At 59.5% G+C, this 57,671-nt stretch carries 45 protein-coding genes (2 of these 45 only partly in view); 23 read left to right on the forward strand and 22 right to left on the reverse strand.

From position 1 onward, the window contains the following. Positions 1–118, forward strand: the 3' portion of a protein-coding gene (locus HDC30_RS01740; RefSeq protein ID WP_183781301.1) for a type II toxin-antitoxin system RelE/ParE family toxin. 224 nt of this gene lie to the left of the window's left edge; only the last 118 of its 342 coding nucleotides appear in the window; its start codon lies off the left edge, out of view; it ends in the stop codon at positions 116–118. Positions 119–166: 48 nt separating this feature from the next. Here HDC30_RS01740 and HDC30_RS01745 read toward each other — a convergent pair whose 3' ends face one another. From HDC30_RS01745 to gspG, 9 genes are all read right to left on the reverse strand, one after another. After that, the gene (locus tag HDC30_RS01745; protein WP_183780289.1) at positions 167–12,664 is read right to left on the reverse strand and encodes a filamentous haemagglutinin family protein; all 12,498 of its coding nucleotides are present in this window, start codon (positions 12,662–12,664) and stop codon (positions 167–169) included. 191 nt (positions 12,665–12,855) lie between these two features. Further along, on the reverse strand, positions 12,856–13,965 hold the full coding sequence (locus HDC30_RS01750; protein ID WP_027613652.1) for a substrate-binding domain-containing protein: 1,110 nt from the start codon (positions 13,963–13,965) through the stop codon (positions 12,856–12,858). A gap of 465 nt (positions 13,966–14,430) precedes the next feature. Further along, the gene (gspF, locus tag HDC30_RS01755; RefSeq protein WP_027613651.1) at positions 14,431–15,642 is read right to left on the reverse strand and encodes a type II secretion system inner membrane protein GspF; all 1,212 of its coding nucleotides are present in this window, start codon (positions 15,640–15,642) and stop codon (positions 14,431–14,433) included. Next, positions 15,642–17,048: a type II secretion system ATPase GspE gene (gene gspE, locus HDC30_RS01760; protein ID WP_097087206.1), complete on the reverse strand. Its 1,407-nt coding sequence runs from the start codon at positions 17,046–17,048 to the stop codon at positions 15,642–15,644. The genes gspF and gspE overlap by 1 nt, the downstream gene beginning before the upstream one ends. A 96-nt stretch (positions 17,049–17,144) precedes the next feature. Next, positions 17,145–19,526, reverse strand: coding sequence for a type II secretion system secretin GspD (gene gspD, locus HDC30_RS01765; RefSeq protein ID WP_096797231.1), 2,382 nt, complete (start codon positions 19,524–19,526; stop codon positions 17,145–17,147). Then, positions 19,523–20,071, reverse strand: coding sequence for a type II secretion system protein GspM (gene gspM / locus HDC30_RS01770; protein ID WP_183780292.1), 549 nt, complete (start codon positions 20,069–20,071; stop codon positions 19,523–19,525). The genes gspD and gspM overlap by 4 nt, the downstream gene beginning before the upstream one ends. Continuing rightward, a complete protein-coding gene (gene gspL / locus HDC30_RS01775) occupies positions 20,064–21,248 on the reverse strand; it encodes a type II secretion system protein GspL (RefSeq protein ID WP_183780295.1) in 1,185 nt (394 codons plus the stop codon). The genes gspM and gspL overlap by 8 nt, the downstream gene beginning before the upstream one ends. Further along, entirely contained in the window at positions 21,245–22,198 is a 954-nt protein-coding gene (gene gspK / locus HDC30_RS01780; protein WP_183780298.1) for a type II secretion system minor pseudopilin GspK, read from the reverse strand. Before gspK ends, gspL begins: the two co-directional genes overlap by 4 nt. Before the next feature lie 8 nt (positions 22,199–22,206). Then, complete coding sequence (gene gspG / locus HDC30_RS01785) at positions 22,207–22,665, reverse strand: type II secretion system major pseudopilin GspG (protein ID WP_027613117.1); 459 nt, start codon at positions 22,663–22,665, stop codon at positions 22,207–22,209. Positions 22,666–22,813: 148 nt separating this feature from the next. Here gspG and gspI point away from each other — a divergent pair, with 148 nt between their 5' ends. Further along, on the forward strand, positions 22,814–23,188 hold the full coding sequence (gene gspI, locus HDC30_RS01790) for a type II secretion system minor pseudopilin GspI (RefSeq protein ID WP_183780302.1): 375 nt from the start codon (positions 22,814–22,816) through the stop codon (positions 23,186–23,188). Between the two features lie 233 nt (positions 23,189–23,421). On the opposite strand, the gene HDC30_RS01795 is transcribed toward gspI, so the two are convergent. Continuing rightward, positions 23,422–23,781: a DUF6124 family protein gene (locus HDC30_RS01795; protein WP_183780305.1), complete on the reverse strand. Its 360-nt coding sequence runs from the start codon at positions 23,779–23,781 to the stop codon at positions 23,422–23,424. Positions 23,782–24,333: 552 nt separating this feature from the next. On the opposite strand from HDC30_RS01795, the gene HDC30_RS01800 reads away from it, so the two are divergent. The 4 genes from HDC30_RS01800 (at position 24,334) to HDC30_RS01815 (ending at position 28,246) form a co-directional block, all read left to right on the forward strand. After that, positions 24,334–25,866, forward strand: coding sequence for a hypothetical protein (locus tag HDC30_RS01800; RefSeq protein ID WP_183780308.1), 1,533 nt, complete (start codon positions 24,334–24,336; stop codon positions 25,864–25,866). A gap of 136 nt (positions 25,867–26,002) precedes the next feature. After that, the gene (locus HDC30_RS01805) at positions 26,003–26,536 is read left to right on the forward strand and encodes a hypothetical protein (RefSeq protein WP_260319860.1); all 534 of its coding nucleotides are present in this window, start codon (positions 26,003–26,005) and stop codon (positions 26,534–26,536) included. Positions 26,537–26,604: 68 nt separating this feature from the next. Continuing rightward, positions 26,605–27,297, forward strand: a complete 693-nt coding sequence (locus tag HDC30_RS01810; RefSeq protein WP_183780311.1) for a hypothetical protein — start codon at positions 26,605–26,607, stop codon at positions 27,295–27,297. Between the two features lie 70 nt (positions 27,298–27,367). Beyond that, complete coding sequence (locus HDC30_RS01815) at positions 27,368–28,246, forward strand: putative phage abortive infection protein (RefSeq protein WP_183780314.1); 879 nt, start codon at positions 27,368–27,370, stop codon at positions 28,244–28,246. An 84-nt stretch (positions 28,247–28,330) separates the two neighbouring features. Here the strand turns inward: HDC30_RS01815 and HDC30_RS01820 are convergent, their stop codons facing one another. The 5 genes from HDC30_RS01820 to HDC30_RS01835 all read right to left on the reverse strand — a co-directional run bounded on the left by HDC30_RS01820 (position 28,331) and on the right by HDC30_RS01835 (position 31,546). Further along, positions 28,331–28,561, reverse strand: a complete 231-nt coding sequence (locus HDC30_RS01820) for a hypothetical protein (protein WP_183780317.1) — start codon at positions 28,559–28,561, stop codon at positions 28,331–28,333. Positions 28,562–28,696: 135 nt separating this feature from the next. After that, on the reverse strand, positions 28,697–28,936 hold the full coding sequence (locus HDC30_RS01825) for a hypothetical protein (protein ID WP_166497304.1): 240 nt from the start codon (positions 28,934–28,936) through the stop codon (positions 28,697–28,699). Positions 28,937–29,046: 110 nt separating this feature from the next. Then, complete coding sequence (locus tag HDC30_RS29295) at positions 29,047–30,261, reverse strand: hypothetical protein (RefSeq protein WP_311658593.1); 1,215 nt, start codon at positions 30,259–30,261, stop codon at positions 29,047–29,049. A 25-nt stretch (positions 30,262–30,286) separates the two neighbouring features. Beyond that, positions 30,287–30,835, reverse strand: coding sequence for a hypothetical protein (locus tag HDC30_RS29025; protein WP_260319861.1), 549 nt, complete (start codon positions 30,833–30,835; stop codon positions 30,287–30,289). A gap of 279 nt (positions 30,836–31,114) precedes the next feature. Beyond that, positions 31,115–31,546, reverse strand: coding sequence for a type II secretion system protein N (locus HDC30_RS01835; protein ID WP_183780320.1), 432 nt, complete (start codon positions 31,544–31,546; stop codon positions 31,115–31,117). A gap of 133 nt (positions 31,547–31,679) precedes the next feature. Here HDC30_RS01835 and gspH point away from each other — a divergent pair, with 133 nt between their 5' ends. After that, positions 31,680–32,132, forward strand: a complete 453-nt coding sequence (gene gspH, locus HDC30_RS01840) for a type II secretion system minor pseudopilin GspH (protein ID WP_183780324.1) — start codon at positions 31,680–31,682, stop codon at positions 32,130–32,132. After that, on the forward strand, positions 32,129–32,737 hold the full coding sequence (locus tag HDC30_RS01845; RefSeq protein ID WP_183780327.1) for a prepilin-type N-terminal cleavage/methylation domain-containing protein: 609 nt from the start codon (positions 32,129–32,131) through the stop codon (positions 32,735–32,737). Before gspH ends, HDC30_RS01845 begins: the two co-directional genes overlap by 4 nt. 407 nt (positions 32,738–33,144) lie before the next feature. Here the strand turns inward: HDC30_RS01845 and HDC30_RS01850 are convergent, their stop codons facing one another. Genes HDC30_RS01850 through HDC30_RS01860 form a run of 3 tightly spaced genes read right to left on the reverse strand, consistent with a single transcriptional unit; the run spans position 33,145 to position 35,328 of the window. Beyond that, positions 33,145–34,083 (reverse strand): FecR family protein, encoded by a 939-nt coding sequence (locus HDC30_RS01850; RefSeq protein WP_183780330.1) that lies wholly within the window; start codon positions 34,081–34,083, stop codon positions 33,145–33,147. A gap of 31 nt (positions 34,084–34,114) precedes the next feature. Beyond that, the gene (locus HDC30_RS01855; RefSeq protein ID WP_183780332.1) at positions 34,115–34,666 is read right to left on the reverse strand and encodes an RNA polymerase sigma factor; all 552 of its coding nucleotides are present in this window, start codon (positions 34,664–34,666) and stop codon (positions 34,115–34,117) included. Next, complete coding sequence (locus tag HDC30_RS01860) at positions 34,663–35,328, reverse strand: secretin and TonB N-terminal domain-containing protein (protein WP_256584967.1); 666 nt, start codon at positions 35,326–35,328, stop codon at positions 34,663–34,665. Before HDC30_RS01860 ends, HDC30_RS01855 begins: the two co-directional genes overlap by 4 nt. A 207-nt stretch (positions 35,329–35,535) precedes the next feature. Between HDC30_RS01860 and HDC30_RS01865 the strand changes: the two genes are divergently transcribed. Next, the gene (locus HDC30_RS01865; RefSeq protein ID WP_183780335.1) at positions 35,536–35,880 is read left to right on the forward strand and encodes a hypothetical protein; all 345 of its coding nucleotides are present in this window, start codon (positions 35,536–35,538) and stop codon (positions 35,878–35,880) included. Between the two features lie 235 nt (positions 35,881–36,115). On the opposite strand, the gene HDC30_RS01870 is transcribed toward HDC30_RS01865, so the two are convergent. After that, on the reverse strand, positions 36,116–36,556 hold the full coding sequence (locus HDC30_RS01870) for a carboxymuconolactone decarboxylase family protein (RefSeq protein ID WP_098964254.1): 441 nt from the start codon (positions 36,554–36,556) through the stop codon (positions 36,116–36,118). Positions 36,557–36,868: 312 nt separating this feature from the next. Between HDC30_RS01870 and HDC30_RS01875 the strand changes: the two genes are divergently transcribed. From HDC30_RS01875 to HDC30_RS01890, 4 genes are all read left to right on the forward strand, one after another. After that, positions 36,869–38,302, forward strand: coding sequence for a PLP-dependent aminotransferase family protein (locus tag HDC30_RS01875; RefSeq protein WP_150368720.1), 1,434 nt, complete (start codon positions 36,869–36,871; stop codon positions 38,300–38,302). A 123-nt stretch (positions 38,303–38,425) separates the two neighbouring features. Further along, entirely contained in the window at positions 38,426–38,719 is a 294-nt protein-coding gene (locus tag HDC30_RS01880) for a putative quinol monooxygenase (RefSeq protein ID WP_003225668.1), read from the forward strand. A 195-nt stretch (positions 38,720–38,914) separates the two neighbouring features. After that, entirely contained in the window at positions 38,915–39,316 is a 402-nt protein-coding gene (locus HDC30_RS01885) for a cupin domain-containing protein (RefSeq protein WP_115989607.1), read from the forward strand. A gap of 241 nt (positions 39,317–39,557) precedes the next feature. Then, positions 39,558–40,271 carry an ATPase gene (locus tag HDC30_RS01890; RefSeq protein ID WP_183780338.1) on the forward strand — a complete coding sequence of 238 codons (714 nt, stop codon included), beginning with the start codon at positions 39,558–39,560 and terminating at the stop codon, positions 40,269–40,271. Between the two features lie 188 nt (positions 40,272–40,459). Here HDC30_RS01890 and HDC30_RS01895 read toward each other — a convergent pair whose 3' ends face one another. Further along, positions 40,460–45,355 carry an NAD-glutamate dehydrogenase gene (locus HDC30_RS01895; protein ID WP_183780340.1) on the reverse strand — a complete coding sequence of 1,632 codons (4,896 nt, stop codon included), beginning with the start codon at positions 45,353–45,355 and terminating at the stop codon, positions 40,460–40,462. A gap of 685 nt (positions 45,356–46,040) precedes the next feature. On the opposite strand from HDC30_RS01895, the gene HDC30_RS01900 reads away from it, so the two are divergent. Continuing rightward, positions 46,041–47,219 (forward strand): colicin-like pore-forming protein, encoded by a 1,179-nt coding sequence (locus HDC30_RS01900; protein WP_183780343.1) that lies wholly within the window; start codon positions 46,041–46,043, stop codon positions 47,217–47,219. A gap of 54 nt (positions 47,220–47,273) precedes the next feature. Further along, positions 47,274–47,894, forward strand: a complete 621-nt coding sequence (locus HDC30_RS01905; protein ID WP_146038513.1) for a hypothetical protein — start codon at positions 47,274–47,276, stop codon at positions 47,892–47,894. Between the two features lie 45 nt (positions 47,895–47,939). On the opposite strand, the gene HDC30_RS01910 is transcribed toward HDC30_RS01905, so the two are convergent. Then, positions 47,940–49,334 (reverse strand): hypothetical protein, encoded by a 1,395-nt coding sequence (locus HDC30_RS01910; RefSeq protein ID WP_183780346.1) that lies wholly within the window; start codon positions 49,332–49,334, stop codon positions 47,940–47,942. Positions 49,335–49,375: 41 nt separating this feature from the next. On the opposite strand from HDC30_RS01910, the gene HDC30_RS01915 reads away from it, so the two are divergent. From HDC30_RS01915 to HDC30_RS01950, 8 genes are all read left to right on the forward strand, one after another. Continuing rightward, entirely contained in the window at positions 49,376–49,681 is a 306-nt protein-coding gene (locus HDC30_RS01915) for a hypothetical protein (protein WP_183780349.1), read from the forward strand. Then, complete coding sequence (locus tag HDC30_RS01920; RefSeq protein WP_095136368.1) at positions 49,672–50,025, forward strand: hypothetical protein; 354 nt, start codon at positions 49,672–49,674, stop codon at positions 50,023–50,025. The genes HDC30_RS01915 and HDC30_RS01920 overlap by 10 nt, the downstream gene beginning before the upstream one ends. Positions 50,026–50,419: 394 nt before the next feature. Then, positions 50,420–51,379, forward strand: coding sequence for a MoxR family ATPase (locus tag HDC30_RS01925; RefSeq protein ID WP_003218556.1), 960 nt, complete (start codon positions 50,420–50,422; stop codon positions 51,377–51,379). Positions 51,380–51,384: 5 nt separating this feature from the next. After that, positions 51,385–52,329, forward strand: coding sequence for a DUF58 domain-containing protein (locus HDC30_RS01930; protein WP_027613096.1), 945 nt, complete (start codon positions 51,385–51,387; stop codon positions 52,327–52,329). Continuing rightward, complete coding sequence (locus HDC30_RS01935) at positions 52,326–52,823, forward strand: DUF4381 domain-containing protein (protein ID WP_007968588.1); 498 nt, start codon at positions 52,326–52,328, stop codon at positions 52,821–52,823. Before HDC30_RS01930 ends, HDC30_RS01935 begins: the two co-directional genes overlap by 4 nt. Then, positions 52,816–53,895, forward strand: coding sequence for a VWA domain-containing protein (locus HDC30_RS01940; protein WP_150368734.1), 1,080 nt, complete (start codon positions 52,816–52,818; stop codon positions 53,893–53,895). Before HDC30_RS01935 ends, HDC30_RS01940 begins: the two co-directional genes overlap by 8 nt. Beyond that, positions 53,892–55,628: a tetratricopeptide repeat protein gene (locus tag HDC30_RS01945; RefSeq protein WP_183780352.1), complete on the forward strand. Its 1,737-nt coding sequence runs from the start codon at positions 53,892–53,894 to the stop codon at positions 55,626–55,628. The genes HDC30_RS01940 and HDC30_RS01945 overlap by 4 nt, the downstream gene beginning before the upstream one ends. Beyond that, positions 55,625–57,262, forward strand: coding sequence for a BatD family protein (locus HDC30_RS01950; protein ID WP_183780355.1), 1,638 nt, complete (start codon positions 55,625–55,627; stop codon positions 57,260–57,262). Before HDC30_RS01945 ends, HDC30_RS01950 begins: the two co-directional genes overlap by 4 nt. Before the next feature lie 88 nt (positions 57,263–57,350). On the opposite strand, the gene HDC30_RS01955 is transcribed toward HDC30_RS01950, so the two are convergent. After that, positions 57,351–57,671: the 3' end of a hypothetical protein gene (locus HDC30_RS01955; protein WP_183780357.1), read on the reverse strand. The gene runs 3,312 nt beyond the window's last position; only the last 321 of its 3,633 coding nucleotides appear in the window; its start codon lies off the right edge, out of view; its stop codon occupies positions 57,351–57,353.

Raw genomic sequence — 57,671 nt, forward strand, 5'->3', positions numbered from 1 at the left:
CACTCGGGAAATGGTGGTCAATCCGAACTATCTGCTGGTCTATCGAGTGAACGGGCGCATCAAAATACTGACGTTAGTCCACACCCGACGACAATACCCACGAACCTCATCAACATAAAAAAAGGGCGGCCAAAAGGCCGCCCGAAGCGTACTACACGAGAGTCTTTTACAACGTCAGCTGCCCGCGTTCCTCCTCAGTCAACTGCTGCTTCGCCTGTTCATCCAGTGCCCCCGCTCCCAGCACCTGCACCGGGCTGTTCGGGTTGTAGCCGGTCGCCGGCGCACGACTGGCACCATCACGGCTCGGCGCCAGTTGTTCGTTGCCGAAGCTCAGCACCTGCACGGTGAACACCGACGCCTGGTTCTGCCGCGCTGCTGCTTGCTGCTGACGCGCCACGTCCTCAGCGGCCTGGGTTGCCGAAGATGCCGCCGAACTGGCCGAGGTGATCGCCCCGGTGTTCACCGCAGCCACCACCGGTACGCCACTGGTCTTGCCTTGCACGGCGATGTTGGCAGCGTTGACCACGGTCAGCGCAGCGATGTTGACGTTGCCCGACACGCGAATCCCCGCCTCGCCAGCGTCGATGGTGCCCAGCGGCGCGATCAGGTCGATGTCTCCCGGCGCCACTTCGGCAATCGGGTTAAGGGTGGCGATACCCGCACCGGTGCTCGGCACCGAAGGCGACAGGGTTACATTGCCCCAAGTGTCGTAAACCCGTTTCGGCGGGGTGTAGACCACAGTGGTTTTCGAGCCGCGACCGGCGTTGATGTCGCCCTCGGCCGACCAACCAAGGATCGAGCCGCCGAAGGTGGTCATGATCCGGCTCTGCCCCAGCAGAATGCTGCCCTGCGAGTAGAGCTGAATGTTGCCCGAGCCCTGGGTGATGATCCCGGCGGTGGACGGTGGCGCCGCGCCTTCGATGCCGAACACCTGACCACCACCCGGTGTGAGCATCTGGATATCGCCGCCGAACAGCGTCTTGACCCCGGCACCACCGTAGAGCGTGATGTCGCCGTCGTAACGCAGCGGATTGCCCGCCACATCGGTGCTCGGGAACAGTGCGGCAATGGCGTTGCGACCGCGCAGATAACTGCCTTTGCGCGGACCGTCAGCGTCGTTGTATTCCAGGCCGCCGGCGCGCAGTTCGGCGAAGTACACCTGGCGCGCAAAGATCGCCTGCTCGGCACTTGGCAGCGCGGTATAGAACGCCTGTGCCTGCTGTGCGTTGCCGCTGAAACCGTAGCCGAGCGTCAGCCAGCTCTGCAACTCGTCGAGGTAGGTCTTGACCACTTTGCCCGGCTGGCCGTTGAGAGAGGCATTCGGGTCAGCAAGGTTCTGCGGATTCAGGTAACGGGCGATGAACTTTGTGTAATCCGGCCCCTGCGCGCCTGCGCCCGCCTGCAATACCACGCTGGCACCAGGCCGCGAATCCCCGGCCACTATCGAGCCGAGACTGGTGATGCTGGCGCGGTTTTCCATCAGGATGTTGCGCCCGGCATTGATATCCAGCGTTCCAGGTCCGGCGATATCGAAGCTGCTGTAGAGAATGTCGCGGCCCGCCGAGACGCGCGATACATCTCGCAGGTCATTGTGGACGAACAGGTTGCCGGTGGAAAAAATGTCCTCCTTGCCGCTACTCATTTCCACTGTCGGCACGGCCGCAGGCTGCCCCAGGGCAGTGCCAGAGGCAACGATGTCGCGTCCGGCGATCATCCACACAGGCCCCGCCGCTTCGTACCAGGTGCGTCTGGAAGTGGAAAAGCTCAACGTTTCGCCACTGCGAATGCCCACCAGGTCCCCCGTCAGCGCATAGAATCGCGCCGGCCCCTGTACGTCGTTCGATCCCGAGTAGCTGTTGGGACCATAGGCAAACAGCGGATATCGCACGTTGCCATCTGCCGCCACGCCATCGTCGCTGTAGTTGGTGCGCAGCGGTTTTCCGGCGTTGCTGTTGGTGTAAGCATTGAATGCCGGGTTGAACGGGGTAGCCACGGCCATCGGGCTGGCCCCCGACTGGTTGATCGCATAGCCACCGGCGTAGATAGAGTCACCTGCCAGCAGTTCAAGCTGCCCCGACTTCGACGGCGCCAGAAGCAGTGAGTAACCTTGCAGCGGGTAGTTGTTTACGCCAATGAATGTCGCGGATGGCCCTGCATAAACGGACCCTTGGCCCGCCACCGCGCGCAGAATCGATGGGTAGACAAATCGGCCGTCGGTAGGCGAGGTATTGCGGCCCGTGATCAGGCCGTTGGATGTACTGAATTCTGCTATCTGTGTGCCCGGCGTCAGGTTCCCGCCAGCCGAGAACAGATCGATTGCCGTGTGGTCAGTCCACAATGAAAAGCCACTGAGGATACCGCCCTGCTCAACGCTTGCGTCGGCCGCCATGATCGGGCTGGCATTCATCAGACTCACTCGCCCAGGATCCGCGGCACCGCCCAACACCAGATCACCGCGGCTGCTCAGGCTCATGCCCGAGTCACCCGGAATCAGCACCACGCCTCCGGAAGCACTACCGGTGGTCGAGGTAAACGGATCAAGTGCGCGGGTTTCCCGAAGATCATTGAACACGGCGCCGGCGCCGTACTGCAGGTTGATGCCGCCGAGTGCTCCACCCGTCATGTGTGCCGCGCCGCGCAGGTTGATCAGCGCGCCCTGCAGATCATGATTCGGTTGGCCGAAGCCGGTTTCTCCGGCTCGCGCTTGCAGCGAAGGGTTGAGCGTGCCGCCGATACGAATGTCCATGTCACCACCACCGGTCATCTGCACACTGCCATCGCTGGCGACTCGACCGGTGCTGCCTACCGCGACGATCAGCCCCTGACCACGAGGGTAGTTAACGGCATCGCCTACCGGTTTGAGCATGCCGGCATCACCACCAGCCCGCAGGCTGATATTGCCACCGCCCAAGGTACCGAAACCGGTGAAACCCACCAGGTAGGGTTCAGTGTTGATCACCCGATCTGAGTTCATTTGGGTGGAATAACTGCCGAAGTTGATCCACCAGGCCGTGGGCACATCCGGGTTTCCCGTGCCTTGACGCCACAGCCAGTTGCCCACTGCCACACTGGCCATCTGCTCGCGGAACCCGCTCGCTGTCGATTGGGCTTTCGTCCCGACCGAATCACCGGAAACCGAGCCACCGGCATTGATTGTCAGGTTGCCCCCCATCTGCGGATACCAGGCCTGATAGAGGCTGTCGCTGCCGCCGTCGACCCATTTTTCATAAGCGGCACCGGCCGTACCCAACACCGAATCGTTATCCGAAAGATGCCCGCGCGGCTGGTTATAGAGCGGGTCGATATTCGCTGATTGGGTGCCGGCGGTGTACACGCCGAACGGTGAATCCATGCTCAGATTGCCGGCGGCGATCAGGTCGAGATCACCCGTGCCGGTGCGCAGAACACTGAACATCTGCATATGAGCCTTGGCCGTTTTCCCGGGATTGTTGCCGATGCACAGTTCCGGCTGCAGATCACAAATGAATTGGGCCTCCTCGGGAACCGGTTCGTAGTCCGGCCCCATTCCACTGCCTGGCGCCCAGACCCAACGGGCCATGGGTACGCACAAGTCGGCAATCTGCTGGCAGTACTCGAGCATGTCATCAGGGACCGGCTCGTAGGGCGTAAAGAAGGGATTATCCGGAGCCCAGACCAGCTTGCCCGCCGCCGTGGTGATGTTGACGCCGTAATGACTGTCCGCCAGCCGCAGATTGCCTTCCGGGGTCAGCGGTTTGACCGCACGACTATCGGCCGCAGCCAGATCTGCACCGGCGACCACGCGCATCGACCACGACGCACTGCCCGATGGCAGCATGCTGGCCAGCGCCCAGTTCTTGCCCTGTTGTGTGCCGTTGAACGGCCGCAACTCGATCAGCGAAGTGCCTTCGGCGAGCTTCACATCGGTCATCGACGGAATCAGCGAACCGCGCAACAAGGCCAGCTCGCCCTTTAATTTCACCCCGGAGGAGGTCGTCAGATCTGCATCGTAAACGCTGGGTAACGGCACACCCTTGGGCCAGTTCATCGCGTGCAGGGCGGTGGCCTTGTTCAAGCGAATGCCGGCCCCCAGGCGTGTGTCGGCAGGCAACGTCACGCTGTCGCTGAGCAGCGTACCGGCGGCATACAGCAGATGACCGTTGCTGTCGTGAATCGCCCCCGCCAACACCGTGCCGGCGCTGAAGGTATACGCCTCGTTCAGCACAGCTTGAGTCGGCAGCAACGTGCCACTGGCCAGAACCGCTGGTTGAATCATCACGTCGTAATTGAGTGTCGCCCCCAGCGGAAACTGCGTGCCCTCGGCCAGCGTCACTCCACTGCCCGGCACGATCAGATCGCCGCCGAACGGCTGTACACCGGCAATCAGTTTCCAGCCGGCATCGTCCTGGGTTTCCGGTGGCGGCGCGAAGCCGTCGTTGATGCTGCCGTAAATGTCGAGGTTGCCACCGGCACGAATGACCAGGCTGCCCGCTTCCCCGGAACCATATACGGAGGGGTTCAACTGCGTGTGCGGATTGAGACTGGCGTAGCGATAACCGGACAAATCCAAATCGCCCTCCACCACCAGATCACCGTCAGCCGTCTTGCTGGCGATCTCCACACCAGGTCGCAAGTGGAACGCATCGGCATACGTGGCGTTATTCAACCCGGCGAGTTTGCGTTGCAGCAGATCATTGTTGCCCAGTGCGGCGTTGATAAAGTCAGTGCTGTCGCCGTGAATGCGTTCGAGCATGGCTTGATCGATGATTTGATACGGCCGGCCACTGACTGCCTGATCGACACCCTCGCGGGCATCGGTATAGCGGCGCAAACCGTTGAGGCCGATGGAGCGTGCACCCTGAATGGTCAACGCACCGCTGGCGTCGATGGCGATGTCATTGCTGCCCAGACGCGGCGCGTTCAGCTCCAGCGTGCCGTGCAGCATTCCATCGTGTTGTCCGGCAAGGAAACCGGGCACGGCATCGGTGCCGTGGCGCAGATCGATGCGCGCGCCGCTGCCCAGCGTGAGCAAGCCATCACCGGAACTCAGTTCGACCGTGGCGCGGTTCGGCGCATCGATGATCTTGCCGTAGCTGTCGACCCGCAGCACGCGACCATGGGCATCGAGCACGCTGCTGCCAGTCAGCGTCAGGCCATTTTTCGCCGACAGACGAATGCTGCCGACTCGTTCGCCGCTGGCATCGATCAGACCGGTCGCCGTCAGGCTGCCATTGTCCACCGACACATTGATCTCACCAGCCTTGAGACCGTCGCCGATCACCAGATTGCCTTGCTTGAGTTGCAGGCTGCGGCTGCCGTACACCTGCCCGGCGTTCAGACGCTGATTGAGCGCGGCGAATTGCTCGGTGGCGTCACCTCCCAGGCGCTGCGCGCGAATGTCCACGCCACCGGCTTTGTACGGCACCAACGTGCCCCCGGCGTCGTAGTAACCGCTGCTGCCGCCGACAATCTCGCCTTGCAGATCGACCATCCCGGCCGCATCGGCCAGCGCGACGACGCTGAGGTTACCGGCCTGATTGTTCTTCGCCGACAGGTCGATCCGCGAGCCCGCAGCCTGACGGATATTGCCGTTGGCGCTGTACAGCGAGACATCGCCGCCCCAGCTGTATTTGCTGACATCGTTGAACGGCAAGGTACGTCCGGCCAAGTCCAGCACCGCACCATTGCCCAGCGTCAAATCGCCCTCGGACTTGACGGTCAGCTTGCCGCTGGCCAAGGCGATACGGCTGTCGAGCACGACATCGCGGGCTTCAAGGTTCAACTCCGCCCCCAAGGCATTGGCCACCCCGGCAGCCCCGGCGCCGCTGAGCGTCAGGCTGTTGCCGGCCTTGAGCAGGCTGACCGATGCCGCCTCACCGGTGAGCAACGGCGTGCGCAGGTTCAGATTGCCGCCACTGTAGCGGTAACCCTTGAGCGGATCGTAGGCGCCCTGCTCCTGATAGACCGCCAGGCTGCCCTTGTGATTGGCGGTGATGCGCTCGCTGGCGCTGAGGTTGACGTTGGCAAAACCCAGTGCCAGACGATTGTTCTGATCCAGTCCGCTGGTCTGAGGCATCGGGCCGTAACCCAGCTCGATCCGCTGGGCCTGAATGTCCAGCGTACCGCTGCCCGTACCGGCGCCACCGGTAATGACGCTGCCGGCGCTTTGAGTAGCGCCGTTCCAGATCAGGTTGGCGGTACGGATACTCGCCACGTCGCTGGCGTTGCCCAGACCGTAGATCGCCGGAGTGACCAGCACCAGGTTCTGCAATTTGCTTTGGCCGGTCTGCGGATCGATTGTGTCGAGGCTGACGCTGCCGTAGAAATTGAAGGCATCGCGGGTGGTCAGGCTCAGGGTTTCCAGGGCCGGCGCGGCAAACTGCGTATCACCGCGCAGCAAGCGGTCGAGTACGTTCTGGTTGAGCGTGAGGCCGGCGGGCACGCGGCTGCCTGCCGCTGCAAGTGCTTCGGTGCTGCCGGCATTGACCGAGCCGACCGACAGTGCGAGATGACGGGTGCCGAAACGCACCGCCTCACCGAGTTCAAACTGGTTATCCGTGGCGGCAGTGATGCTTCCGTTCGAATACAGCAGGGCCGGATTGTTGCACGCACTCGCTGCGCAAGTGCCGATCCGGATGCTGCCCGCGCCGCTGATGCCGCTGGCCGCTTCCGGCGCCAGCACATTGGTCCAGCCGTTGGAAACGACCAACAGGCTGGAACCTTTCGGCTCATAAACGTAACCGGCCAGCGAGTCGTAGGCCACGTTGCCACGCCCCAACGTATTGATCCCGCCTCCCGCCTCGACCGTGATGCCGCCAAGCGTTGACGTGGTACGCAGCAAAACCTGCGGCGCAGACAGAATCGCCCCTTCACGCAAGACAATACTTTCACTCGCGCCCAGGAAGCCGATGATGTTAGCGGTCGTGTTGTACAAGACATTCGGCATCGCACCGATGGTCAGCCGCCCCGCGTTGAGGCTGTTGAGCGTGTCGACGTACAGCGACACACCGTTGAAACCCGGTGTCGATGCACGGCCCGCACCCAGTATCTCGAAGCTGCTCCCGGCGTTGCCGCCACGTACCACCGCTGTGCCGGCCATGCCGCCCTCGGCAGCCTCGAACAGCGTGCGCCCGTTGAACTGCAAAGCGATGTCTTGCTTGCCGCCGGAGGCCAGGCGCAGATCCAGTGTCTTGCCGTCCATGGGTGCCAGCGCACGCGGCACACCGCGCCGGGCGGCGTCGCTCTGGATGAATTGAGAGAAACCGGTTTCGTTGTACTGCGAGTAACGACGCAACACATCGGCTGACGTGAGAATCAACTGACTGGCCAGGCTGTCACGCAGGCCGGTATTGGCAATCGACATCTGCCCGCTGCTGGTCCATGAACCATTGCGCAGTGGCAACGCCCCCGTTGTCACGCCGGGTGCTGCCTGACCGTTTACCTCAACCCGGAACGCACCAGGCATCAGGGCAAACGTTGACGGCAACAGTGTGTAAGTACCCGCCGCCAACCCCGGCACACCGGCGCCAATAGTGATCTGCTGGCCAATGCGCGGATCGCCCGCACCCGCTTCGGCCAGCATCGGCGCGTAGCTGCTCTGGTTGCCGGGCACGATGGCATACACCGGGTTGCTCGCCAGCCCCGGCAGGCTGAAGGTGCCGTCAGTCGCAGTGCGCACCAGTGGGTTGAAACGTGCATCGGTGGAACCACCACGACCGGAGACGAAACCGGCACCACGCAGGTCTCCACCGCCGGATAGGTCGATGACCGCGCCGCTCTGCACATCCGCATACTGCGTGCCGATCGAAACGCCTGATGTTTCGCCAGTGATGCCGCTGAGCACCACGGATTTGCCGTTATAGCGATAGTCGATACCGTCCGTGGTGCCGCCGTACGGCATGACCAGGCCAGCGCCGCTGACCGAGGTCAAGCTGCCCGGCAAGAGGCGAACCTCGTGAGTGGTGCTGAGCAAATCGTCACCCAATACGATCTTGCCCAGCGGTGCACGCAAGACACCGCCCTGTTCGATGTACGCGGCGGAAAAAATCAGCTTTCCGAATGCCGAGTACGGCACCGCAGTCGGTGCCGCGCCGTGGCCGCTGATCCGCAAGGTGTGTTCGGAAACCGGGACGGCGCCCTGATAACCGGCACGCACCTCAGCCTGAATGCCGGTGGCGGGATAGATCTGCGCCGCACCGAGGTTCAAGTCGCCCGGCGTCCACAGCCTGGTTTTCTCCGCACCATCATTCGGCGCGAGGAAGCGCAGGTCGCCGCTACTGTCGAGGCTCACCAGACCGAAAGCCCGACGGCTGTATTCAACGGCCGGCGCCTGCCGTTGCAGGATCGAACCCTGAGTCCCGAAGGACAGGCCATTGCTCACATCCAACAGGTTCGCGGAGGCATTGAACGTTGCATCGGACGATCGGGCCGTCGGGCCAGGGAGCAACCGTGGGCGCATCATGTTGAAGCCGGCGAAGTAGGTGCCCACACCCGACAGGCGCAGGTACGGAGCACTCAAGTCGATCCGTGCCGTGCCTTTGGAATTCTCGGCGAGAGACAGCGCTGCGGCGAAGAGACTGAGGCTTTGATTCATGCGCAGATTGACGTCACCGTCAAACGACAACAGACCGTTGCTCAGCAGGCTGAGATTGTCGAAACCGCCCGTCATCAAGCCATCGGCACTCAGACGGGCTTGACCGTAACGCAAGCCATCGGCGCCTTCGCCGGGTTGCAGGTTCGCGGGCAGCAGCTCGTTTTCTGCCGCTTGACCAATGATCATTTCCCTCGGCGAGCGCACCGCGTTGCTCGCCGAATCGGAATACAACGGCGTCTCCAGCGCCAGTTCCAGACGACCACCGGCCGCCCCGACGCCACCCGCCGCCGCACGCAAGTTGCCTTCAACGAAAAGACCGTTATAGGAACTCAAACTGATGCGCCCGCCGTCCGTTGCGATACGAGTCGGGCCTTGACCGGCGATATCCAGAACGGCCTCGGTGCCCGAGGCATCCAGCCGCGCGCCCGGACGTACAATCACGTAGGCATCGGCAGCCGTGGCGGTTGCCAGCTTCGCATCGATCTCGCCGCCGATGATGAGGCTGCCGCCCTTGCCGACCTGCCCGTAAGTGCGGCCCAGGGTGTCGGTCGCCGTATTCGCACGCCCGGCGACATCCAGCACGGCCTGCTCGCCGATCCAGATCGAGCGGTCATGTGCGCTCGGATCAGCCGTTTGAATCGAAGTGGCCGGCTGGATCGAGCCGAATTGTTGCTGACGAATATCGATCGTGCCGCCCCACGCATTCAGTTCACCATCGACGGTGATCTGCCCGGCACCACGCAGCTTGATGCTCTGCCCCGGGTCGACACTGATGCGCGAGCCACGGCCCAGGGTCAGCGAGCTGTTGGCTGCGTCTATCAGCCCGACCAGCGTCGCGCCACCTTGCAAGGTCAGGCTGGCGCCGGCGCGTTGGGTCAGCACGCCCTTGGTCGGGTTTTCCTGGAACAGCGTCGGTGACCACAGTTCCAGCGCCGTTCGCGGATCGGCGCCACTGACCTGGTTGGGTGCCGCATCACCGAAACGGTACACCGGCAGGGTCACATCAATCGCGGCGCCTTCGGCAACGTCGAGCCCGTTGAGACCGATCAGGTTGTAGGCGGAGAACCCCTTGCCGAACAGGTCAGTGGACAGTTGCAGGGTATTGTCTGCCAGGGCTTTATCCGTCTGGCCGACGAGAATCCTGTTGGCCTGCACCGAAAAGGTGCCGCCGCCCGTGACGCCGTAACCGCGCAGTTCGCCATTGAGGTTCAGATGCGATGTGCCCGGCGCGGAAATGGCGCTGGACTCCAGCGTCAGATCACCGCCCTTGCCGCCCCGGGTCTTGCCATTGGCGAGTATGGCGCCACCGGAAGAAACGTCGAGCAGGCTGCCGGCAGCGACGTCGATATCACCGCTGCTGCGGATCGATATCAGGCCACCGTTCAGATACGCGAGGCTGGCGTTATCGTCCGGGTTGGTGCGCAGGTTGCTCCACAGCCCTCGGGTGTCGAGATGCACGCCCTCGGCGATGCGGGTTTGCGTGGTTTTTTCGGGCTTCGCCGCCAGGCGCGTGTCGGTGTTTGCGCCACCATTGAACTGATTGAGTACGTTGCCCAGACGCAGACTGCCACCGCGAGTGGTCAGGTCGGCGCCGATCTGCACATCCGGGGAATACAGGGTGATGTCGCCACCGTTATCGACCGTCAGCGCACCGTCAACGGCGATCTGATCCTTGGCCGAAACCTTGAGTGCACCGAGGCGGAATCCGTTGAGCTGATCGTTATCGAGATACAGCTTGCCCTTGCGGGCATCGGACACCACGCCGGTCAAGTCCGGATCGTTGCCGGCGAGCGGACGCGCGCCGCCAATCTGCACCTGGTCCAGCGTCGGATTGAGGGTGTAGAGCAGGCCATTCGACGCCGCGACGAAGGTCGGGTCGTAACTGCCGACGATCAACTGCGCACGCCGGGCCAACGCGCTCTGGCTCTGCTGATAGCCATCGAGCACCGGTTTCGGCGCCTGATTCTGCCGTTCGCCCTGATACACCTCGCCGATCATTTGCCCGTCGAGTACGGCGTTGGCCGTGGCGATCACCAGTTGCCCGGCATCGCGGCCCACGGTGTAACCCGACTCGAAACGCGAGCGCGGGGCAATCAGCGGGTTGTAGTAATAACTGGTCTGGCCCCAGCGTTGGCTGCTGTCTTCATAGCCTTTGTACAGGCCGGTGTAGAGCAGGTCCCCCGGCGCGCGCGACACTTCATACAGCTTGCCGTCGGCGCCACGCAGCCAGCTCTGGCGGATCTCGCCGCTCTGCACATCCAGGGTGCCGCCGGACAGGTTGATCAACGAACCTTTTTCCGTGACCACGTCGTTGCCGGCAAAACTCACCGTGCCGCCCTGAGCCATCCATTCGCCGACGCTGTGGCCCTGAGTGCCGAGATAACCACCGACTTCCAACAGGCCACCGGCGGTGTACCAGCGATCCGTGGCGTAGCCGTTGGTGCCGGCCGGCACGTACACCAGATCGCGCACATCGACCCAGATGTCATTGCTGTTGAGCGCGCCTTTCTCGCGGTTGACCGAGGCATCGCGCTGCTCGTTGCCTTGCACGTTGATCTTGATGCTGTTGTTTTCCATTGCCACTTTGACGCCGAGGGAACCGGATACATCGATCATTGCGCCGTCGCGCACCAGGCTGCGGCGTTGTGCATTGACCGCGACCTGGCCGCCGGTGGCCAGGGTGATCGAGCCGTTCTGGAACTCGACACTGCCGCCGCTCTGAATCTCGACGCGTGACTGATCGCCACGGATCCGGTTGTTGGCCGTGACGCCCGTCAGCGCGGCCTGATGCTGGCTGTCGAGGGCGGTCAGGTCACTGCTGTCGAGCATGATGGCCGTGGCACTGCCCTGTCCCAGCGTCACGCTGTCGTTAGCATCGGTGCTCGGGTTGGAGAGGTGAATCGTGCCCCGCGTCGCCACTGACGTGCTGGCGAGCAATACACCGTTCTGCACCACCTCATGACCGGTCAGGGTGATGTCGCCGGTGGCGGACTGGATCAAGCCGTTGTTGGTGACATTGCCCGCCACGGCACCGGCCTTGAAACCGGGGATGACTTCGTTGCCGAAGGTGGTGGACAGCGCATTGCCCTCGGTGCCCGAGCCCTTGCGGATATAGAAACGGTCACCGGCGGCGAGCACGGTCTGGCCCTTGGCGGTACTGATGCTGCCGTCGTTCTGCACGTCGTTGCCGAGCAGCAAGGCATAACCCCCGGCAGCGGTGGACGATGCCGGCTTGTGGGTGTCGATGGAGGCACCGCGTTCCACCAACACCTTGCCGGCGGCATCGGTGAACGTCGGCTGGGTGCCGGTGCTGTCGAAATACAGACCCCGATCACGGAACTGGATATCGGTGATGTTGGCGGCAGCGGCCACCAGGTTGCGCACGTTGACCTGGCTGCTGCCGCTGAACACGATGCCATTGCGGTTGATCAGCATCACCGTGCCGTCGGCTTTGATCTGGCCCTGAATCTGGCTGGCCCGGGCATTCGGATCGTTGACCCGGTTGAGCACCGCCCAGTTCGACTGCTGGGCGAATTCAACGGTGGTGTTGCGGCCGACGTTGAAGGTTTCCCAGTTGAGGATCGCCTTGTCGGCGGTCTGCTCGATTGTCACTGTGGTTTTGCCATCGACCTGGGTCTGCTGCGGGCCCTTCGCGTTCTGCCAGCCTTGAGTCAGGCTGTTGTCGACCTTCAAGCCACCCTCGCCCAGGCCGTCCGGCACGAACTGCACCGTGCCCAACGCAGCAGCGCGTCCGGCCGCCTGCGCCGCCTGCTGCGCAGCAATCGCGGCAACCGTGTTGTTCAAAGTCTGAATCGAGCGCTGCAACTGCGCATTGGCTTTTTGCTGCTGGGCCAATGGCGGTGTCATCCCCGGCAGCCCACCCACGCTCGGACGCGCCGCTGCGGCCTGCTGCGCCGCACCCTTGGCGGCAAACCAGCTAGAACTGAACGCCGTCTGCGCTTGCGCGCTACCCGCCACCAGACATAACGCCACCGCGTGCGCCAATGGCTTGAGCAGCCACAGCGCCGGCTCCACGGCATCACGCTGGAAGGACTGAACGTGGGTACGACGACGGGATGGGCGAGCGAGCATCACTACGAGATCCTTTTTTGATTGCCACATATGGCCGCAGGCGCGCAAAAACCTGCTGTTACGACATAGGCCGTTGGCGGAGGGCGCGACCGAACGGATGTCACACAAACTTCATGTTCGGCGTGTATTCGAGCCAAAAAAAATGACGGCAACCCGAAGGTTGCCGTCATCGGTGTTACGACCGCGCGAGCTTACAAAGGACGACCGATAGCGTTGCAGACGCTGGCGTTGTTGATGTCCAGGTTGTTGCCCGAAGTGTTGGTGATGAAGTTGGCGGTCACAGCGGTTTTCCAGGCATTAGGCACGGCGACGAACTTGTGGGCCTGGGTCGCAGTGTTGTTGCCCGGGTTGCTGTAGTGCTGAGTCAGGAAGGCTTTGACGGCCGCAGCCACGGTTGCATCCTTGTAGCACTGACCGAAGATGAAGTTGGTGTAGGCAGCCAGTTTGTAGCCCGAAGCCGGGTTAGCAACCACTGGCGACCACTTGGACGGATCGGCAGCATCGATAGCATTCGCCGGAGGATTGACCGACGACAGCGCCAGCGTCACGTTGAGCGCAGTCGGCTGAACACCGTTAATGCGAGCAACAACAGCGTTGCTGGTGGCATCGACGCCGTCCGGACCTACATAACCGATGGAACCGTCAACCGCGTTCACGGCAGTGGCAACTTCGGAAGTGTTGGCGACGCCGACCCAGTTCGAAGGCAGAGCGATGCCGCCGATACGAGCGCTGGTGAAGGTGGAGTTGGTCGCAAACTGAGTCGGGCAGACCGAGTTCAGGTGACGAGTCAGGATTTCCGAAGTGCCGCTGGAAACGTTGCGATAAACAACGCGGATCGTGGTCGCGTCGGAAGTACCCAGCAGAGCACCCCAGGTGGTTTTCTGGCCCGAGAACACTTCGCACAGCTGAGCGCTGGTCAGGTTCAGCGCGGTCTGGCCGGCTTTTTTGTACGGGATGGCAACCGAAGTGGCCACCGACGGCAGTTGAATCAACGGGCCGTACGAAGCGTTGTAAGTGTTCTTGTAGGTGCTGAGTTCCGAAGCGTTGAGGATCGAGTCGCTACCGGCGAAATGCACGGTGCCGGTGGTGCTGAAACCGGCCGGGTTGTTGGTCAGGAAAGCGGTCTTGCCGGCACCGCTGCCCACGGCGGCGTAGCTGAAGTTGGCTGGCAGGATGCTGTCGGCCGAACCTTTGTACAGAGCGGCTGGCAGAGTGGCGCCACCACCGGTAACGGCCATGGCTTGAGCGGAAGCCAGGGCGGCGACGGTCAGGGAAGCGGCGATCAGAGTGCGCTTGAACATGAAGAATCTCCTTTTCAACGATGGTTGTGAACACAGGTTTTCAGGGGTCTTGCATGACACTGGGAAGACTCACCGCTGACCTTCGCAAGCGGGGTCCGTGGTTAAGTCGCACTGAGAAATTCGCATCTTGCGGTGACAGATAAAGGAAAAAACCTCGGGAGCTGCGCGCTGATTTTCCGACGGTTTTCTCGGGTGTTTGCGGGGGATTGCGAGGGGTCTGGATCGTGGGTTTGGCTGAAACTGGCTGCAGCCGTTGCGGGGTGGTTGCAGATGACAGAAAGGAGAACCCGAGGATGGGGGGAATCAGGGTCGGGTGAGTATCAGGCTGAAGGGAAAATATTTGAATTTTTTGCTGTTTCGGCCGGCGTCATCGCGAGCAGGCTCACTCCTACAAATTGAAATGCATTACACCTGTAGGAGTGAGCCTGCTCGCGATGACGCCAGACCAGACACCCGAAAAATCACCTACTGCACCAACTGGTTGATCTCAATGATCGGCAACAACACCGCCATCACAATCACCAGCACCACCCCGCCCATCACCACAATCATCAGCGGTTCGAGCAATGCGGTCATGCCCATCGCCCGCCGTTCGATATCGCGGGACAGGGTCTGCGCCGCACGTTCGAGCATCGGCGGCAGTGCGCCGGTTTTCTCGCCGCTGGCGATCAGGTGAATCAGCACCGGCGGAAACACGTTTTCCACCCGCAACGCCGCCGCGAGGTTCACCCCTTCGCGAACCTTGGCCGTGGCGTCGCTGACACTCAGACTCAGGCGATCATTCGATAGCGTCTGCCGCGCCGCCTCCAACGCGCGCAACAACGGCACCCCGGCACCGCCGAGAATCGCCAGGGTCGAGGCGAAACGTGCGGTGTTCAGGCCCAACACGAACCGTCCGATCAGCGGCAATTTCAGCACCCGATGATGCCAACTCAAACGTGCCGCCGGATTGCGCAGATACAGGCGCCAGCTCCAGAACGCCCCTGCCATGATCGCCGCACACAACCAGCCCCACGCCCGAATGAAATCGCTGGCGGTGAGCATCGCCAAGGTCAACCCCGGCAAGTCCTGCCGCGCCTGGGAAAACGCACTGACCACCTGCGGCACCACGTAACTCAGCAGAAAAATCACAATGCCGATCGACACCAGCCCGACCACACCCGGATAGATAAACGCGGTGAGGATCTTGCCGCGCAGGTTATTGCGCTCCTCGATGTAGTCCGCCAGCCGCTCCATCACCTGCGCCAGATCGCCGGACTCCTCCCCCGCAGCGATCAACGCGCGGTAGATCTCCGGAAAATCCCGTGGCCGCGCGGCCAGTGACTCGGCCAGACGCATGCCGCTGCGCACGTCGGCGCGGACCGCGCTGAGGGTGTGGGCGATGTGTTTTTTCTCGGCCTGCTCCACTGTCGCGCTGAGCGCCGCTTCCAACGGCAGGCTGGCACCGAGCAGGCTCGCCAGTTGGCGGGTGGCCCAGGCCAGATCGTTGTCCGACATACGCGCACTGAACAGACCTCCGCCGCCATGCTGGGCGACGTTGCTTTCCTTGTGCACCGACAACGCGGTCAAACCACGGCTGCGCAACACGCCGAACGCCGCGCCCTGGCTGTCCGCCTCCAGGTGCCCGGACTCGATCTTGCCGGTAGCGTCGGCGGCTTCAAAACGATAGCGATTCATCAGGCGTCTCGGGTCACACGAAGGATTTCTTCAGGCGCGGTGGCGCCGCTGCGAATCCAGCGCTCGCCGTCCTCGCGCAGGCTGAACATCCCGGCCTTGGCCGCTGCCGCACGCAAGGCCTGCTCCCCTGCCCCTTGGTGAATCAGGGTGCGGATGTCGTCGTCGATGCAGAACAATTCGTGGATGCCGGTACGGCCGCTGTAGCCGGTGTGATTGCAGGCGGCGCAGCCCACCGGGCGCCAGGTTCCCGGAGCTGCCGGGTCTTGCTGTTTGCACTGATTGCACAGCCGGCGCACCAGCCGTTGCGCCAGAACGCCGAGCATCGACGACGCCAGTAGAAACGGCTCGACACCCATGTCGATCAAGCGGTTGACCGCCGACACCGCGTCGTTGGTGTGCAGCGTCGCCAGCACCAGGTGACCGGTGAGCGACGCCTGCACGGCGATTTGTGCGGTTTCCAGATCGCGGATTTCGCCGATCATGATGATGTCCGGGTCCTGGCGCAGAATCGCCCGCAATGCCAGGGCGAAGGTCATGTCGATCTTGGCGTTGACCTGAATCTGGCTGATCCCCGGCAGGTCGTATTCCACCGGGTCTTCGACGGTGAGGATGTTGCTGGTGCTGGCATCCAGTCGCGCCAGCGCCGCATAGAGGCTGGTGGTCTTGCCGCTGCCGGTGGGACCGGTGACCAGCACGATGCCGTGGGGCTGGCGGATCAGGTGATCGAGTTTGGCCAGCACCTGCGCGTCCATGCCCAACGTTTCCAGATGCAGGCGCCCGGCCTGTTTGTCGAGCAAGCGCATCACCACCCGCTCGCCATGGCCGGTGGGCACGGTTGAGACACGAATATCGATCGGCCGACCGGCTACGCGCAGCGCGATACGACCGTCCTGCGGCAAGCGTTTTTCGGCGATGTCGAGCTGGGCCATGATCTTGATCCGCGACACCAGCGCGCCGTGCAGCGCCTTGCGCGGCGAAACCACGTCACGCAGGGTGCCATCGACCCGGTAGCGCACCACCGAATGGGTTTCGAACGGTTCGATGTGAATGTCGCTGGCCTCATCGCGGGCGGCCTGGGTCAGCAAGGCGTTGATCATGCGGATCACCGGCGCGCCGTCCTGAGTGTCGAGCAGATCGGTGATTTCCGGCATGTCCTGCATCAGCCGGTCGAGATCGACTTCGTTTTCTGCTGCGCCAACCACAGCGGCGGCACTGCCGGTGTCGGCATAGGCCGTGGCGAGCAGGCCATCGAGCTCGTCGTCGCGCACGCGCTTGAGCGAAGTCTCACCGAACTGCCGCCGCACCTCACTGATCGACCAGCCGGGCGTCGATGGACACACCGTCAGCACCCCGTCGCACAACAGAATGCGCTGAGCCTTGGCCCAGGCGTAGGGCAGTGAACTCATCTCATAACCTCCCCAACTCTCGGGTCTGAACATGTTTTTGTGGTGAGGGGATTTATCCCCTCACCACAGGTTTACTTCTCAGATTGAGGGTCGGATTCAAAAGCGCGTGCTCCCTTCGATCGGCACCGCTTTGATAGTCGCGCGGGGGCCCGAAGCAGGAACTGGGCTCGGCACACCCTGCGCCGCCGTCGGCAACTGCGGCGCCTGCATGTCCGGCATTGCCCAGCTGCGTTCCGGTTGCAGGCCGCCCTGGGCGCGGCGCATGAAGTCGTAGCGGTTGAGGGTGATGCTGCGCCCCGCTTCGCTGTCGCGGATGATGTACGGGCGCAGGAACACCATCAGGTTGGTCTTGGTGATCGCCCGGCGTTCGTTGCGAAACAGCGCGCCGATCCCCGGCAGGGTCCCCAGCCATGGCACCGCCTCATTGCTCTGGCTGTAGCCGTCCTGCAGCAAGCCGCCGAGGACCATGATCTGGCCGTCGTCGAGCAGGATGCTGGTGTCGATCGCGCGCTTGTTGGTGACGATCCCCGCCGACGTCGCACTGGCCGACGCGCGTTCGTCGATGCTGCTGACTTCCTGATAGATATCAAGCTTGACCGTGCCGCCCTCGGAAATCTGCGGCCGCACATTCAGCTTCAACCCCACCTCTTCCCGGGTCACGGTCTGGAACGGGTTGTTGCTGGTGCCACCGCCGCCAGTGACGTAGCTGCCGCTGACAAACGGAATGGTCTGGCCGACAAAAATACTCGCCGCTTCGTTATCCAGGGTCAGCAGGTTTGGCGTCGACAGCACGTTGGTGCCGCCCTTGCTCTTCAACGCCCGGGCCAGCACTTTGAGGTCGAGAATCTTGCCGATGCCGGGGATATCGACGGTGCCGTTGACGTAGCCGAGGTTCAAACCCTGCGGCAGCACATCGAGACTGGTCTTGCCGTTGAGATTGATCCCCGAACCGCCAAGGTTGGCCCCGCCGATCACGCCTTTACCACCGAGATTGCCGGTCTGCCATTGCACGCCGAATTCGCTGGCATCGTCCTCGCCGACCTCAACGATCAGGCTCTCGATCACCACTTGCGCGCGGCGCTGGTCGAGTAGATCAATCACCTCGCGCAGATTGCGATACAACGGTTCCGGCGCTGATATCAGCAAAGTGTTGGTGGTCGCGTCAGCCTGAATCGTCACCCCGCCAGCGCTGAACGCAACGTTCTGTTCGCTGGCCTGACTGCCGCCGCTGCCGGTCGAACTGCTGCCCTGGGCGTAACTGCCGCCGGTGCTGCCGGTGCTGGATGTGGTCGAGGTGTTGCCACTGGTTTGCGTGCCGCTCTGCGCGCTCGAACCGCCATTGTTATTGCCGTTGCTGCCCATGGCGCTGAGCACCGAGCGCGCACTGTCGCTGGTGCCGCTGTCGCTCTCGCCAGTCAACAGCCCGCGCAAGGCCTGCGCCAGTTTCGCCGCTTGCGCGTTACGCAAATAAACCACGTGCAGGTTGCTCGGATTGCTCTGCGCGTTGTCGAGTTTGTAGATCAGGTTGCGCGCCAGCTCGGTGCGCTCGGGGCTGCCGGCGCGGATGATGATGGTGTTGGAACGCGGGTCGCCGATCACCGCGATTTTCTGCGTCGGGTCATTGCCCGGCGCGTCGAGCAGATCCGCGACCATCGGCGCGATGTCGGCGGCGATGCCGTTCTGGATCTGCACCACGTCGGTGTCGATCGCACTCGGGGTGTCGATGGTCTGGATCAACTGGGCGACGCGCGTGAGGTTCTCGGCGTAATCGGTGACGACGATGGTGTTGTTGCCGGGGTAGGCATTGATCGGATTGTTCGGCGACACGATCGGGCGCAACACCGGAATCAGGTTCACCGCGTTCTCGTATTGCAGGCGAAAGGTGCGGGTGAGCATGCCATTGCCGGCCGGTTTGTCCGGGCTGTAGATCGGCCCGCCGAGCAGTTTCGCGTCGGCCTCCGGCACCACCTGCGCGACGCCACCGACATCGACCACGCTGAAACCCTGCATGCGCAACGCCGCGAGCAGCATGTCGTAGGCCTGGCGCGCCGGCACCTGACCTTCCGAGACCAGCGTCAGGCTGCCCTTGACCCGAGGGTCGACCAGAAACTGCTGGCCGGTGGAACGCGACAACGCGCGCACCACCGCTTGAATATCGGCATCGACAAAATTCAGCGTCACCGGCTGATCGCCCAGCGGATTGCTCGGCAGTGTGCTGCCACGTGGGGCGCCGCCACTGCGTGCACGTTCGGTGATGTTGTGCATCTGCCGTGGTTGCGGCGCGGTTTGAGCCTGGGCGCGCTGCCGATCGAGCAGCGCGTCACCGCTGCGTTGGGTGTTGGCCAATGGGCGGCCGAGTTCGCTGTCCACCAGCAACGGCGGCTGGTTCGGCGGCGTGGTGGTGTTGCTGCACGCGCTCAACGCCATCAGCAGCATCGGCAACGCCATGCGCGCCGGTTTGGATCCTGACCCCTTCATGAAGCTTCCTTAGCGCCCAGCGCCTGATCCATGCGAACGGTGCCTGACAATGTGCCGGCAGTGACTTCGGTCGAAGCGTTGTCGGCGCGTTGCAGACGGGCCTCGACCACTTGCAGAGAAAGCTGTGCCGGGGTGCTCAACAGCCAGTCGAGCACTGCATCGGCCGGCGCCGCGTCGAACGTCAATTGCCACGCGCCGGCCTCTCCGGCCTGAAATTGATAGTGTCCGGCCAGACCGGCAGCCAGTAGCGTCTGCTCAAGCGACTGCTCGATGCTTTGCCCCGGCGGACGTACGCTGACCTCGCGCAACAGCACTTCAAGCGCTTCGGTCTGCGCGCGCAGCTTCGGCGTTTCGCTTTGCCAGTAAGTGATTTTTTTCAGCGGTGGTTGAATCAATGCGACCCACACCAACAGCGACAGCAGCACCACCACCATGCCGCCGACCATACGTTTTTCGCGCAGGGCCAGCGCTTGCCAGCGCGCCTGAAGTTGCGCGCTGAAACGCTGCCAACGGGCGCGATAAACCGCGAGCGATGCCTTATTCATCTTCTGCTCCGCTGTCGTCAGCGCTTTCATCGGGGGTGGTAACTTCGTCGCTCGGTCGCAACAGCCAGCCTTCATCGTCAGCCGTCGCACTGATCCCGACCTGGGCCAATGCGGCTTGCCAATCCTTGTCCTTGTCATTGGCGCTGCGCCGGGCATCGGCCAGCAGACTCAACTGCAAGCTGCCGTCGACAAACGTCAGGCGCTCGACTGTGCCGGCCATGAACGGCATGCCACTGCCGGCCTGCAACACCAGCCGATTGAACGGCTGCGCCGGGTCCTCCGCCGCGCCCTTCTGCCGCGCCGCCAATTGCTGACGCGCCTGTTGCAACGGATTGAGGATCACCGGCAACTCGGGAAAGGCCTGCTTCACCCGCAGCGCCATCTGCGCCTTGAGCTGCTGACCCTGACTGGCTTCGCCGGCGGCATACAGGTTCAAGCCGATCACCCACACCGCCACCGCCAATGCGCAAAGCCCCAGCGCCCGGCCCCAACCGCGATGCTCGCCGCGCTGCTGTTGCACCGCACCCTGCAGGCCCCAACCGGGCAACGGCCCGGCCCAGCGTTGCGCCTCGGCCATCGGCAATTGCGCATCCGGCGGCGGTGCAGAACCGATCCAGTGCAGCGGCGTCCCGCAGCTCAGCAGCCAATCGCCAATCTCCTCGTCGAACAACGGCTGCACCCGCGCCACCTGCACGCTTTCGCGCAGCAACAAATGGCCGTCCTGCCGACAGGCCACCGTGCCCGGCAGCACCGGCAAGCGGTACGCCGCCGGGTACAAGCCGCGCAGATTCAGACCGGCCTGTTTCAGCAGTTGCCCCAGATGCTGCAAACGCTGACGCGGCGCCCAGGCGATCTGCACCTGCCCCGCTTCATCCCGCGAACTGTGGGCGATGTGCATGTCGTTGCAGTCACCGAGCATCAAGGCCTGCGCCGCGCATTGCACCGCCGCTGCGGTCTTGTTTGCCGGCAATGGCGGCAGATCGATGCTCGCCAGCAGGCTGTCTGCCGGGTGCAGAAAAGCGCTCAGCGCTGGCTGCTTCGGTAGCTGCCCCAGTTGAGTAAAGGTCAGACGCTGCTCACGAATGACCTGCCCCTGCCGGTCCAGCCACGCACAGTCCATTTCACTGTCGAGACTCAACTGCGCCAGTGGCGGCAAACTCACACGCAACTGACTCATACGCCCACCCGCGACCAGATCACCTGCGGCAGACGATCCTCACTGCGGTGCAGCAACGCATCGAGACTGACTCGGCGCTGATCACGCCGCGCCTCGCCGCGCAGACGAAACCAGTCGCTGGTGATGCCGACCTTGACGCTGGTCAGCTCCAGATTGGGCATGCGCAAGCGGTTGACGAAATCGCCACGGTTGATGAACCAGCGCCCGGCATCGCGCTCGTTGATCAGCGCCTGCGCGCGCTCCAGCGACAACCCCGGCACGTACGCGGCCAACACCGGCGCGGTGGCGGTATTGCCATTGAGCCAAGTGGTCGCCGGAATCACCGTCAGGTACGGCGCCAGTTTGCCGATGACCGCCTCATTCACGCCCTCGACGCTGCGCAAATCATCGACACTGCGCAGCATCGGCAACTTCGGATTCTGTGGCTTGCGCGAAGCATTCGGCGACGTGGCACGGCCACTGTCAAAGCCGTTTTTGCTCGCGGTGTTTTCGGCAATCTGCGGATTCAACAGATACGGATAAGAGCCGATCACCCGCTGACTGATGCGCTGACTCAACCCGGCGCTGATACCGATCAACTCGCAAAGCCGCTGAAACGCCTGCACCTGAGCCTCATCGACACGCTCGTTGGCCACCAGATTGCGCAGGTTGAACTTGCCCTGCTCATCCTCCAGCCGACCCTCGAAACCTTGTGCATTCAAGCGCTGCGCCCACGGCTGATCGAGCCGGGTCAGCGGATCACGCTGCCGCGCATCCCAGAGCAACTGCCGGCTGATCTCCAGCCCACCGTGCAACAACCAGCGCCCCTGCACCCGCTGCTGATCCGCCTCCAGCGCGCGGGTCGAAACGCTCTGCCGGGTCAACATCCCCGCCGCAATCACCGCGACCACCGCCGCAATCAACAGCGCACTGATGATCGCCATCCCCTGCTGGTTCGATTGGCTGTTCATCACCGGCCTTACAGCTGCCAGGAACCGATATCGGCATTCACGCCGTCGCCGTCAGGCTGACCGTCGGCACCGAGGGAAAAGATATCGATCTCGCCATTCGCGCCGGGGTTGAGGTACTGATAAGGACGACCCCACGGGTCATTCGGCAAACGCTCCAGGTACGAACGCCAGTTGCTATTCTTCGCATCCGCCGGCCGCTCCACCAGCACTTTCAAACCCTGACTCTGGCTCGGATAAGTACCGTGATCGAGGCGATACAACTTCAGCGCCTGCATCAAACCACCAATATCCTGCTTGGCCGCCGTGGCCCGCGCCTGATCCGGCCGATCCAGCACCTTGGGCACCACCATCGCCGCCAGAATCCCGAGAATCACCACCACCACCATGATCTCGATCAGGGTAAAACCCTGCTGCCCACGGGGCATCCGACTCGGTCGTCCGGGCTGTTTGAACTGCGCGATATCCATCTCGACATTCCCTTGGCTTGATTCGATTCGACGCGCAGTGTTGCAAGAAGATATGTCAGGGATGTTGAAAATCCTCGGGAGTTTTCGTCGTCAAGCCGTCAAGGACGCGGGTTAGGGTCGAGGGCTGTGGTTTGGTTTTGGGCCATTTATGCCTACGCGCTTCCGAGAAAGCGGATTCACCCTGATTGAAGTGCTGGTGGCGCTTGCGATCATTGCCGTGGCGATGTCCGCGGCTGTGCGCGTGGCGGGGTTGATGACGCAGAGCAGCGGGATTTTGCGGGATCGCTCGGTGGCGATGATTGCGGCGCAGACGCGCATGGCGGAGCTGCAACTGGAGGGTCGATTGCCGATAGGAGTAAAGGCGCAGGACTGTGATCAAGGACGCCTGCTATTGCGCTGCGAACAAGCCATCGCCACGGCTGAAAATGGCCGATTACTCAAAGTCGGCATACAGGTTTTCAACCGCAACCAAGACGCCCTGCCCCTAGCCCGCCTGGAAACTCTACTGAACCGCCCCCTGTAGGAGCTGCCGAAGGCTGCGATCTTTTGACTTTGATCTTTTACAACCAAAATCAAAAGATCGTCCGATCACGGCCCGAGCCTCCGGCAGCTCCTACACAAACATCTCAGGCAGCCAAAACAACGCATGCCCCACACGATATCCGCAATCAGCATAAAACCCTGTGGGAGCGAGCCTGCTCGCGAAGGCGCCAGAATGAACACCCGATCAATAACCAAGTGTCCCCGACACCTACATCACCCCGGCAACTGCAAATTATCCAAAGCCCGATTCACCGCCAACTCCCCGAGCATAATCAACTGCGCAATCCCCGCCAGCGCGTGACGCTGCGACACCGGCAACAAACTGGCAATGTTCTGCGCGAGAGTTTTGGCCGACGCGAGCGTTTCACTGGCATCGACCAGCAGTTCTTCGGTTTTATTGTCCGCCGTCACGGCATACATCCCACGGGTTTTACGTGGCGGTGGCGTGGAACCGGGCGGACAGAGGTAATGGTCGAGCGCGCGGTCGGCGGCTTCGTGGAGTTTTTTGGAATCGATGGATTCGTAGGGGGAAACCGACGCGGTTTCGGTCGGGTTGGGTGTTGGTTTGATCATGGTGAAGCTCCTTGAGAAATGGAGCCGTCAGCCATCGCTGCTAAACGAAAAGGTGGCGGCTTTACGCGGGTTAGCAGACCAGGCTCAAGGATCCCGGCGCACCGAAGTGCCCCACGCAAAGCCACCATAACGTTATGGCGGAACCTGCGTGCCTTGAAAATTGGCGAGCTGCTAAACCCGGTCACTGAACATTCAGCGACCGAACCACAATAGAACCCGCCCCCAAGGCGCACAAGCCGGCGGATTCTGGCGTAGCTGTAGGCAAAGGCGCAAGGATATGTAGCCTGGGAGAGTGTTTTGAGATGTCTTTTTAAACGTTGGTGTTTATCAAAATATCATTCCACCACTTGGCCCTAAATAGACCCGACCCTTATCCCTGCCGCCCGCTGTCGCGGGTCAGGTCTATTGCGACTTTAATGGCTGTCGAAAACGGGAAGTAATGCAGGTAGTATGCAGCGGCCTTGTGCCACTATCATCAAGGCCACGCTACACCTTTGATAGAGCTGTCCTACACCCCTACTTCTCCCCGCGAACCAGGAACGGTGACACGCAATGGATGCAAGCATTCAGAAGATCGAACTCTACGGCCACGCCCTCGACACACCGCAGAGCAAGCTTGATACAAACCTGGTCAGGCAAGCATTCTCAACGATTGCCTCGACATGGTCGCGGAAAATCAATGGCGGCTTCTACGACCTGTTTTCCGACCTGGATAACCTCTACGAAGATGGTGACGATCTAGCACACGAGATCCGCATCCAGGCAATTGGTCAAAGTATCAAACTCACCGTGGCCCACGGGATCTACGATATCGACGAAGAACGTTTCTATGACGCCTTCATGGAGCGCTACGACTCATGGGATGAAGACTTCGGCATACTGGCCGAGCAATACGAGGCCATCGTCGAGCGCTCTGCCGAGATGGATGCGCATCGCACCAATCGCCGCCGTGGCCGCCGCCAATGGGTAGGCTACGGTTCAGAGAAAGCGGTATACGATGCCGACGCGAAAAACCTGATGTCCAATATTGGTCATGGTGTATTCAACCTGATGGCCAAAGGGGTCAGCGCACTCGGCAACTCATTCAAGAAAGACGAGATTTTCAAGAGCCCGGCAACGGTCAAGGCTTTTGCAGACGGTGCCAGCAATATCGTCAATGCGGCCTACCTCGCGACGCTCGACGCCATCAATGCCGACTCACCCGGAAAGTTGCATGGGTACTCGAAGGACGAGATCAGAAAGTCGCAAGCGATTACCGAAAATATTGAAAAAGGCCTGATCCCTGACGAAGCCGTGCTGCCGTCGGCGATCAAGGCGATTACTGTTTATCCCTACAACGAGCGCATCTATCCGATCCTGCTGCGCAAGTTCGGTGCTGATCAAGGGCGGCTGGATAATGTTGTGGAGTTCTTCGGAATGGGAGGCCTGCTCAAGGAAAAGCAAGCGCTGATCCAGGAGCAATTTCGCCAGTGCGATCTCAGCACGGTGGAAAGTTTCAATGCCAGCCGTCCGGACATCGAGCGCTATGCGCAATTCATCTGTTATGAAAGTTTCGACGAACACTGTCAGCGAGTGATCGAGAAAATCGTGGCGCGCGAGACTCAGGCAAGTTCGCCATCTGCCATTACCTCCGCACTACCGGGGGCCGCGAAACACAGCGCCAGCGGGTTGACCGTGGCGACGGCCGCACAGGGTTTCAGGTCCAATGCCGACCACAAGTTCTATGCGGCGCCGGACTTGCCCGCGAAGAAGATCTTGGCATTCGAATCCAAAAACGCGCTGAACATTGCCAAGGACGAGGTGGTGTTCTACTTCGACGACACGGTGTTCGGTTCCGGCGACAAGGGCGTATTGGTTGATCTTGAGCGCGTATATGCATACTTGCCATTCAAAGAGTCGCACCGTGTGACACTTGCTGATATCACCGACGTTACCATTAGCGGTCTAATGAATAAAAAGCTGACGATTGCCAAGCGTGATGGAACCAAGGTGGATGTGCCACTGACCCAAAGCAACAAGGGCGCAACCAGCCTGTACGAGGCCATTCTTAAGCTAGTGCGGTTGAGAGGGGTGGCGGGAAACTGATTTGTCAGGTCTGCCGAAGTTCAAGGTCGGTGACATACCGAGCGTGATGTCGCAAGCAGCAATAAACTGACCCGCAACCGTACGCCGAGTATCCAAAGTTTTTGGCGAGCTACAAATCAGCTGGAGGAACTGCTAAATGAAGATCCCGATCCTCCTGCTGCTCGCGTTGTATTGCACGGCTACAAGCTTGGCGTTTGCAGGTGGCCCGCAAGCGACAAACGACAACCATGGGCCAGCAGGCATCGCCGTCGATGAGCCCTTGGTGTCGGCCAGGTCCAAACTGATCAAACAAGGATGGAAGCCAACCCGGATACACACCAGCGATAACTATGAATACAGTGGTGTCGAGCGCGAGCTGGCTGCACGCAATTTCCTGGAACTCGATACCTGCTCTTTTGATAGCTCGCGCTGCATCCTATTCTATTCCAAGAAAGGCGCCTGCTTACGTGTCGACACCATTGGTCAGCAGCTCAAAGACATGACGGTTACGCGATGGACCGATGAATGTCCGGATGCATCTCCAGAACCCAATAAAGACGACGCGAGTCAAGCAAAAAAAGGGGCTGACTTATTTTCGCCCCCCCCTCCTTCGGAGATTTATATGAGGTCAGAGCAAATGAAAAAGAACCGAATTTTAACCATGGATAATATAACTGAGCGCAAACATTAAATAACACCTGCACTCTCTCGACGAAGGCGCTTGCGACTGTGTATACAACTGAGGCAGGAGGGGCCAATTTGGAAAACCTTGACAAATATGCGGAGCAGTTTGATTCGATTTATCCAAACTATTCAGACGCACGCTATTCAGAAATTTTAGCATTGGTGGCCAGATATGACTCAAATACGGCATCCAAGGTATTAACCAGCGATTCACTCAAGCAAGTTTTGGAAATAATTTTACCTTTAATTGCAATTAAAAATTACAAGTCTCAAATTCCGTTTCCAGAAGATGTAATTTCCGCGATCGAGGCTATCCTTAACGTCAGAAAGGTCACTATAGACGCATCTGATCGATTTAAGAATTTAGAACAATTTTTCAATACGCTCGTGGCTACACAAGGCTTTCAGTTACCGACAATTTCAGCAGTATTTCATTTTTGCCACCCAGATTACTTTCCGATTGTAGATAGAAATGTCCAAGCGGCTTGCAAAGCGCTGATCGATCAAAATCCAGAGTTGACTGGATATGAATATCCAGAGCTTCCTGCGCCAGGAACCTCCGCCGCGAACAAATTAAAAAAATATCGGCAATTCATTCAGGTAATTGACAAGTTACTGGATTCGAACCTAGAAAATCAGAAAATTAATGACTATAGAAGCTTGGATAAAGCACTCATGGTTTTGGGGGCTATAGAACTTAAAAATAAAACAAAGAGGACGAACAAAAGGAACCAAACGAAGGGGACTGATCTATCTTCTGAAAAATAAATCTACCCCCTTTTTTCTTCGCTTTTGAGAATTTTTCGCAATAGTTTTAAACTGATAAAGGATTTCTCCGATGTGGATAAAGTTACTGAAAATATGGAATAAACCTTATCAGTGGTTTGAGTCTTTTGTTAAACCCGGCGACGATCTAGGTGTCAGAGGCTTGTATCGAATTTTTGTTTTTGCTTTAGTGGTGGTTTTGTCGATTTTTATAATCGATATTGGTTTAACTGCATATACATATAAATCTGAAGAGCCTAATCACGGTATTTTCGGCGATTTTTTTGGTGGCATTGCTAATCCTTTTTTGACTTTTCTAACTTTTATGGGTCTGCTTTTAACGATAGTGGTTCAGAAAGTAGAGTTGAGAGATTCTAGAGAGGAAATGCGGCGCTCAGCAGATGCATTGAGTGAGCAAGTAGACGCTTTCAGGAAACAAAGCTTTGAGGTAACTTTCCTCAAAATGCTTGAAATACATTCTACTCTAACTCAATCTATTGACTTGGTTTTAGTTAAGGCAAATAAAACAGTCACCGGCTCGGACTGCATGGAGCGATTTCACTCCAGACTAAAAACAAAATATCGAGGCAGGTTTAGAGATGGCGGAAAGGAGTTTTACATTACTACACTTGAAGGCTTTGATGAACTTAAACTTATGTATGCTGATTTTTGGGATCCGACTAGGAAAAACTTACACAGTTGGCATGAAAGCCTATCTGTCATTCTAGGTTACATACAGTCCGAATCAAATTCGGTCGAACCTTATCTATCAATGGTTTCCGCCCAACTTTCTGAATACGAAAAAATACTTGTCTTCTATCATGTCGCTCTTCATGGCGAAAGTCGTTTAAGAGCATTGGTTCTAGAGCTTGGCTTCCTAAGAAACTTACCGGCAGATCTACTACTACATAGAAGCCACATGAATTTGGTGCCTACAGTAAGCTTCTTATAATCTCGCTAGGCACGGATATTAAAAAAAGGGGGCTGATTTATTATCTGAAAATAAATCAGCCCCCTTTAAGCCTCCCTTTTTTCGTCAAAAAAATTCGTCCCGGTCAACCTCCGGCGCTATGTACTGAAAGCTGTAGCTACCCAAGCTACCTGCCTGTACACCTTCTGTAGTTTTGGATAGAGCCTGCTGAAAGCCATCATCATCAGTACTGCTTAGCTTCAGCTCAAACAATGCCTGCTCAAGCAGTTTTTCAAGGGCTTGTGGAGAATTGGCTTCGACTGTAATGGTAGCCTTGCCAGGTTTTATTATCTTCATGCTCATATTCCTTTCACCTTCATAGGTACGGATGTTTTCCATTTCTGACAAAAAGGTACGGATTTATTTTTCACTACCCCTCTTTTTCCTATTTTTCCCTTTCATTTCGATAAAGAAAATTCGTGCTAGCGGCGATCAAAAGGTAGAATTCGCGGGACGAGGAAACTTGGCTCGCAGTTTATCCGCGAACGCCTTCAGTTGCGGACTAGTCTCGCCAACTTGTGCCCATGCAACATCGATTGACTTGATAGAAGCTTGAAAAACCGAAACGGACCATTCTTCAATGACTTCTGCCTCTTCCCCTTTAAAATTTGGTTTTTCAACCCAGCCCTCCTCAGTCAAAAAATAGATAGTACTATATTTATCGAGCGACATTTAAAACCTCTACTTAATGAGCATTTCCCAATTTTTTAAACAACAAGAAAGTGAAACTTTTTGCTACTACACCCAATGAGCACATTTGGTACGAAACTCTAATTATTTTTTTACTTACGAAGTTCTTCCTTCAGACCCTCAATTTGAGCTAGTAGACTTTCGTTTTCTTTAATCAGAAAGCTTTTCGATGGACTCTCAGGATTATGATAAGAAGGAATAGCGTACAGCAATTCCAGCTCATCTTTGTAGGGCATCAAAGGCTGATAAAGCTGATAGAAAGCGCGACCTACTGCACCTCTGAACAATTCAAGCATTGGTTTTTTTGCACCAACAGAAAGAATATGGTCAGTAGCAATACCTGGATATGGGTCAATGTATATGATTTTTGTAATACCCAATTGATAAGCTTTTTTTGCACAAAGCTCACATGGACTTGCGGTAGTAAACAAGACACCACCTATAAGTTCTTGTCCACCGTATTTTGCGATTTGCAAAAAAGCATTCTCTTCTGCATGTAGCGACCTTGTATGAACCTGATTCTTTTCACCTTCAATTTCATTTTGTATAGCTTTGAAGCAAAACGGGATATTTCGTTTCTGAGTGGCGCCAGCCTTTATCAAATCAAAATACTTGTCACTTAGTGCTTTACGAAACACATTATCATTCTTCTCATACTCGCTATAATCAGAACCATTAACCCCACTCAATAAGTCTTCAGCGCTCCTCAACAAACATGGAGTCTGCCCCTGAGGAGTACTATTCCAACCAACGCTTTTTACACTGTAACTTATATCAGTTATTACAGCCCCCACTTGCCGCGATATACACCCAGAACTTTGCTTTACTGTGTAAGCTATTTGCATACAATTTTCGACTGATGTTGGCATCACTAAGCCAGGATGCATCATAAGTGCCAGATACCATGCTAGCTGACTCACCAAATCATTTTGATTAAACTCACTAGCCTTTGAGTTATGGACATGAACATCCGCAATCTCAATGCAAGCCTGAATATTTTGTGCGATAAACTTATTTGCCCCAGAAATCTTCCCCGGATATTCCTTATTATCGAGATCTGATATTTCTTTGATTGAAAGTTTTCTATACTCTTGCAAGCTACTCAATCTTTTTGAGTTTGATGTATTTACCGATATAAGGTAGAAATTTGCGTACCTTCTTTTTAAAAAAAATGCCTCATACGGATTTCTAATGGCATCTATAACAATCCTACATGGCATTCCTTTTGCCGTCGTGGATTTACGAACAAGCTTAATTAGAAAATTCAAGTGCTTGGGGAAATTAAATAGCTTACCAGCGTCAAACACACTTATATTCGCGACCCCTGAAGATCTAATATTGTCTCCTGACTCTTGGTAGAGCTTGGTGAAAATCGCGCCCCCCCAATTTATCCTTTAAACTCTCAGTAGCAAGCGGCAAAGTTGAAAAGTAAAGTTCAATCCACGAATCAACCTCGTGAGGATCAACTTTCCCATTGAATGAGTTAAGCCTAAGAATCTCTTCTCGAACCTCATTTGACTCATCATAAATCGCTGCTGCGGTTTCTTGCGAAATCCCGGCACCAGAAACCCCAGCCAAATGCAATATAAATGAATCCCTTTCCAAAAGTAACAAATGGTATGTAATTAACGATCGCACCTCGACCCTAAAAAAGGGAGTCCACTTATTACCTTTTAGATATTTATGAATTATTTTATGCTTTTTTAATTCATTCTCTGTAAGTCCTTCATAACCTTCCACAGGGAATTCGAAGTTTGCTCCGCCCAATTTGCTGGCAGCTGTAGAGCAACCTGAGCCGGTACGCCCCGTAAGACCGATTATCAGAAAATTATTTGCCTCATTATAAACTCCGCTTATTGCCTCACCGGTCTTCGTGGACATTCCTTCTTCCTTCAATTCAATCATCTATTAACAAAAATGTGGAAAACACGTTATTCCCTTACAATGTAGCCGTTTTTTTGGCGAGCGTTGTCACGGTGCAGGCAAAACCGAGCCCTTGTTAAACGGATGTGATCTGTAGCCCTACCTCTGGCGATCCCTTGATTCCATGTGCACTTCACGTAGCTTGCTCGGTTCCTCTGCACCAGAGGTATGAACTATTACTTCAGTAGCTACTATCCAACCTGAAACAGCAAAATAACCACCTTCACTCCGAACCATTCACGGCCTCACCAACCTAGGCATCCCCACCCCCTCCCACAACCTCTCCACCCCCAACCTCACCCTCTCCCCCCCCTGCTCAATCACCACCCCGTCCCCCTCCACCGCCACCAACTTCACCCCAAGCCCCACCCTCTCCCCCTGCAAAAAACTCCTCGGCGGGCCATCGTTCAAACTCAAAATCGCCACCGCTCCCCGACTCCCCGCCATCACCCCGCTCACCTTGATGTCCACCGGCGCCGTTTGGTTGGAAAACCACTGCAACGCCGGGCTATCGCTGCGTGCCGCGAGCATTTGCGGGGGCGCTGGTGGGGTGTGGGATTCGGCGGAGGTCAGGAGCAGCGACGACCAGGTCGCGACGCCAATCAGGGCGGCGAGCAGTGCGAGGGCCTGGACGGTTTGCGGGGGGGAAATGCGGGTGGTGAGCATCATGGGCTGAATCTCCTTTTAGTCCCTGCTGACAGGCTACGCGGCAATTCTCACGGTTTTATTTCACACGTCTTACATGTTGGCCGTGCAGGATGTTTTTTTGGGACGGGGCAGGACGCAACGGAGCGCGCAACCGATGAATGTGGGCAAGCAACGGGGCTTTACGCTGATTGAGCTGATGGTGGTGCTGGTGATCATCGGGATTGCCAGTGCGGCGATCAGTCTGAGTATCAAGCCGGATCCGCTGCAGTTGCTGCGCAAGGACGCCGAGCGGGTGGCGCAGTTGCTGCAGGTGGCGCAGGCGGAGGCCCGCGCCGATGGCCGGCCGATTGTGTGGGTGAGTGATGGCAAGGGCTTTCGCTTCAGTCGGCGCGGTGACAGTGGTCGGGGGTTTGAGCATTTCAAGGATGACCCGCAGTTGCGGCCGCGCACCTGGCAGAGTCCGAAGCTGGAGGTGCGGGTGGAGCCGAAGCAGAAGGTTGTACTTAACGCCGAGTGGATCAATCCGCCGCTGCAATTGACCTTGTCTGATGGGCTCAATCGGCTGAGTGTGCTGCGTGATGCCAGTGGAAGGATCAGTGTGCAATGAACGATCAACGGGGCTTTACCCTGATCGAGGTGATGGTCGCTATTTTGCTGATGGCGGTGGTCAGTCTGATCGCCTGGCGCGGGCTGGACAGTGTGACGCGGGCCGACGGTCATTTGCAGGCGAGCAGTGAGCAGAGTGACAGTTTGTTGCGGGCGTTGAATCAGTTGCAGCGTGATGTGGAGATGCGTGCGGGCGTGGAGTTGAGTGAGCCGAAGAAGGTTGGCGTGGATGATGAGCCGCCGAGTGCGCCGCCTGCGTTGACGGTGCGGAGCAGTGACAGCAAGGGGTTTCGGCTGGATATTATTCGCAGTGCTGCGGATCAGCCTGGGGCTTTGCAGCGGGTGCGTTGGTGGGTCAAAGGGGATACGTTGTATCGGGCGGTGGCTGAGGCGCGGAGTCGGTATCCGTTGCCGGCGCCGGGGGCTGGGGTGGCGGTGTTGGATGGGGTGAGTGATGTGCAGGTGCGGGTTTGGGAGGTGGATAAGGGGTGGCGGCAGTTGAGTGGGAATCGGCGGGAGGATCCGTTGGGGTTGGAGGTGCGGTTGACGCGGGAGACGGCGCAGGGGGTGGAGCGGTATCGGCAGGTGATGGGGCCGCTGCAATAATCTGAATCACTGCAAAAACTGTGGGAGCGGGCTTGCTCGCGAATGCGGTGGGTCAGTTGATGATGATTTGGCTGAGTGGACGCCTTCGCGAGCAAGCCCGCTCCCACAGTTGGATTGGGTTTGGTCAGTTGGGAATGGTTGGCTTGTGAGCTGTCATCGCTGGTAGGTCAGCTCTCACAAGCCGGTAGATATTGGTCGGCTGTCGGGCCGTCATCGCGAGCGGGCTCACTCCTACAAGTGGATGGTATGCAGTCTGAGAGAGATGAGTTGGCTGGAAGGCCGCCTTCGCGAGCAGGCTCGCTCCCACAGTTGGATTGGGTTTGGTCAGTTGGAGGGGGGTTGGCTGTTAGGGCGTCATCGCTGGCAAGCCAGCTCCCACAGGGGGTGGTGGGGTTGGTGGGGTTGGGTTAGCTGAGGACGACGACGCCGCCGGGGAGTTCGGTGCATTTGACGCCGTAGGCGTCGCGGATCAGCAGGGCGACGCCGGCGAGTTGGTCGAGGCTGAAGCGGGCCTGGACGCGGCGTTGGCCGAGGTCGCGGTTGAGCAGCAGCAACATGCCGGGGCGGTAGCGGTTGATCTCGTCGATCATCTGGCTGAGGGTTGCGCCGTTGAATACCAGTACCTGTTGGCGCCAGTTCATTACTGCGGCTGTGTCGACGCTTTGTACGCTGCCGACTTGCCGTGCGTCGTAGGTCACTTGCTGGCCCGGTTCCAGGCGCAGGCTGCGACCATCGACATTGACGTCCACCGAACCATCGAGGCACGTCACGCACACTTGCTGATCGGTGTTACGCAGGTTGAACCGCGCCTGACTCGCCCGCAACCACCCTCCTCCGGCCTGCATCGCCAATGGCAGCCGCGCGGTCTGCACTTCGACTTCGCCGCTGACCAGTTCGAATCCCTGCACGCCATCATCGCCAGAGCGTTGGTTGATGCGGGTCTGGGTGTTGAGTTCCAGGCGCACGCCGTCGGCCGGTTCGAAACGCTTCTGCTGACCGACTTCGGTGATGTAATCGGCGCCGAGCCCTTCAAAGCCACCCGGAATCGTCCCGCGCACCAGCAGGAACGCCGCCGATGCGGCAATCGCTCCACCGAGAAAAGCCCGGCGACCGAAGCGCCGTGGCGATTGCAGCATTTCAGCGGCAGGCTGCAGGTTGTGCCACAACACCTTGGCCTGCTCGAAAGCCTGGGCATGTTCGGCGCTCTGCGCGCACCACTGGCGTAACGCGCGGGCGTCGGCCACGGTGGCGCGGCCGGAGGTCAGCAGGACCAACCAGTCGTGGGCTTCGCTGTGCAGATTGTCGGCCGCCGATGGCTTGGCAGGTGTCAGTCGAAAGATGTTCAAACGCGCAGATTCTCAACGAATTGATCGGGCACTATTCAGATGACGGTTTTCCGGCCCCGCGACCGAACCGCTGAAACACTTTTCTTTCCAGTTTCGCCGCGCAGAAACCCAATGCGGCTTTGATTTCCTTTTCGACCATGCGCGTGGAGATGCCGAAGCGCTGGGAGATTTCCAGGTGCGGCGCCTCCTCCAGCCGCGCGGCGATGAAGATTCTGCGACGCCGCGCGGGCAGCTCGTAGAGGGCGCTGAGCAGCGACTGGATTTCCTTTTGCCCACCGACCACCCGCGCCGGATCCAGCGCCTCGTCGCCGATCTGCAGCATCTCTTCGACTTCCTCGCCGGTGAGCAGGCGCGCATCGGCCTGACGACGGTCGGCGGCGATGTTCAGGGCCATGCGATAGAGGTAGGCGTTGGGCCGCAGCAGGTTCGGCGGCGTTTCCATGCGGTCGACCCGCAGGTAGGTTTCGTGCAGCACGTCGTTGGCCAGGTCTTCCGAGCCGAGACGGCGGCGCAAGCGCACCCGAAAGTCCTCGTAGGACGTCAGGAACAGCTGGACCATCGAACCTTGTCCGGTGTCTTTCATCCCCCGGAAACTCCTTCCCATTTGGTGCATTCCATGCGTTTCCCTGACGACTCCGGTAACAACAGCAACGTGACCGGCTGACGCAACGCGCTGGGCGTCGGCCGGTCGATCCTGAGATTGCGAAAGCTCTCCACCAGCGCGGTATCACGCCGTACATCACCGGTGGTGGTGACCAACCGGTTGTGCTGCACCACGCCGTCGCGCCCGACCCAGACCTGCAACACCGCGCGATAACTACCCGGACGAGTCAGTGGCGAACGGCACAGGTTGCGCTCGATCGCGGCTTGCACGGCGGTGGCGTAGCTGCGACTGACAGCGGCGCTGGCCGGCGTGGACTTTTCCAGGGCCGATGGCACGTCTTCGACCTGCGCCACTTGCAGGGTGAACGCGTCGTCGCGGGCATAACGCGCCATCAGACCGCTGCCGCCGAGCAAGCGGCGCAAGGCGTCGGCAGCGGTGTATTCGCCATCGACTGCCAACGAGCGCCGACCGCGACTCAACTGGCTGTCGACCAGCACCGCCACCCCGGTGGCATGGCTGTACTGATCCAGCGCCCGGGCCAAGTCCTGCGCCGGGATGTGCAGCGTCATGCGCAAGTCGGCCGGCACCGGCTCGGCTGTCGCAGCGCCGCTGAACCAGCCAAGCAGCAGCCCCAGACTCACCCGGCGCACGAGAGTCGCTGAACGCTGAAGACCGTCCCTGGAACTGCCTCGCTGCACGGCTGACGTACCCCTGAAAACCGTCATCCTGATGGCTGTTTATGAATCTGGTGTGACGGGCGGTGCAAAAAAACCATCACGGGATTCGCGCGAGGCTTGCACTAGACTGCATTCAGAGAACGGCCGCTTCGGGCCGGCCAGGAGGCTTGCATGAAAACACTGTGGAAATTCGCCCTCGGCGGGCTGCTGCTGAGCGCCTTCGCCAGCGCCCACGCCGAGCAGCCGCTGGGCTGTGTGGAGGTGACGGTGGGTGGCTACAAGGCGCCGAATTATGATTGTCTGAGTCAGCAGATGGGCAACAATCCCGAAGGCGCTGCCGCAGCGCAGAAGAATCAGGAAGCGCTGAATGTGCCGGTGAACAAGCGGCCACCGAATCAAGTTGGCCTCGCAATCCCGGCCGCAACTGGAACACGCATGGGCAACACCTTCGGCACCTCAGTCAAACCACAACGCCCACCCGCCAATAACGGAACATCCCCATTAACCAATAAATGAATCAAACACCTGAGGCTAAGAAACTCACACACCTAGAGGAAGGGGAAACACACCTGTGGCGAGGGGATTTATTCCCGATCGGCTGCGCAGCAGTCGTCAATCCCGCTGACTCGGTTTATCTGACGGACCCGCGTCGGATTGTTTTGGGCCTGCTGCGCAGGCCATCGGGGATAAATCCCCTCACCACAAGGAATACCTCAATCACTAGAAATACCCCAATTACAGGGTATGCACGTCAATCGCTCGGGGTCTGGCGGAAGCTTACTGCAAGGCGATTCCAGCTATTGATGGTGGTCACGGCCATGGTCAGATCCACCAGTTCAGCCTCACTGAATTGCGCTTTGGCCATCTGGTAAACATCATCCGGCACATGACTCTCGGCCAACAACGTCACCGCCTCGGCCCAGGCCAACGCAGCGCGCTCACGCGGATTGAAAAAGCCGCTGTCGCGCCACACCGCGATCGCATACAAACGCCGATCACTCTCCCCGGCCCGCCGCGCGTCCACCGAGTGCATGTCGGTGCAGAACGCGCAGCCGTTGAGCTGCGAAGCGCGGATCCTGATCAGTTGCAACAGCGGCGCCTCGATGCTCAGGTCGCTGGTCAGCGCCTCCATGGCGATCATCGCTTTCATCGCCTTGGGCGATGCGTTGTAGTAGTCCAGACGCGGGGACATGGGCAGGTCTCGGGAAGCGGAATGATGAGTTCACGGTAAGCGCAGAGCTGCCGGCGTTACAGCCCCAATTCCACGGAATATCGCTACACCACTGCCGCCCGCCAAACACGCAACCTTGTAGGAGTGAGCCTGCTCGCGATAGTGGTCATTCAGTCACCGCCATGTTGGATGTGCCGACGTCATCGCGAGCAGGCTCACTCCTACAAGGGGGACGGTGACCAATTTCGGGTTTTTGTGCTGCGCAACTACTGCCATTCACCCAACAGCGGTAATCTGGCCGACACTTCAATCGCCCCCCGGAGCCGCGTCGGTATGGAACTTCACGTCGTGATCAATGGCCGCAAGGACCTCGCCGGCCAGCTATACAACCAGTTGCGCGGCGCCATCGAGTCCGGGCGCCTGGCCGCCGGCACGCAGTTGCCGCCCAGCCGTCTGCTGGCCGAGCAACTGGGGATCTCACGCAAGACCATTTCCGACACCTACGCGCAGCTGACTTACGAAAACTTTCTCACCGGGGTGATCGGCAAAGGCACCTACGTCAACGCCCGCCCGGCGCAGATTCAGCGCAAGCAAAGCCACACCGAACTGGCGAGCGCCGAGGTGATCGAGCGTTGGCGCAACCTGCCGGTGTTCTTGCGCCACCCGTCGCTGGAAGGTTCGTTGCGCTATGACTTCATCGGCGGCGCCACCAGCAAGGGCCAGTTCCCGCATGACGACTGGCGCCGCTGCGTGTCGCACGCGATGCGCCAGATGGCCGGCTCCAAAGGCTTCTACAGCGTGCCCGAAGGCCTGCCGGCGCTGCGCAATGCGATTGCCCGGCACATCGCGTTTTCGCGCGGGATCAACTGCCAGGACGAAGACATCGTGGTGTGCAACGGCGCGCAACAGGCGCTGGACCTGATCACCCGCGTGCTGATCAGCCCCGGCAGCCGGGTGGCGATGGAGGATCCGGGGTATCCGCCCGCGCGCCTGCTGTTCGGCACCCACGGCGCCGAGGTGGTCGGCGTGCCAGTGGATGCCGAAGGCATTGTGGTCGAGCAAATTCCCGAGGGTACGCGGATGATTTACGTCACCCCGTCGCACCAGTTCCCGCTGGGCATGCCGATGAGCCAGGCGCGCCGCGAAGCCTTGCTGGCCAGGGCTTATGAGCTGGGCGCGATCATCATCGAGGACGACTATGACAGCGAATTCCGCTACGAAGGGCGGCCTACGGACTCTCTGTTCAGCCTTGATCAGCGCGGCATCGTGGCCTACGTCGGCACCTTCTCCAAGACCCTGCTGCCGGAGCTGCGCCTGGGTTACGCGATCTTGCCGCCGGCGATTCTCGAAGCAGTGATCCGCGCCAAACAGCTCACCGACCTGCACGCCTCGACCCTGCCGCAATGGGCGTTGGCCAAGTTTATCGCCGAAGGTTGCCTGCTCAAGCACATCCGCCGCTGTCACACGATTTATGCCCAGCGCCGCGAGCGGATTCTGGCGCGCATGGCCACGGATCTGGCGCCGTGGCTGGAGGCGATACCGCCCAGTGCCGGGTTCCACATGGCAGTACTGTGCAAGGTGCCGATCGACCTGCCGCTGGTGATCGAACTGGCGAAAAAAGTCGAGGTCGGGCTGTATTCCATCGATGGATTCCATTACCGGCAACCGGTGAAGAGCGGCCTGTACTTCGGCTTCGGTGCCATTGAAACCCTCGACATCGACACCGCTCTGGATCGCCTGCGCGACATTCTGCAACAAGTGGCGTGAATGATTGGTCTGGGCGATTAACCGCCGATTGGTTATTGGTGATCAGCAGGTGCAGGCCTATTCTGCACTGGCGTTATCCCTCAATGAGCAGGATTCGTCCGGCCTGATTCAGGAGTGTGAGCAATGTCCAACGAAGTGATCAACACCGTTCAGGTGCGCGCCGCCGCCGGGCGTTCGGAAGAGCTCGGCCGGCAGTTGCAGAAGATCGTCGACACCTTGCGCCAGACACCGGGCTGCGACGCCTACATGGTCGACCGCTGCCCCGAGGACAGCCAGCGCTGGACGGTGAGTGCACGCTGGCAGTCGGAAGCGGCAATGCAGGCGCACTTCAACCGGCCCGAGGCGCAGGGGTTTATCGACCTGATTGATAGCCGCTTGGCAAATAGTGTGGATTTCAACAGTTTCCCGATCGTCTGATCTGCCCCCTTCGCGAGCAAGCCCGCTCCCACATTGGAATGCGATCAACTGTGGGAGCGGGCTTGCTCGCGAAGACGTATTCAGCTGCACCGCCGAACGACTGATTGGTCACCCGATCTTCCCGAATATTGGCCGTTTGAATACCCCACCCCGCAGACTACTGTGGTCACCACCCCCTCCCACAGGTGATCCACCATGAAAGCCCTGCACCTCTTCACCGCCGTTCTCGCCCTGTCCATGTCTGCCGCCGCCCTGGCTCACGACCCGTCGGAAAAAGTCACCGTCCTGCAAGACCAGATGCTGAAGAACGCCCCCGGCAAGAAAGCCATGATGATCGAAGTCGACTACAAACCCGGCCAGTCCTCGATCGCCCACAAACACGACGGCACCGCCATGGCCTACGTGCTCGAAGGCGAAGTGATTTCCCAGGTCAAGGGCGAACAGCCGATCACCTACAAGAAAGGCCAGTTCTGGTACGAACCGGCCGGCTCCGAACATCTGGTGTCGAAAAACGCCAGCAACAGCAAACCGGCGAAGTTGCTGGTGTTCATGGTGTTGGCCCCGGACGAGCAAGTACTGATCCCCTTGAAAAACTGATGGTTGTTGGCACAGCCATAAATAAAAAGGCGCAAAACACTGTTTTGCGCCTTTTTATTTCCCGAGGCAATTAACCGATTCGCCTTAAAGCCAATAAAACTAATGCATCGCCACAACTCGAAAAATTGTCAGCTTATTTACAGGTTGGCGGGTTTAGTCTGAATCAACTGTCGTGCGCCCGTCACCCACAGCCGCGACAACGCTGACTTTCCGACTGAAGTTGCTTCACGGGAGACTCATCATGAAACTTGCTTTTGCCAGTACCTTGGCGATATCGGTTTTAGCCTTGTCCGCCTGTTCCGTACCCACCGCGCCGAAAGCGGTGTCGTCCCTCGATACCCTGTTCACCCAACCGGTCGGCCGCAGCAGCGCCGCCCAGGTGCAAAGCGGTCCCGGCGTGTCACTGGGCGTGGTCTACAGCCCGAGCACCCAAACCAACCGCGAATATCTGCGCGACTATCAGGCCAACGCCGGCACCGGTTTCGGCCAGAGCCTGCTGGTGCAGCCGATCCACGACGCCTACGTCAACACCTCGAAACCGGACATGGCCGTGGACTGGGTCAAGGCCTCGCTGCAACGGCAGTTCGGCTCGGTCACGGTGTACCCGGACATGCAGAGCCTGCGCGCGGCGCACCCCGATGTGGTGGCGATCGTCGACACCCACAGCCAGTTGATCACTTCGCGCAGCTCCGACATCAAGGCCGATGTCAGTGCGGATTTCTATGATGCGAAGTTGAATTACATCGGCACGGCGAAAGGTTCGGAGGCCAAAGAACTGACACCGGTTTGGGCGGACTTCAAGCGTTCGGAAGAGATAGTCGCGGATATTAATCAACAGCAGGATGTGCAAGTTCGGGCGTTGCAGAAGTTTGATCAGTCGCTGAGTAATTTATTGACCAGGCCGACAGATAAAGTGTCGATGCTGGATAACAAACAAGCACATAAGTTGTATTGAAAGTAAGGCCCTCATCGCTGGCAAGCCAGCTCCCACAGGGATCTGCGGTGAGCACAAATTCTGTGAGCACCCGAGAAACCTGTGGGAGCTGGCTTGCCAGCGATGAGGCCAGATTAATCAACACAAAATTCAGACACAAAAAAGCCCCGGCATCTCACGACACCGGGGCTTCTTCATTCAACCACTACTCAGGCCAGTTCAAGCTCGGCATTCGCAGCAGTCGCAGGCACTACCGCCTGACCGCTCAACGCGAGGTCAAGCAGTTCACGGTTGGCTACTGCATACATGGCGTAGTCAGTGCCGCTCGCAGCACGGATTTCCACCAGCATGGCGCGCCAGCGCTCGATCATGCTTTCGTGCTGTGCCATCCACAGCGCCAGGCGTGCTTCCACGTCCTGAGTGCCGTCGCCCTGTTGCAGGACAGAGATGGTGATCGCACGTTGCTGCCAGTCCACATCGTCACGGAACGCTTCACGGGCCAGGGCCTGCCAGTTGTTTTCAACCGGCAGCGCGCTGATCTGTTGCAGGTACCAGGTGATGTCCAGCGCACTGCCCACGGCGAAGTAGGCCTTGGCCACTTCTGCCGGATCCTGGCCAGTGACGTCGGACGCTTCGATGATCGGCAGCAGGGTGTACAGGTGCGAGGTACCCGCCACCATACGCGCCAGCAACTCCGGTACACCGGCCGCGACGTAAGCCTGATAACGCGCCTGCCAGTTTTCACGGATTTCGCCGCTCAGCAGTTCGTCGAGCTTCAGACCCAGCTCCTTCAGGTGCGGACCGAAGTGCGCGACATCACGGGCAGCGTTCTGCTCGTTGCGACGGGCACGCAGGAACCAGCGTGTAGCACGGCGGCCCAGACGCATCAGCTCGTCCATCAGCTCCAGTTGCACGTCAGCGGAGACCTGATAGTCCAGCGCTTCAATCTGACGGAACCAGTGCGGGAGGTGGAAGATGTCACGCACGATCACGTAGGCGCCAGCCACGTTCGCCGGGCTCATGCCGGTCGACTCTTTGAGTCGCTGAACGAAGGTGATGCCCATGTGGTTGACCAGGTCGTTGGCGATCTGGGTGCTGACGATCTCGCGCTTCAGACGATGACGACGCATGGCTTCGGAGAACTTGCTGACCAGGGTCGGCGGGAACGCCGTTTCCATGTCGCGGGTCAAGTAGTCGTCGTCCGGCACCAGCGAGTTCAGCAGCTGTTCCTTGAGGTCGATCTTGCTGTACGAGATCAGCACGGACAGCTCGGGACGGGTCAGGCCATGGCCTGCCGCAACGCGCTCGTTGATCTGCTCTTCGGTCGGCAGGAACTCGATGGCACGGTCCAGCTTGCCACGGCCTTCCAGATCGCTCATCAGACGCTTGTACTCGGCAATGCGCTCGTAGGCACGACGCGCCGCCAGGGACAGGGCCTGGGTCTGCTTGTAGTTGTTGCCCAGCACCAGACCACCGACTTCGTCGGTCATGCTCGCCAGCAACTGGTTACGTTGCTTGTCGGTCATGTCGCCGGCCTGAACCACTTCGTTCAGCAGGATCTTGATGTTCACTTCGTGGTCGGAGCAGTCCACGCCACCGGCGTTGTCGATGAAGTCGGTGTTGGAACCGCCGCCATTGAGACCGAACTCCACACGACCCAGTTGGGTCATGCCGAGGTTACCGCCCTCGCCCACGACTTTGCAGCGCAGCTCGTTGCCGTTCACCCGCAGTGCGTCGTTGGCCTTGTCGCCCACGTCGGCATGGCTTTCGGTGCTGGCCTTGACGTAAGTGCCGATACCGCCGTTCCACAGCAGATCCACCGGCGCCTTGAGCAACGCGTTCAGCAGTTCGGTCGGGGTCAGCTTGTCGGCCTTGATGTCGAAGCGTTCTTTCATCTGCGGCGAGATGGCGATGCTCTTCGCGCTGCGCGAGAAGATGCCGCCGCCTTCGGACATGATGCTGGTGTCGTAGTCGGTCCACGCCGAACGCGGCAGGTCGAACATGCGCTGACGCTCGACGAAGCTGGTCGCCGGGTTCGGGTTCGGATCGATGAAGATGTGCATGTGGTTGAACGCAGCGACCAGTTGCAGCTTGTCGGACATCAACAGGCCGTTACCGAATACGTCACCGGCCATGTCACCGACGCCGACCACGGTGATGCTGTCTTCCTGAACATTGATGCCGCGCTCGCGGAAGTGGCGCTGTACGCCGACCCACGCGCCCTTGGCGGTGATGCCCATTTTCTTGTGGTCGTAACCGGCGGAACCACCGGAGGCGAACGCGTCACCCAGCCAGAAGCCGTAGTCGATGGCGATGCCGTTGGCGATGTCGGAGAAGGTCGCAGTGCCCTTGTCCGCTGCCACCACCAGGTACGGGTCATCGTCGTCATGACGCACGACGTTGGCCGGCGGCACCAGCGCGCCGTCTTTCAGGTTGTCGGTGATGTCCAGCAGACCTGAAATGAAGATGCGGTAGCAGGCGATGCCCTCGGCCGCGATCTCGTCACGGCTGCCGCCCAGTGGCAGACGACGCGGCAGGAAGCCGCCCTTCGCACCCACCGGCACGATGACCGAGTTCTTCACTTGCTGGGCTTTTACCAGGCCAAGCACTTCGGTACGGAAGTCTTCTTCACGGTCGGACCAGCGCAGACCACCGCGCGCCACGTTGCCGAAGCGCAGGTGCACGCCTTCGACACGTGGCGAGTAAACGAAGATTTCGAACTTCGGTACCGGCTTCGGCAGCTCAGGGATCGCGTGCGGGTTGAACTTGAAGCTGAAGTACGACTTGTTCTGGCCGTTGGCGTCAGTCTGATAGAAGTTGGTGCGCAGGGTGGCTTTGATCAGGTCCAGGTAACGACGCAGGATGCGGTCTTCGTTGAGCACCTGAACGTCGTCCAGTGCGGTCAGAATCGCCTGTTCCAGACGCTGTTGCTTGTCTTCCAGATCGTCGCTGCCCAGCTTGCGCGCCAGGTAGAAACGGGTCTTGAACAACCGGGTCAGCTCGCGAGCGATGTCGGTGTGGTTGTTCAGGGTGCTGGCGATGTAACCCAGGTCGAAGCCCAGACGGATCTGCTTCAGGTAACGGGCGTAGGCACGCAGCAGCGCCACGTCGCGCCATGGCAGACCGGCGGTCAGCACCAGACGGTTGAACGCATCGTTCTCGGCATCGCCACGGACGATGTGGACGAACGCGTCCTGCAGGGTGTCGTTGAGTTGCTGGATGTCGAGGTCCAGGCCTTCAGCGGCAGTGAACGCGAAGTCGTGAATCCAGAACTCGCGGCCATTGGTGTGACGCAGACGGTACGGGAACTCACCCAGCACGCGCAGGCCAAGGTTTTCCAGAATCGGCAACACGTCGGACAGCGCCAGCGGGGTGTCGGCGTGGTACAGCTTGCAATGCAGCTCGCGCTGACCAGACACCTGGCCCAGCGGCTGATAGAAGCTCATCACCAGCGGATTTTTTTCGTTCAGGCTCAGCAGGTGCTGCATGTCGACCACGGCCGAATGCGCCGCGAAACGCTCGCGGTAGCCGGCCGGGAAGCCTTTCGGGAAGTCCGCCAGCACGTTGGTGCCGTGGGCTTCGCCGAAGCTTTCGACGGTCAGTGCGGCGTAGTCGTCCTGCCAGCTGCGGCAGGCCTGTACCACTTCTTTTTCCAGCAGCAGCGGGTCGATGTCGATGCGGTTCTTCGGATCAACACGCAGGATCAACTGCACGCGGGCCAGCACGGACTCGGAGAAGAAGGTCCAGAACTCGCAGTCGGTGGCCTTCAGGCGCTCCATCAGCACCTGCTGGATCTTCTGGCGCACTTCGGTGGAATAGATGTCGCGCGGCACGTAGGCCAGGCAGTAGCAGAAGCGACCGTACGGGTCTTTGCGCAGGAACACGCGGATCTTGTTACGTTCCTGGATCTGCACGATCGACATCACGGTGCTGAACAGTTCGTCGACCGGGGTCTGGAACAGGTCGTCACGCGGCAATACTTCGAGGACCTGCGCCAGTTCCTTGCCCAGGTGAGCCTTGGACTGGAAGCCGGAACGGCGTTCGATTTCTTCGACCTTGCGGCGGATGAACGGGATGACCCGCACGCTCTCGCCATACACCGAGGAGGTGTACAGGCCCATGAAGCGGTGTTCCTTGATGACTTTACCGTCGGCGTCGATTTCACGGATCGACACGTAATCCGGGTAGGCCGGACGGTGTACGCGGCTCGGGTGCGCAGCCTTGGCGAACGACAGCAGGGTCGGTTCGCGCAGGTAGTTCACTGCGTAGTCTTCGATGTGCCGGTCTTCGTTGGTCAGACCGGTGCGCAGCAGTTTGGTCAGACCGAGGAAGGAATTCTGGTCGTATTCGATATGGCCGCCATCGGCCTGATCGACAACGGTGAACTCTTCGTAGCCGAGGAAGGTGAAGTGGTTGCCCACCAGCCATTCCAGGAAGCTCTTGATTTCGGTCTTTTCGTCGGCATCGACGGCGAATGCGCTGTGATCGAGCTTGGTGAGGATCTCCTGCACCTTGGCCTTCATCGGCTCGAAATCAGCGACCGCGACGCGCACTTCACCGAGCACCTGCTCCAGCTCTTTGCTCAGCACATTCAGTTCGGCCGCGTTGGCGCAGCGGTCGATTTCCAGGTACATCAGCGACTCGTGCAGCACGCCTTCGCCGGTGCTGCCCTTGGGCAGGATTTCCAGCAGCTCGCCCTTGCTGCCACGACGCACGCTGAGCACGGTGGTCTGCAGGGTGTGGATGCTGTAGCCGCGGCGGTTCAGCTCGGTGCGGACCGAGTCGACCAGAAACGGCAGGTCGTGGTGCAGCACTTCGACCGCGGTGTGGGTCGACTGCCAGCCATGACGCTCGTAATCGGGGTTGTAGACGCGCACTTGCGGTTGCGCGTGATCGAAGCGCTCAAGCAGGCGCCACGCGGAAAGAGTACAGCCAGCGAGGTCGGAGAGGCGACGTTGAGTCAGCTCGTCCAGGGAAATGATGCCGAAGAATTGTTCAGCGAACAGCGCCACTTGTGGCAGTGCCTGTTCACTGATGTGCTGCGCCAGTGCCGCTTGCAGTTGGTGCTGGAAGTCGGCTTTGCTGGCTGCGGTGAAGAACGCCATCTGTGGTACTCCGCTTAAGCTTGTTATTGATGGAAAGCGTCGCGTGCAACACCCCTTGCGGGGCTTGTGTCGCCCTGTTCCTGATTCTCGGGCAGAGGAAACAGGGGGACAGGTGGGTGAAGCTGGACGAGACACTCAGGTCACATTCACCTTCCATTGAATGGGCATCTGCAAAAACGACTGTCGAGGCCGCCGACAATGTCTTTACGGGTGCTCATCCGTTGCGCAGCTTAATGGGTGCGACAATGTGTCTGCTTGCGGTGCTGCGACATATTCGGTCATTGGCACGTAAACGCGGCCCCGCGCAACGGTAAACATTAGCAGCCAAAGAGAATTCTCGCGCTTCAGGTGGCCGTTCAACAGGCAAGCGCACCTGAAATGACCGATTACCTGAAATTCGTTCCTGCCACACCTTCCCTCCTTGGAAAATCACCCAGCCAAAGCTTACACAGCCTTCGATTGTTCGCACCAAAAAACCAATAAAAACAACAAGTAGAAACACACTAAAGAATCCTTACAAACTGACAAGAAATGTCTCACATAATTTGAAGACCGAATTCCTACAGCACGATTTGAACGCAAAAATCTGCAGTGCTATCTATATAAGCGCACCCCATAAAAAACCAGACATCATTTGTCAACCTGACCCACGGAACGGGTCTCCATCAAAGAAAGGAATCATCACATGCGACAACTTGAACTTCCGACAACAATAATCTACGGCGATGGCTCCTGGGAAATCATCAATTTGAACCCTGGCACCATTCGCGGAGATATTCTCAAGAACTATCCGCTGGGCAACCCGATGCATGGGCTCACACTGGCGATAGAAAGTGACTATCTGGAAAAAAAGCACAATTTAGAGCAAGGCTTGCAAATAGAGTTGAACATTATAGACAGCAGGCACCCACCGCTGACCCGCCCTACTCCCGATACATGGCTAAACAAAGCCACCAACATTGTCAATGAATTGCTTTTTCAAAAAAACACCGAGCTGCAGCAAAAATTAAGGGATATTAAAACTTCGCAACAATATGCGAAGTTACAAGCCACTTACGACGCCATGCTTCTGAACGAACAAATCGCAAATCTTCAAGACCGCCAGACCAGACTGTATGCCGAAATAGCTCGGCGACAGGCCGAGGCCCTCGCCCAACAGCAGGCCGCCGAAGCTGCGCGACAAGCTGAAGAGGCGCAAAGACAAGAGCAGGCGCGTCAGGCTGCTCTGCGACTGGAGGAAGAAAAACAACGGATCGCTGCTGAAGCGGAGGCCAAACGTATTGATGACTACAAACGCGCGGTGGCTTACGTCGCCGACGCGAACAAATTCATCCTCGAGAAATACGGCGCCAACCTGCATCAAGTGGTGATGGATCTTCAAAAGGATGTATCAGGGAAAAAGATCAGGAGCTACAACGAAGCGCTGCGAACGTTCGAGCAGGTGCGAACCAACCCGAATGCAAAGCTCAGCCCGCAGGATACCCGTGCGGTTGTCGACGCACTGAACGCACTGGACAAGGCGTCCTACATGGACAGTGTCAATCGGCTCGCCAAAGGATTTGGCGTAACCGGAAAAATCGTGCAGGCGCATTCTGTTGTGGAAAAGGCAATCATCGGTTTTCAGGATGGAAACTGGAAACCCCTGTTACTCGAATTCGAAAGCATTGCCGCAGGAGCCGGAGCAGGGATGCTGGTCGCTCTCGTAGCACCACCAGTGCTAGCTGCTTTTTCGTTTCCACCCGCAATTGCTGTAGTCGCTACCGGTCTCCTCGTGGCTGGCGTTGCCGCTTTACTCGATGCCAAAACCGTAGAAAAGATAAATGACACAGTATTCACGCTAGTTGAAACGACGCCAGCGCATTAATACTCTGCCTGCCGGTTCAATTAATTGAGCCGGCCACCAAACAAGGATTACACGGTGCAAAACACTCCTGAGCCATCCATATCAACCGCATGTTTTATATCCATGCTGGCGCCGATCCTCCTCATCAACCTGATAGTTCCAATCATTAACGAGCACCATCCTATGCTGCTCGATTCTGCTCTACAAAACTATCTGATCGAAAACATCGGCTTCTGGTCATCCAAACTCCCTCTAAGCTCCAGGATAACCACGAATTACATTGCGGTATTTGCGCCAATATTCAGCTTAATATTCCTGTACCGATGCTTAAAAATATCCGACCAGATATTTGAAAGAGCAAACAAACTTTCACTCATAAAATATTCCTTATCGCTCATTGCCCTGCTTTTATTTTGCTCTATCTTCACCTATGAAGCTTATTTAAACTCCACCGACCTCATGAGCCGCGACTCAAAACTGAGGATCATGGGTCAGAATTTTCTATTCTATTCAACGTACTCTTCAGGAGTTTTTCTTTTCGTATTCTTACTCCCCCCGATTCTCTTTCAGCTCCTGTTTTACGTTCCTTACCGCACAATCATGCACTTTAGAAAACAGCCCTCAGAACTCAAAAAAGATTCAAGGCAACATCCTCAGGAACCACCTCGAAGAAAAAAAGGAAAGCAGCCACATTGAGCTTATGCCTTCCCTTTTTCCTGGGCCGCTTAGCCCCCATCAACATCAGTCAGGCAGCTCCTCGAAAGCCCTGAATTTACTCACGGTGGCACAGTCGTAACACATGGTTTTCAGAATCAATTTATCCATGCTGGCGTCGATATTGCTGGAGTCACACTCTCGGCAAAACAGCCTCAAATGACCGAGCAGGTCACTGTCAAAAGCTGCACGGGAGAAGAACTGCGGTACCAGCTCATCGCGCCAATACATTCCCGGCGACTTGGAAAACCCGGCACCGCTGTCCTTGAGCACTACGTCATACAACAACCGATGTAACGCCGATTGCGGTACCCGCGAATCACGGTGTGCGTTTTTGCGCCAGTTCCGAGTCAGGGCATCCTGAGCGGTCCCGAGCATGTTGCGCGGGATGGTGTTGGACGCGTGATTGCGACCTTTGGAGTTGCCGGTGGCGTAGAAGTGCGCAGCGTTTTTTACTGCCAGGCGGGCGAAGTAGTAGAGCTGGCTTACGGAAAAATCCTGCAGGAGTTGCCCCACAACCGTTTCGGCACGCGCCTCGGCCGTGAACGAAAAACTGACTTCGTTGGCCAGCACACGGATGTATTGAAGCGATTCTTCTCGGGCCAGATCGAAAATCAGCCCGTAGAGTTCGCTCTTCCAGGCGACCTGAATCTCGCCGGATAACTCCTGATATAGCGTCAGGTACAGGCTTTCCCGATTACAGCGCGCAACTCCGCCGAGTGCCACATTAGGCTGCCAGCGCACTGCAGAATAGTCACTGATACTGCAACCCTCAGTGCGATCGAAGGCCCTGATATCAGAGCTCGTCGCGACCGTTAACACGCCAGCCTCGTGCAGACTCTTCAATCTTTCCTCGCTGGCCTCGACGCTCGGTGCCAGATGTTCGCTTCGGGATGTCGCGCTCAACGGCGCGATCCATTCGGGATGGTTGGCATTGCCATCGTCAAGCAAGGCCAGCAACGTCAGCTTCTGCACAAACCCAAGGGTCGAATACGGCACCGCGGGACTCGGTACACCGAAGCGCGATTCAAGTTCGCGTCGATCACGCTCGGCCTGCGCCGCCAATTGTTGCTGATGAACCTGGCAACATGCCTGGCAAGTACACGCCATGCGTCGGCCATGGCGGGCGGATGCTGAGTATCGGTGCTCGCACCGTATGCATTTGTAAGGATGACGCTGCGAGACCGGAGTGCCCCGGGCGTGCCGACGTACCCACATCGGCACATCGCAATAAGGGCACTTCAGATCCTGACTGACAATCGGCGGCAAAACCTTGAGCAAGCTGCGGACAGTGGCAGGGATCTGATACTCGACCAGAAGCGCAGCGCTTTTTTCCCCGTCCAGATATCGCTGATAAATCTGCTCAATCTGATCGTCGGACAGGTGTGCAATTTCCTCAGCGCGTTCGAAATACGGATGCATTGAAAGAGGTCCCTTTTTTCGGTTTGAGATGACGCACTCCTTTGCGTTCGAACCGCAAAATAATGACAATCGTGGCGATAAAACAAGCGAAAAAGCAGAAAATGGCTGCCAAGTTCAAACAAGTAATTTTCCCTGCGGCGTCCTCGGAAATTTCAACCCTCAACCCAGAATTCATCTGTCGGAATTTTCCTTGTTCATTGATTCCGCCAGGTTTCACGCACCCTCTTGTTGCAGTCGTCAATAAAGCAACCCACGCAAGAGAGCAGCGCAAATGCGCCAAGGCTGGCAAAATCGCGCTTTCGATTGCACTTAGCGCCCGTCGGCCAGGAATTCCCCCATGCAAATGACCACCGCCCTACTGATCGTCAACCCGTGCGACGACGAAGAAGACAACATGGCCATGCTCTGCTGCCATAGCGACAAGGGCGACATGTTTCTGATGAGCCGCTATCCGGACGAGGACGAGCTGGAGATCACCCTGGATGGCGAGCCTTCGACGCTCGACGGCGTGAAAGTCACCCTGTCCAAGACCCTGCTGAAGATCGAGATCGCGGCGGCGGATGCCGATGCGTTGAATGGGGATGATGTGCTGGAGATCACCTTCAATCCGGATATGGTGGATCTGCCTGAAGTTGAAGAAACCCTGAAGAACATCCTTGATGGCACCGGGACCTATATCAGCCAGATTTGATGCTGGTTGGACTGGCCTCATCGCTGGCAAGCCAGCTCCCACAGTGGCCGATGTGTTGCACAAATCGCATTCGCACCTCTAATACCTGTGGGAGCTGGCTTGCCGGCGATGAGGCGAAATTTGATGTCGTCTGGACTGCCCCCTTCGCGAGCAGGCTCGCTCCCACATTGACGGGTGTACGCCGTTCAAATGTGGGAGCGAGCCTGCTCGCGAAGAGGCCCGAAAGAACACTGCACCTTTCTCGGGCTACAAAATCCCAACAAATCCCCCAGTCATTTCCCGCACTTTGCGCAAAATGCCGTTAGTCGCCGCCCCCCTCGATGGATTAAAGTAACGCCCCCAGCCCCGGCGTTATCCGAACGCCTGCGGCCACCCTTTCCAGGAACAGTCACCGATGGAACATCGTGAAGCGCTGCTGGCGCTGCGAACCTTTCTTTCAACGCAGATTCTCGGCCAGGAAAAACTCATCGAGCGTTTGCTCATCGCCCTGCTCGCCGACGGCCATATGCTGGTCGAGGGCGCTCCGGGTCTGGCCAAGACCAAAGCGATCAAAGAACTCGCCGAGGGCATCGAAGCCCAGTTCCATCGCATCCAGTTCACTCCCGACCTGCTGCCGGCCGACATCACCGGCACCGAGATCTATCGCCCGGAAACCGGCAGTTTCGTGTTCCAGCAAGGGCCAATCTTCCACAACCTGGTGCTGGCGGACGAAATCAACCGCGCCCCGGCCAAGGTGCAATCGGCGCTGCTCGAAGCCATGGCCGAGCGTCAGGTCAGTGTCGGGCGCAGCACTTACGAGCTGTCGCCGCTGTTTCTGGTGATGGCGACGCAGAACCCGATCGAGCAGGAAGGCACCTACCCGTTGCCCGAAGCGCAGCTCGACCGCTTCCTGATGCACGTGAAGATCGGCTTCCCGGATGCCGCCGTCGAACGCCGGATCCTGCAGCAGGCCCGTGGCGAAGCGCTGAATGGCGAAACCAAACCGGAACGCCGAGTCAGCCAGCAGGCGATTTTCGCCGCGCGCAAGGAAATCCTCGGTCTGTACATGGCCGACGCCGTGGAGGAATACCTGGTGCAACTGGTCATGGCCACGCGCACCCCGGCCAAGTTCGACCCGGAAATGGCCGAGTGGATCGCCTATGGCGCCAGCCCACGTGGCTCGATCGCCCTTGACCGCTGCGCCCGGGCCCACGCCTGGCTGGCCGGGCGCGACTTCGTCAGCCCGGAAGACATTCAGGCGGTGCTGTTCGACGTGTTGCGTCACCGCATCATTCTGTCGTTTGAAGCCGAAGCCGCCGGCATCGATCAGGATCGGGTGGTCCAGCGGATTCTCGACGTCGTAGCCGTCGCTTGACCCCCATGAACGCCCCCCTGCCGTCCGAACCGGGCATCCGCATCAGCCTCACCGATCTGATCGAGATGCGCCACCGTGTGCGCGAAGTGCAGCTGTTTTCCACGCCGAGCCAGCGCAGTCCGCTGATCGGTCTGCATCACTCGAAATTCCGTGGTCGCGGGGTCGACTTCGATCAGGTGCGGGTCTATCAGGCCGGCGACGACGTGCGCACCATCGACTGGCGCGTAACGGCGCGCACGCAAGAGCCGCACACCAAGCTGTTCCATGAAGAACGCGAACGACCAATTTTCATCATGGTCGAGCAAAGCACGCGGCTGTTTTTCGGCTCCGGGCTGATGTTCAAGTCGGTGCTCGCGGCGCAAGCGGCGGCGTTGATCGGCTGGGCCGCGCTGGGGCACAACGACCGGGTCGGCGGACTGGTGTTCGGCGACAACGAGCATTACGAAATCAAACCGCGCCGCAGCAAGCAGAGCCTGCTGCAATTGCTCAACCGCCTGGTGAAAGTCAATCAGTCGCTGCACAGCGAACGCGAGCCGGACCGCGACGCCCTCGGCGTGGCGCTGCGCCGGGCGCGTGAGGTGTTGCGCCCGGGCAGCCTGGTGATCGTGATCTGCGACGAGCGCGCGTTGTCCGACAGCGCCGAGCAGCAACTGAGCCTGCTGTCGCGGCACTGCGACCTGTTGCTGCTGCCGCTGTCCGATCCGCTGGACCACGCCCTGCCCGCCGCCGGGTTGCTGAGATTCGCGGAAAGAGGCGCACAACTGGAACTCGACACCCTCAACTTCGAGCTGCGCCAGACCTATCGCGCTCAGGCCGAAGCACGCATCGCCCGCTGGGAATTGCTCGCGCAAAAACTGCGGGTGTTGTTGATGCCGTTGAGCACGCAAAGCGAAATGGTCGAGCAGATGCGCGAGTTCCTCAATCCTCAGCGCCCGGGGAGCAGTCGATGAACGGCCTCGAACAACTGCAACCGCTGATTTCGCCACCACCGATCGACTTCTGGCCGCCAGCGCCGGGCTGGTGGCTGCTGCTGTTATTACTGCCGTTGCTGGGCTTCGCCGTGTGGCGTTTGCGCCGCTTCATTCCGACCAGGAAACGCCCGATCGTGCGCGCCGAACAACCGCTCGACCCCGTACGCATCGCCGCACTGGCCGAACTGGCGCAGATGCCCAAACCCTACGACGGCGCACCGGCCGGGGCCTGGCTGCAGCAGCTCAACGGTCTGCTCAAACGCCTGTGCCGCAACCACTACCCCTACAGCCAGAGCCACACGCTCAATGGCCGCAAATGGCTGGCGTTTCTCGACAACCGCTGCCCGGCCGCCGGCCTGACGCGCTGGATGGTGCTGGTCGAAGGCGCCTATAAACCCGAATGCAAGCTTGACGACAAAGCCATCGCCGGCCTGACCCAAGCCGTCGACACCTGGATTCGCAAGCATGTTTGAGTTCGCCTGGCCGTGGATCTTCGTGCTACTGCCGCTGCCGTGGCTGATGCGTCTGGTGCTGCCGGTGGCCGACAGCGGCGAGCCGGCGCTGCGCGTGAGTTTCCTCTCCGACCTCGAAGGTCTGGCACGGCGCCGGGCCCGCGCCAACCTGCCGGCGTGGCGCCAGCAAGCACCGTTCCTGCTGCTGTGGCTGTTGCTGCTGAGCGCCGCCGCCCGCCCGCAATGGCTCGGCGAACCGTTGCCGATTGCCGCCAGCGGCCGCGATCTGCTGGTGGCGGTGGACGTGTCCGGCTCGATGGACTTTCCCGACATGCAGTGGCAGGACGAAGACGTCAGTCGCTTGTCGCTGGTCCAGCATCTGCTCGGCGATTTCCTTGAAAGCCGTGATGGCGACCGCGTCGGTCTGATCCTGTTCGGCAGTCAGGCCTATCTGCAGGCACCGCTGACGTTTGACCGGCATACCGTGCGCGTCTGGCTCGATGAAGCGCGCATCGGCATCGCCGGCAAGAACACCGCCATCGGCGATGCGATAGGTCTGGCGCTGAAGCGCCTGCGCATGCGTCCGGCACAAAGCCGGGTGTTGATTCTGGTCACCGACGGCGCCAACAACGGCGGCGAAATCGATCCGTTGACCGCGGCGAAACTGGCCGCCAGCGAAGGGGTGAAAATCTACCCGATCGGCATCGGCGCCGACCCCGAAGACAGTGGCAGCACCGGCCTGCTCGGGGTCAATCCGAGCCTGGACCTCGACGAGCCGGCCCTCAAAGCGATCGCCAACGCCACCGGCGGCCAATACTTCCGCGCCCGCGACGGCAAAGAGCTGCAAGCGATCCGCGACACCCTCGATCAACTCGAACCGGTGACCCAGCAACCAACCCAGGCACGCCCGGCGCAAGCCTTGTATCAGTGGCCACTGGCATTGGCCCTGCTGCTTAGCCTGTTGCTGGTCGCCCGCGAATTGTGGCCGGACAACCCGCTGCAACGCCTGTTTACCAAGGAGCTGTATCTGCAAAGTCCGCTGCCTGACTGGCGCGAGCGTCTCAAGCGCCTGCGTCTGCGGAGGCGCCGATGATCGCGCTCTGGCCGCACTGGTTCCGCCCTTGGTGGCTGCTGCTCCTGCCGCTGCTGGGCTGGCTGATCTGGCAACTCTGGCACCGGCAGAAACGCGCCGGACGCTGGCAAATGATTCTGCCGCCGGCGTTCCACGCGACGCTGCTCAGCGGTGGCAATGGCCGCGCCAGCAAGCTGCCGTGGGTCGCCCTTGGCGTGGCGTGGCTGCTGACCATCGTCGCCCTGCTCGGGCCGAGCTGGGAACGCGTCGAACAGACCAGCCAGAAACCTGCCGACCCGCTGGTCGTCGTTCTGGAGCTGACCCCGGAAATGCTCGCCACTGACTCGCCGCCAACGCGACTGGAACAGGCCCGGCGCAAGCTGTTCGACCTGTTGCAGGTACGCAGCGACGCGCAGACCGCGATCGTCGTCTACGCCGGCAGCGCGCACACGCTGGTGCCGCTGTCGGATGACCTGGCGACCAGCCACAATCTGCTCGACGCCCTCAAGCCCTCGTTGATGCCGGAAAGCGGCCATCGCGCTGATCTCGGCGTGAGCAAAGCATTGGCCTTGCTCAAGCAGGGTGCGCTCGGTCAGGGACGGATTCTGCTGATCGGCTCCTCGCTCACAGATGAAGAACGCCAAGGCATCCGCCGCGCCCTCGGCGAGCAATCGGCGCAACTGCTGATGCTCGGCATCGGCACCGCTGAAGGCGCGCCGATCGCTCAGGAGGACGGCAGTTTCCTCAAGGACGAACAGGGCGCGATTCGCGTGCCGCAACTCGACAGCCCGGGCCTTGGCGCATTCCTCGCCAGTGTCGGCGGCGAGTACCACAGCGCGCGACTGGACGAATCCGATTTGCGCGCCCTCGGCCTGCTCGATGGCCCGCGCAGCCTGCGCGACGATGGCCAGACCGTGCGCCTCGACACCTGGGCCGATCAGGGTTACTGGCTGTTGTTGCCGCTATTGCTGCTGGCTGCCTGCGCCGGACGGCGTGGCTGGTTGTTTTGTCTGCCCTTGCTGTTGTGCCTGCCGCAGCCAAGCTACGCTTTTGACTTCGAAGACCTGTGGCTGCGCCCCGACCAACAGGGCCTGCACCTGCTCAAGCAGAAACGCCCGGCCGAGGCTGCCGAACACTTCGAAGATCATCAGTGGCAAGGGGTAGCGTTGTACGAGGCCGGCGATTACAGTGGCGCCGCTCAGCGTTTCGCCGAAGGCAGCGATGCCCGTGCCCACTACAATCGTGGCAACGCGCTGGCAAAAAGTGGTGAGCTGGAAGCGGCGATCGATGCCTATGAACAGGCGCTGGAACTGCAACCGGATTTGCGCCCGGCGCTGACCAACAAGGCCCTGGTGGAAAATCTGCTCAAGCAGAAGAACACCCCGCCACCGGCCGAACCACAGCCACAACCGGCGCAGCCGAATGTGCCCGGCGATGAACCACCGCCAGCGACCACGCCGCCACCCGCGGTGAAAAGTGACACCCCGAGCGAGGCGCAGCCCGGCGAGTCGGCCAGCGAACCGCCACCGACCACCCCGCCGCAACCGGGCCCCAACGAAGTGCCGGGCAGCGATGAAGCGGAAGAAACCGACACCGTGCCAACGCTGCGTCCGAGCGAAGACAACCTCGAAGGCGAGCAGCGTCAAGCACTGGAACAATGGCTGGGCAAGATTCCCGACGACCCGGGCGAACTGCTGCGACGCAAATTCTGGTACGAACAGCAACAACATCAGGATCAGGAAAAAACTCGATGACCCGTTTCACCGCTCTCTTGCTGCCCCTGCTGCTCTGCACGGCCACCGCCCAGGCGGCCGAGCTGACGGCCAGCGTGGATCGCAGTCGCCTGAACTCCGGCGAGACGGTCGAACTCACCCTCGAAACGGGTGATGTCACGCAGTTCGGCAAACCCGACCTGACGCCGCTGGAACCGTTGTTCGAGGTGCGCGGCACACGTCAGGTCAACCAGTTGAACACCCTCAATGGCGACAACCGCGCCACCACGCGCTGGATCATCACCCTGCTGCCGAAAGAGAACGGCAGCGTGGTCATTCCGCCGCTGCAACTGGGTGAGGTGCAGAGCCAGCCGATCACCGTGCAAGTAATCGAGAGCGACAGCCGCGAAGAGAAAAACAACCTGGACCCGGTGTTCATCGAGGCCAGTCTCGACCAGTCCAGCGTGTACGTGCAGGCCCAGGCGATCCTGACCCTGCGCATCTACCATTCGGTGTCGCTGTACGACGACAGCAGCCTGACCCCGCTGCAGATCGCCGACGCGCGTATCGAGCAACTGGGCGACACCCGCACTTACGAGAAAGACATCAACGGCGTGCGCCATGGCGTGATCGAGATGCGCTATGCGATCTACCCGCAGCACAGTGGCTTGCTGACCATCGCCCCTCAGACTTTCAGCGCCACACTGGTCGACACCCAACCCGCTCAGGACGCGACCGCGCAAGGCCCGAAACCGGGCAAGCTGCTGCACGTCAGCTCCTCAGAGATTCCGCTGACGGTCAAACCGAAACCCCTGACCTACCCGGCCGATGCGCCGTGGCTGCCCGCGCGCAGCCTGAGCCTGAGCGAAAGCTGGAACCCGGAGCCGGATCACCTTCAGGTCGGCGATTCCCTGACCCGCAGCCTGACTTTAAAAGCCGAAGGCCTGGCCAGTTCGCAGTTGCCGGCCCTGCCCGGTACCGAAGCCAATGGCCTGCGCCGCTACCCGGATCAACCGGTGCTGAGCAACCAGAGCGGCGAGCGCGGCCTGATCGGCAGCCGTGAAGAACGCGAAGCGCTGGTGCCCAGCCGCAGCGGCCCGATCGAGTTGCCGACCGTCGACGTGATCTGGTGGAACACCTTCGAAGATCATCTGGAACACACCAGCCTGCCGGCGCGCACCCTGCAAGTAGCGAACAACCCGAGCCTGCTGGTCGACACCCCGGCCGGCACTCTGCAAGTGAGCGCCATCGATAACGATGTGTTGTGGTGGTGGAAACTCAGCACCCTGATCCTCGCCTGTACCACCCTGCTCGGCTTCGGCCTGTGGTGGCGTGCGCGCTGGCAACCGGCGGTGCACCGCGCCGCCCAAACCGGGCCGAGCCCGCGCACCTTGCTGGACGACATCAAGCGGGCGTGCCAGGCGAATGATCCGCAAGCGACGCGGCAGGCACTGGACGCATGGGCGCGGCAGCAGCCGGAAACTTTGGCAGACATGGCGGCGCGCTTCGTACCGCTTTCCGACGCCCTCGACGGCCTCAACGGCGCGCTGTACAGCGAGACCGGGCAGCATTGGCAGGGTGAGGATTTGTGGCGGGCGATTCGTACCATTCCGGCGGCGGAGCGGGTGCAGGATCCGGTGGGTGACAGTGGGTTGCCGCCGCTTTATCCGAAGTAAAAAGCAAAAGATCGCAGCCTGCGGCAGCTCCTATATTTAGTCCGTGTAGGCGCTGCCGCAGGCTGCGATCTTTCAGGCGTTGACGGTGTTATGAGGTTTGTTCACTTTCCGCCGCTTCAAGCAGTCGTGTCTCACGCATTCCCAAACCACGGGACAGCGCTGTAGCTTCGTAGAAGATTTTGCCGTTGAGCTGGTCGGCGACGGCATCGCTGTTACCGCCGGCCGGGCCACGGCCCCAGGTCACGACCTCGCCGCTGGAGGTCAGTGCGGCGAAGGCATGGGTGTTGCCATAAATGGCGCGGACGTTGATCAGTCGGGCCGCAATGGCATCCGGGATTTCACCACCTCGATCAGCAGTCCCCCAGGCTACAACGGTGCCGTTGGCGCGCAATGCGGCAAAAGCAGCGTA

The sequence above is a fragment of the Pseudomonas sp. JAI115 genome (assembly GCF_014200835.1).
Classification (GTDB): domain Bacteria; phylum Pseudomonadota; class Gammaproteobacteria; order Pseudomonadales; family Pseudomonadaceae; genus Aquipseudomonas; species Aquipseudomonas putida_A.

What these genes read in the sequence shown, in the direction of transcription:
- HDC30_RS01745 (WP_183780289.1), bottom strand. Translation starts at nt 12,664, where the DNA reads ATGCTCGCTCGCCCATCCCGTCGTCGTACCCACGTTCAGTCCTTCCAG.
- HDC30_RS01750 (WP_027613652.1), bottom strand. Translation starts at nt 13,965, where the DNA reads ATGTTCAAGCGCACTCTGATCGCCGCTTCCCTGACCGTCGCCGCCCTG.
- gspF (WP_027613651.1), bottom strand. Translation starts at nt 15,642, where the DNA reads ATGAATCGCTATCGTTTTGAAGCCGCCGACGCTACCGGCAAGATCGAG.
- gspE (WP_097087206.1), bottom strand. Translation starts at nt 17,048, where the DNA reads ATGAGTTCACTGCCCTACGCCTGGGCCAAGGCTCAGCGCATTCTGTTG.
- gspD (WP_096797231.1), bottom strand. Translation starts at nt 19,526, where the DNA reads ATGAAGGGGTCAGGATCCAAACCGGCGCGCATGGCGTTGCCGATGCTG.
- gspM (WP_183780292.1), bottom strand. Translation starts at nt 20,071, where the DNA reads ATGAATAAGGCATCGCTCGCGGTTTATCGCGCCCGTTGGCAGCGTTTC.
- gspL (WP_183780295.1), bottom strand. Translation starts at nt 21,248, where the DNA reads ATGAGTCAGTTGCGTGTGAGTTTGCCGCCACTGGCGCAGTTGAGTCTC.
- gspK (WP_183780298.1), bottom strand. Translation starts at nt 22,198, where the DNA reads ATGAACAGCCAATCGAACCAGCAGGGGATGGCGATCATCAGTGCGCTG.
- gspG (WP_027613117.1), bottom strand. Translation starts at nt 22,665, where the DNA reads ATGGATATCGCGCAGTTCAAACAGCCCGGACGACCGAGTCGGATGCCC.
- gspI (WP_183780302.1), top strand. Translation starts at nt 22,814, where the DNA reads ATGCCTACGCGCTTCCGAGAAAGCGGATTCACCCTGATTGAAGTGCTG.
- HDC30_RS01795 (WP_183780305.1), bottom strand. Translation starts at nt 23,781, where the DNA reads ATGATCAAACCAACACCCAACCCGACCGAAACCGCGTCGGTTTCCCCC.
- HDC30_RS01800 (WP_183780308.1), top strand. Translation starts at nt 24,334, where the DNA reads ATGGATGCAAGCATTCAGAAGATCGAACTCTACGGCCACGCCCTCGAC.
- HDC30_RS01805 (WP_260319860.1), top strand. Translation starts at nt 26,003, where the DNA reads ATGAAGATCCCGATCCTCCTGCTGCTCGCGTTGTATTGCACGGCTACA.
- HDC30_RS01815 (WP_183780314.1), top strand. Translation starts at nt 27,368, where the DNA reads ATGTGGATAAAGTTACTGAAAATATGGAATAAACCTTATCAGTGGTTT.
- HDC30_RS01820 (WP_183780317.1), bottom strand. Translation starts at nt 28,561, where the DNA reads ATGAAGATAATAAAACCTGGCAAGGCTACCATTACAGTCGAAGCCAAT.
- HDC30_RS01825 (WP_166497304.1), bottom strand. Translation starts at nt 28,936, where the DNA reads ATGTCGCTCGATAAATATAGTACTATCTATTTTTTGACTGAGGAGGGC.
- HDC30_RS29025 (WP_260319861.1), bottom strand. Translation starts at nt 30,835, where the DNA reads ATGTCCACGAAGACCGGTGAGGCAATAAGCGGAGTTTATAATGAGGCA.
- HDC30_RS01835 (WP_183780320.1), bottom strand. Translation starts at nt 31,546, where the DNA reads ATGATGCTCACCACCCGCATTTCCCCCCCGCAAACCGTCCAGGCCCTC.
- gspH (WP_183780324.1), top strand. Translation starts at nt 31,680, where the DNA reads ATGAATGTGGGCAAGCAACGGGGCTTTACGCTGATTGAGCTGATGGTG.
- HDC30_RS01845 (WP_183780327.1), top strand. Translation starts at nt 32,129, where the DNA reads ATGAACGATCAACGGGGCTTTACCCTGATCGAGGTGATGGTCGCTATT.
- HDC30_RS01855 (WP_183780332.1), bottom strand. Translation starts at nt 34,666, where the DNA reads ATGAAAGACACCGGACAAGGTTCGATGGTCCAGCTGTTCCTGACGTCC.
- HDC30_RS01865 (WP_183780335.1), top strand. Translation starts at nt 35,536, where the DNA reads ATGAAAACACTGTGGAAATTCGCCCTCGGCGGGCTGCTGCTGAGCGCC.
- HDC30_RS01870 (WP_098964254.1), bottom strand. Translation starts at nt 36,556, where the DNA reads ATGTCCCCGCGTCTGGACTACTACAACGCATCGCCCAAGGCGATGAAA.
- HDC30_RS01875 (WP_150368720.1), top strand. Translation starts at nt 36,869, where the DNA reads ATGGAACTTCACGTCGTGATCAATGGCCGCAAGGACCTCGCCGGCCAG.
- HDC30_RS01880 (WP_003225668.1), top strand. Translation starts at nt 38,426, where the DNA reads ATGTCCAACGAAGTGATCAACACCGTTCAGGTGCGCGCCGCCGCCGGG.
- HDC30_RS01885 (WP_115989607.1), top strand. Translation starts at nt 38,915, where the DNA reads ATGAAAGCCCTGCACCTCTTCACCGCCGTTCTCGCCCTGTCCATGTCT.
- HDC30_RS01890 (WP_183780338.1), top strand. Translation starts at nt 39,558, where the DNA reads ATGAAACTTGCTTTTGCCAGTACCTTGGCGATATCGGTTTTAGCCTTG.
- HDC30_RS01895 (WP_183780340.1), bottom strand. Translation starts at nt 45,355, where the DNA reads ATGGCGTTCTTCACCGCAGCCAGCAAAGCCGACTTCCAGCACCAACTG.
- HDC30_RS01900 (WP_183780343.1), top strand. Translation starts at nt 46,041, where the DNA reads ATGCGACAACTTGAACTTCCGACAACAATAATCTACGGCGATGGCTCC.
- HDC30_RS01910 (WP_183780346.1), bottom strand. Translation starts at nt 49,334, where the DNA reads ATGCATCCGTATTTCGAACGCGCTGAGGAAATTGCACACCTGTCCGAC.
- HDC30_RS01920 (WP_095136368.1), top strand. Translation starts at nt 49,672, where the DNA reads ATGCAAATGACCACCGCCCTACTGATCGTCAACCCGTGCGACGACGAA.
- HDC30_RS01925 (WP_003218556.1), top strand. Translation starts at nt 50,420, where the DNA reads ATGGAACATCGTGAAGCGCTGCTGGCGCTGCGAACCTTTCTTTCAACG.
- HDC30_RS01930 (WP_027613096.1), top strand. Translation starts at nt 51,385, where the DNA reads ATGAACGCCCCCCTGCCGTCCGAACCGGGCATCCGCATCAGCCTCACC.
- HDC30_RS01935 (WP_007968588.1), top strand. Translation starts at nt 52,326, where the DNA reads ATGAACGGCCTCGAACAACTGCAACCGCTGATTTCGCCACCACCGATC.
- HDC30_RS01940 (WP_150368734.1), top strand. Translation starts at nt 52,816, where the DNA reads ATGTTTGAGTTCGCCTGGCCGTGGATCTTCGTGCTACTGCCGCTGCCG.
- HDC30_RS01945 (WP_183780352.1), top strand. Translation starts at nt 53,892, where the DNA reads ATGATCGCGCTCTGGCCGCACTGGTTCCGCCCTTGGTGGCTGCTGCTC.
- HDC30_RS01950 (WP_183780355.1), top strand. Translation starts at nt 55,625, where the DNA reads ATGACCCGTTTCACCGCTCTCTTGCTGCCCCTGCTGCTCTGCACGGCC.